Below are 56632 nucleotides of genomic sequence, written 5' to 3' on the forward strand. Positions count from 1 at the left end.
TTTGTCGTGGATTGAAGATAACCTGGAATCGCCCCTGTCGCTGGAAAAAGTGTCCGAGCGTTCTGGTTACTCCAAATGGCACCTGCAAAGAATGTTTAAAAAAGAGACCGGTCACTCCTTAGGTCAGTACATCCGCAGCCGCAAGCTGACGGAAATCGCGCAAAAACTCAAGCAGAGCAATGAGCCGATTTTGTACCTGGCAGAGCGCTACGGTTTCGAATCGCAACAAACGCTGACGAGAACCTTTAAAAACTACTTCGACGTTCCGCCGCACAAATATCGCATGACCAATATGCCGGGTGAATCCCGCTATCTGATGCCACTAAACAACTGCTGTTAATCGCCTGCAACAAGACGTATTGAGGAAATCATGAAACTATTCGCTACCGCGGCCATGGTCCTGGTCGGCCTGGCCTCCAGCCAGAGCTATGCGGAGCAAACCACTACGCCGGTTCGCCACAATCACCGCGACGCGATGATTATGCCTTCCGAACATAACGACTCTCCATTTGATTTCAATCATATGGCCGCCGGTAGCGACAAATCGGATGAGCTGGGCGTACCGTATTACAATTAACTGCACTACCCGAGCATTTTGCCCCGTTTACGGGGCTTTTTTTTGCGCCTCTGACAACGACGGGTCGCGACCCCTGGTCTGTCCCGTTTGCTGCACTCCCTGATCTCAATTTGTGCCCAAATATCATATAATTCCTTATCCCTGTTCATCGTAGTTACGCGCGTGAAACGCTAAGACCGCTGATGTACATTTCAACCCGGTTCAAAATTGTTCTTCACCTGTGTGGGTTTCTGGTTTTGCTCTACAGCCTGACCATGATCCCGCCGATGCTGATTGCGCTGTTTGCCAAAGAGCGCAGCGTTTTTGCCTTTTTTTCGACCTTTGCTATCGCCTTCTCTGGCGGCTTGCTCTGCTGGCGAGCGACGCATCAGTCCAGGGTTAATCTCGAAACCCGCGATGGTTTTCTTATTATCGTGCTGTTCTGGCTGCTGTTTTCCGCCATCAGCGCCTTGCCGCTGTGGCTAAATGATGAACTACACCTGTCGATAGCCGACGCCCTGTTTGAGGGGGTTTCGGGGATTACCACCACCGGGGCATCGGTCTTTCATGACGTCTCTTCGCTGCCCGTTTCGATCCTCTATTACCGCGCCCAGCTCAATTTTGTCGGTGGCTTAGGGGTTATCGTTCTTGCTGTAGCGGTGTTGCCGCTGCTGGGCATTGGGGGAATGAAGCTTTATCAGTCCGAAATGCCAGGACCGTTTAAAGAGGAGCGTCTGACGCCGAGGCTGGCAGATACCGCCAGGAGCCTGTGGCTCACCTATATGCTGCTGGGGGGCGCCTGTACCCTTGCTTTCTTGCTGGCCGGGATGCCTTTTTTTGATGCCCTTTGCCACGGGCTATCGACGGTGTCGCTGGGAGGGTTCTCCACGCATACCGAAAGCATCGGCTACTACCAGAGCGATGCAATAGAGCTGGTGGCCGGGGCATTCTCTCTGCTCTCGGCCCTTAACTTCACCCTCTATTTTGTGGCTATCGCGCGTCGCAGCCTGAAACCGTTTCGCCGCAGTACCGAGATGCATTTCTTTTTCCTGGTCGTGGCGCTGGTGGTCGCGGTGGTCACTTTCGCAGTGTGGCGCGCGGGGATGTACAGCCTGCCCAAATCGTTCGTCCACGCTTTTTTTCTCACCAGTTCCATGATCACCGATAACGGTCTGGCGACGGCGGATTATGCCTCCTGGCCGCCGGATATTATCGTGCTGCTGCTGTCAGCGAGCTTTTTCGGCGGCTGTGTCGGTTCGACCTGCGGGGGAATTAAGGCGCTGCGTTTTCTGATCCTCTTTAAGCAGAGCCGCCACGAGGTACATCAATTAGCTCATCCCCGGGCAATCATGAGTATCCGGGTCGGAAGCGCCATCATCAACGATCGCGTGTTGCGTTCCGTGTGGAGCTTCTTCTTCCTGTATATCCTCACGACCTGCGTATTTGTCTGGCTGTTGAATCTGCAGGGCTACGATCTGCTGACGTCGTTTGCATCGGTTGCCGCCTGCATTAATAACATGGGCCTCGGTTTTGGTGCCACCGCCGATGGCTTCGCGGGGCTGAATGATGTCTCGAAATATCTGATGTGTATGGCGATGCTGTTGGGGCGACTGGAAATCTATCCGCTGCTGATTCTGCTTTCGCGTACATTCTGGCGTAGTTAGCGGGGCAGCGGCGACAGGCAATTCGCCAGGCAGATGAGCGCGCTCCGGCGCGGAGAAGAAGACATAACGCCTGCAATGCAGGCGTTAGTTTTTAGTTCACCGTGGCCGGATGCTCCAGACTCTCCGTGCCCTCACGTTGCGGCTCTTTCTCGTGCCGGCGCGCCGCCAGCAGTCGACAGATCTCCGCATGCTTCTCCTCGGTAAAGGTAAAGCGCGACATAAACACCAGCCGGATCAGCGAACCAATGGCCGGCAGCAGGCAGATACCAAAGAACAACCCCGACAGCACGCCGTCACTCTGGGTTTGCGCCTGCGGCACGTAGCCGATCATTGTCAGAAACACGCCGATTAATCCACCGCCTACCGCCACCGACATCTTGCCGGTAAAGGTCTGTCCGGAGAAGGTGATCGCCGCGCAGCGCTTGTGGGTGTGGTACTCCGCATACTCGATGGTGTCGGCAATCATCGACGAGGTGAGGATGTTGGTCATCATCACGAACAGCGTACTCAGGCCAAGCAGAATAAACAGCATGGTCACGTGCTGATATCCAACAAACCACATCACCACGCGAACCGCGACATCCAGCCCGCAGAGGATCATAAACAGCTTCCGCTTCTGCATCCTGCGCGTCAGCATCGGGGCGACGAGACACACCACCGCCGCCATAATCCCCATCACGCCGATCGCCATCTGCAGACTGCCGTCACCCATATTGTTGATAAAGAAATAGATATAGAGACCACCTGCCACGTTGTGGAACACGCAGAAAAAGAACGACAGCAGAACGATAAACAGTGGCTTGTTCTGGCGCAGGTTATGGAAGGTGTCACGTATGGTCACCTTTTCCGGGCTCGGCGGGACGCGCTCTTTGATCTGCATAAAGCCGTTGAGCATCAGCGGTAACCCCACCAGCATCATCACCAGCGCCGCCATAAAGTAGCCTTTGTCGTTGCTGTACTGGGCGAAAAACGCCGCCAGCTTCGGGAAGAAGATATTGGCGCAGGCGATCCCGGCGTTGACCCCCAGCATGGCTGCCGTCACCGCGCGGGTGCGCTGCCCGGAGTCGTTGGTCATCACCGACGACATCGACCAGAACGGGATATCAGAGATGGCGTATAGCGTTCCCCACAGAATGTACGTCACCCCGGCGTAGAGAATTTTGGTGGTCATGTCCGCTTCGATTTTATAAAACGCCAGCAGGGTGACGCCCGTGATCAGCAGCGGGGCAATCAGCAAAAAGTGACGAAACTTGCCGAAGCGGCTGTTAATGGTGTCCATTATGCTGGCAAACAGCGGATCGTGAACCGCGTCCCACGCGCGGGCAATCAGGAAGATGGTACTCGCCGCCAGCGCTGAGATCCCCAGCACGTCGGTGTAAAAATAGTTAATAAACGAACCCACTAAACCAAAGCTAAAACACTGACCTAAACCATAACCAAAATAAGACCACAACTCACGAGACGGTATTTTCATTGCCATTGCCATAGTGCGTACCTGGTTGCCCGGCGGCAGCCCGCCGGGTGGATATTATTAGCCCTGAGCTTGCGGGGCGATGTTACGGAGTTTCTTCATTAAGGCCATTTCACCGCGCGAAAACGGGATCCCGTTCTCCTCAAACACATCGTGGAACCAGAGGCGGCAGTAGTCCGCGGACTCCTTCATCACCACCGGCCACGGCAGCCAGGTCTGCGTTTTGCCGCGCACCAGTCCCCACTGATACGGGGCTATCTTCGCCGTGTACATCAGCGGGAGTTGCTCTTCGATGGTGCTGCCCACGTGGCGGGCCAGCCATTCGGTGCAGAAGATTGGCCGCCCAAGCGCCTGCAGCTGCTGGATAATCGCGGTCATGCGCCCGGTATTGGTGTAGGCGTGGAAGCTCACCACGTCTGATAACGCCAGCGCGGTCTGATCCAGCGGATGTTGATAAAACGTCTCGCCCTCCTCTTCCGCCGGTAGACGCCACGCGCAGACGGTAAGCGGCTGCGTTGGATCCTCTTCACGCACCCAGCGGAACGCCAGCTTCATCAGCTCATGCGCGCAGGTTTCCAGCTTCGCGTCGTACTGCACCTCTTGCGTGCCGGTGGCGAATATGCCGCGGTTGCCCGGCTCGTTATACAGATCCCACAGCAGCACGCGCTTGTCGTCGCGGAACTGGCGGACAACGTCACGGATATAGCGCTCAACCTGCGGCCAGCTGTCGGGATCGCACACCTTGTCGCGCCCCGGGCTCGCGGCCGCCTGGCTGTTGTGCTTGCCCGGCACCGGCGGCTTTTGCGGCCCCAGATAGGGCTCATCACCGGAGAAACCGCAGTCGTCCATCAGCGTCAGCATGGTGCTGAATCCGTGGCTGTCGGCAATGGTCAGAAACTTGTCGATACGCGCTATCAGGCCGTCGCGATCGTGTTCCCAGACAATAAACGGCAGGTTGATGCGCAGGGTGTTGTAGCCCGCCGCCGCCGCCCAGCCCAGTTCGCGATCGATGGTGTCGGCATCGAAAGTCTCTTGCTGCCAGATATCGGTCCAGTTCACTGCCGTCGACGGCAGGTAGTTAAACCCGCACAGCCACCCTTTCTGCTGATACCACGCCTGCGCCTGGGCTTTACTCCACTGCTCTTTCATTACGCGTCCTCTTACTGATAATGTTTAGCTAATAAATATTAGTTGCGGGATAAATGCGCAAATCACCACGCTAAGAAAAGCGACAGCCTTCACAAAGTTCACGCTTCGATGAATGAGAAACGTGATCGACAGCGCGTAAGCGAGCAGTTAGGGTATGATGCGGTGACGCCAGAGGGAGAGGACCAATGAAGCGAAAGACAAAAGTCACGATGAACGATATTGCGCGAACGGCGGGCGTGTCGCAGGCGACGGTATCGCTGGTGCTCAACCAGTCCCGTAACATTAAGCTCAGCGACGACACCCGCCAGCGGGTTATCAGCGTGGCGACCGAGCTCGGCTACGACCGCCTGCCCGCCATTCATGCTCCGCGTAATCAGGAAGAAATCGCCCTGCTGGTGAGCTCTCTGCAAAGCTTTGATCCGTTTATCGATGCCATCAGCCAGGCGCGGGAAGCCGCGTGGCGCAACGAAGCGCTGCTGACCGTGTACGACTACGGCGATGACGTAGAGCTGGCGCTGAACATTATCCGCCAGCTGGAGAAGCGCAACTGCATCGGGATTATACTCGCGTCCCCGGTCACCACGCTGGTCGACATGACGGCTTTTCAGGACTGCACCCGCATTCCGCTGGTGCTGCTCAACCAGCGCGACCCCGGCTCACCGCTGCTACCGTCGTTTATTCCGGACGACTACGCCAACGCTTTCCAGGTGACAAAACACCTTATCGCCTGCGGCGCAAAGCGTATCGCCCACATCACCGGGGAGAGCTGGATGGAAGCCTCCCGTCAGCGACTGGCCGGCTACCAGGCCGCGCTGCAGCAGGCCGGTTTTGCATGCGACGACAGCCTGGTGCGCCAGACCAACTGGCAGTTCAGCGAGTCCTTTACCGCCACCGCCTCCCTGCTGGCACTGGATGAACGCCCGGACGCCATCTTCTGCGCCAGCGACTGGCTGGCGATCGGTTGCTATCAGGCGCTGGCGGTCAATGGCATTGGTATCCCGCAGGATATGCTGTTGGCGGGCTATGATGACCAGAAGATCTCCGAGCAGCTCACCCCGCCGCTGACCAGTATCCAACTGCCTTACAGCGAGCTGGGACGCCTGGCAGTGGAGTACCTGTGTAATCAGGAAGATGCCGCCACGCACGTGACGCTGGCGGGCAGGCTGAAGGTGCGAACATCAAGCCTCGTCTGAGGTGAAGACCATTCTGGCATCGGGCTCGTCGCCGGCGGGGAGCATAAACTTACGGCTATTGACTCTCCGCGCGGGCACCACTGCATCGATGAGCAGCGAATGGCTGTCCTGCGTTTGTAAGCATGTGGTTATGCCACTCATCAGCGGGTTTTACAGGTATTCATTGCTAATCATCAAACGGCCCGACAAAATCTGTTAAGCGCGTGACGCTAAGTCAGATAATTGCACTTCCCCGCTTATTTTTTTAAATATCAGACCCTCAGAAAATAGCGGATGCATTTTAATTCTTGATGAAATTATATTCACTGCAAGGTTCTGTGACGCAGCGACCATGCCTTTTTATGTCGCGTTCGATAAAAGTGGCAACCGAAAGTAGTATGGCTATATTTCCTGTCAACAGCTGAAAACCAGGGAAATATTTAGTCAGTAACGTTGATTAAAAAACCATCCCTCTTCTTAGTGTGTTGATTAAGAAGAGGAATATTAATTTGTTTAAAGAAATCAGTACCCTGCAGCTTTGTTAGCGGCTTTTATACGCTTGTTTCTGGCGTCTTTTTCTTGTTTGTCATGAGCTTGCATTATCCCGCTTGCCGCATCTACCCAATCATTTGCACTACATCCTGATAATCCCACGCTCAGCATAAGCGCAAAAACATACTTCATATTAGCTCCATCACCTGATTATTGTAGAAATAACGTCCATGTAATACACAAAGTATTCGACGCTTGAGTCGTTACTTTAACAAAAAAATGGTCTCATGAACAAGGCGAGGATTTCAAACCCGCTGCGTTATAATAGCCAGAGATGAATTCTGGCTTTATTAATTTAACACGGAGGGGAGAAAATAAAACTGAAGATATGCCATTTAAATGGCGTAGCTGTCAATTGTTTAGGGCGAATGACCGGAACGCTTAGAGTTCGAGTGCGGCAAGGATTGCGGTTTCCATTTTCTCCGGCGTGGCGATCGGTGCAAAACGCTTGAGCGGTTTGCCGTCGCGCCCAATCAGGAATTTAGTGAAGTTCCACTTGATCCGTCCACCCAAGACGCCGGGCAGTTCGTCTTTCAGGAAACGAAACACCGGGTGCGCTGCGGCCCCGTTCACCTCCACTTTCTCGAACATCGGAAAGCTTACACCGTAGTTGATGTGACAGGTCTGCGCGATGTCGTCGGCGCCGCCTGGCTCCTGCTTACCGAACTGGTTGCAGGGGAAACCAAGCACCACCAGCCCCCGGGCGGCGTACTTCTTGTAGAGCGTTTCCAGGCCTGCGTATTGTGGCGTGAAGCCACAGTGGCTGGCGGTATTCACCACCAGAACCAGCTTGCCCGCGTAGTCGGCCATCGAGATGCGCTCGCCATGCAGACTGTTGGCACTAAATTCATAAAAGGTGGTCATGGCGGAATCCTCAGAGCAGAACCAGTAAGAGATAGTGCCAGTCATTCAGACTATTCGCCACTGTGGCCACCGGAAACGTAGCTTTCTGGTAAATCTATGATCACCAGTGTGCCAAAACTGCCGGTTTCCACCGTATGAGGAATGCCTGCTTTGGCGACATAAAGCTGGCCAGACGTTACGGAGATTTTTTTACCCTGCACGCTCAGTTCCAGACGTCCGTCAATAACCAGTAACCCCTCGTCATACTCATGTACTTCTTCAGTTACCGGGCGCTCATCCATGCGTAAGACTTTGAGGTTCGCGGCCCCCACGCGTCCTAAGATATGAGAGCGCCAGGCCTCCGGTAACGCATGTGCTTCGGTTCTGAGATCATAAAGCGGCATAAGGTCATTCCCTGTGATGTATTCAATACTTATATGCCATATCAGTGCCCCGTCGACATAGAACAAATATGGCAAAAGAAGTTGAAAAAGAGGGTTAACCCCTGCCCGATACGGCGAGTCATTCTGAAGAGCCAGATTCAGTCCATTGACCAAAACAATTTCAGTGCCACCCCGGCGGCGCTCACTTTGCTGTGCTCATCCCCGAGCGGGACGATGCGGGAGGGATAAGCTGCAAGCCCGGATAGCGCTCCAGCCACCTTTTTTCCGCGACGCGTTGCCAGAAAATATCCTGCTTATCGCCCTCAAATAATGGCGTTGCCCGAAGACGGAGCGCAAACAGATCGTCGAGCCCATACGGCGCAACGATCTCAATAAGAGTGGAACTGCTTATTCTGACCGCAACGGCCGTCGCCGTCTCAGGCCAGTAGAGGAGAGCATCCGCTGTCGAGCGATAGGGTTCATGATTGTTACGTTGATGCATTCTGGCCTGATTCTTCACTGACCAGTTAAAGAGCGGTGCTTGCCGGCTGAGTTTCTCTTCCATAGCGCTATCAAGTACTGAATCGCAGTTTTTCGGCTCGAACCAGACCACATCCACATCACCCGAGAGTGGCCTTGGCCCGTATCCGTGCAGATGATCCCAGACCGCATCTCTAACAAAGCCGGCACCAATCCAGCCATCGTTGAGTCCCAGCGCCTGAACGGCGTGCAGCGCTTTCATTCTTAGCGGGTCGTTTAACAACAGGCCCTGCAATACGTCCTGATATTTCATCATGTCCCTGAAAACGGTAATTGAGGTTGGTCTCTGCCTGATAATAGTATCAACATCCAGGGGGCGCCGCTGCTGGCGCCCCCTGTTATTGACCTCGCGGCTAATCCTCGTACGCTGCGTGATGGAAATCAATTTCCCACTGCAGCACATCGCCATAAAGCGCAGAAAGCGCCTGCTTTTCGTTTTCACTCAGCGCCATGGCGCAGCGATCGAGTTCGTTCTTCAGCCAGAGAGCCTGCTGATAAAAGTCGTCCTCCGCGTGCATTTCCACCCAGCGCCTGACGTCAGCATCGCTCTGGCGATGCTCACTCGCCCCCCGGCACCAGGAGTAGTACATCCATTCCGCACCGAACATCATGGTAATGATCTGTTCATAGTTGCCCAACCGGGCTGTCTGCAGCATGCCGTCGCGAAAACGCTGCACGCCTGGCAAATCGTGCGGATAATCCGTGGGAGAGATCCGCCGTTCTGCCAATACCTGTTCAAACCACGAAATCTGGGTGTCTACCAGGGCGTTCAGTACGTTGATTAGCCAGCGCTGTTGCTGAATATTCGGCGCCTTGCTGACCCCGAGGGCGAAAATGGCGATAGCCGTAGCGACAAAGTTGCCCTCAAACACCAGATAGCGATTGAATACGGTTGTCGGCAAACGATCGTGTTCAATATCAACCACAAAACGGTGCCTCTGCATCGTCTGCCAGACCTGCTGATGTTCGCGCAGCAGCCGCTCGCTAAACGCCTCCATTAGGCCTCCTCCAGCGCAGCCTGGGCGATAGACATAAAATGCTTAACCCGGGCCAGCTCAACGTCGTTCCACCAGACGCCATCAACCTTCATGGTGCTGGCCACAATCACCCCCTGAGTTCGTCCGAGGATCTGGCTGACATTGGCTGGCGTCACCCCCGAGCCCACTAACAACGGTAGCTCTGTCGCCGCGCGAATCTCATCAATTTCCGCCATCGTGGCGCTATCGCCGGTACGCTGCCCCGTGGCAATCACCGCGTCGGCCTCGAAAAAGTCCACATCGCGAGTCAGCTCCTGAATCGAACGATCGGCAACGATAGCATGGCTACCGTGCTTAACGTGGCTATCGGCAAAGACGCGAATATGCTCAGCACGCAGCATACTGCGATAGCGCAGCGCCTTAGCCGCCGCCCCTTCAATAAACCCTTCGTTGGCGATATAAGCATTGGCCCACTGATTGACGCGCACGAAATCGGCCCCCCCCGCCAGGGCGATAGCCATCGCCGGAATCGCAGCGTTGGCCAATACATTAATTCCCAACGGTACGCCAAAACGCTCGCGAACTTTCTCGGTAATGACCGCCATCAGCGCCGAGGTTTCATGACCGATATCCTCGGGTTTGGAAAAAGGGATATCGCCATGATTTTCAACAATCAGTCCATGAACGCCTCCAGAAATATAATTTTCTGCGTCACGAAGCGCACGCTCAACAATATCACTCACTGATTTCCCTCGATATTTAGGCGCGCCGGGAAAAGGATCGCAATGAATAACACCTATAACAACCTTACTGCGTGAAAAAATAGCTTGTATTGCATTCGTTTTTTCTGCTGAGATAGCAACCATCTTATCCATCCTGTTAAGGGAACACTATGCGTGTTTACGTTACCGGCAATATTACCGTAGATGAAACCTGGTCTGTTTCGGATATACCAAAAAAAGGCACTTCAATTCATGGCGTTAAAATTTCGCAGGATATCGGCGGCAAAGGCGCGAATCAGGCGATTATATTATCCCGCTGCGGAATAGATACGCGATTAATTGCCGCCACGGGAAATGACAGCAACGGAATCTGGATCCGCCAGCGGATAAAAAATGAATCTCTGACGCTACTACCCGACTGCCATTTTAACCTGCATAGCGATACCTCGATTATTTTAAATAGCGCTGATGGTGATAATGCGATCATTACCACTACCGCCGCCGCCGATACATTCCGCCTTGATGATATTATTGCGCACATCGCTGATGCCGCTGCGGGCGATATTCTGTTACAGCAGGGCAATTTCTCCCTGGACAAAACTCGGGCGCTATTCCAGTACGCCAAAACCCGCGGTATGACAACGGTATTCAACCCCTCACCCGTCAATCCTGACTTTTGTCATCTGTGGCCGCTTATCGACATCGCGGTGGTCAATGAATCAGAGGCTGAACTGCTTCAGCCTTACGGGGTGAAAACCTTAGTGATTACCCAAGGGGCTGCAGGCGCCTGGCTGGTCCGCGATGGCCAGCGCCAGTTTTGCCCCGCGGCCCCCGCCGAGGCGCGAGATACCACCGGCGCGGGCGATACGTTCCTCGCCGTGATGCTGGCGTCCGCGCTACTGCGCGACGTTGAGCCGGATGACCTGGCGTTGGCCCATGCCAGCCGTGCTGCCGCCATTACCGTGAGCCGCCGGGGGACGCTCAGCGCCTTTCCCGATGCCCGGCAACTCGCCGCCCTGTTAGACACGGACGGCGCGCACTGACCTACTTAAACAGCGAGCGGTAGGTATCAACGTTCGCTTTGGTCACCACCGTAGCCGGAACCAAAATGGTTTTCGGCACGGTTTTACCCGAGGTAATGCTGTTCAGCGCCTTGAGGGCTTCGGCCCCCATTTTTTCCGGGTCCTGTTGCAGTACGGCGGTGACGTATCCGCCGTCAATACCGGAAATCGCCTTCGCTGTCAGATCCCAGCCAAAGACTTTAATATCCTTCTGGCGCCCCTGGTTTTCCACGGCGGCAATGGCGCCGAGCAGCGCGGGTTCACCGGTGGCATAGATAGCCGTCAGATCCGGGTTACCGGTGATCAGGTTTTCCGCCGCGGTCATGGCTTTATCCTGCACGTTCTGCCCGTCGACAACGTTAGCGATGGTAATCTTCGGATTGCTTTTCAGCGTCTCTTCGAACCCTTTCTGCCGCTGGTTCTGAATCGCCGAGTTCAGGGCGCCGACAATACCCAGCCGCGCCTGGCCTCCCATCTCTTTTTGCACGTAGTCAACAAAATACTGGCCAATGATTCTGCCGCCTTCGATATTATCAACGCCGACCTGAGCCGCCTGAGGCCCGGCCGGTAATACGGCATCAATCGCAATCACAGGAATGTTAGCGGCGGCGGCTTCTTTTACCGCGGGCATAATTCCGTTAACGTCGATAGCGGCAACCAGAATGCCCTTCACACCTTGTTGAATATAGTTTTCAATCGCGTCGTTTTGCGCGACGGGATTGTCGTTCGAGTTAAAAATAACTAAATCCTTACCGCTGGCTTTTGCTGCATCCTGCGCGCCTTTATTCATCAGATTAAAAAACAGAGCCTGCTGATTGATCTGTACCAGCGCATAAGTCGGAGCGGCGGCACTGGCGGCAGAAATAAAACTCATTGATGCCAGCATCGTTGTTGCTACAGCAATAAAACGCAGTTTTCCGGTGTTAAATAACATCATCAGTATCCTCGTCGGGAATAGTTGATAGCCAGCAGAGTTCCGCGCCGCATGCGAACGCAGAAGGATTATTTTTTTGGCGGGCAAATATCGTCTATAGGGCCAGAACGATCATCGACCGTTCGGCTGGACCTGCTTAATTTCATTCCGGCAACCGGTCCGTGTCGGTGCGCGACTGGAATGAGTTAAACGGGTTTGGGAATGACTTCCCGGATGATGCGGTAAACTGCCTATACAATTCTCCGCCATTTAAAATTTGTCAAGCATTTATTTCAGGGTATTGTTAGCCGAGAAATTGCTGTATCCAGCGCGCTTAACTATGTTACAGATAGCCGATTCTGGCAGAAATGGCGCAGGAAATGAGTATAAAACGCGTATTATTATCCGACGTGGCAAAGCTGGCGGGCCTGTCGAAGGCTACCCTGTCACGCTATATGAACAACAGTATTGTGCTGCCACAGGAAACCATCGACCGCATTGAAACGGCAATACGCGAACTGGACTATCGCGGTAATAGCCTCGCACGCCGTTTGAGTAAAGGCGGAAGCGAAACCCTCGGCCTGGTGCTACCCGATATCACCAACCCCTTCTTTGCCGAACTGGCCGATGCCGCCGAAGAAGCCGCCTCTGCCCACGGCTACAGCCTGGTGCTGTGTATCACCCGTAATAACCCGGAAAAAGAGTGTCAGTTTATACGCTGGCTGGATACCTGCCAGGTCGATGGTCTGCTGTTCACCACTAACCGCCCCGATAACGGCCTGCTACGCAAAGAGGTTCAGCGCCACGAACGCATTGTGCTGCTGGATGAGGATATTCCCGGCAGTAAGGTCCCCAAAGTCTTTGCCGATAACGTCCAGGGCGGGCGAATTGCCACCGAAAAGCTGATCGCCGCCGGGCATCGCCATATCGCTTTCGTTGGCGGCCCGGACAAGCTGATGAGCGTTCGCGAACGCTATCAGGGCTTTTGCACCGCGATGGAGCAGGCCGGTCTGAGCTGGCCCGCCGAATGGGTTATGTACGGCGACTACCAGCGCGAGTTCGGCCAACAGGCGCTGCAGTATCTGTTTAGTCAGCCGGTTCGCCCTACTGCCGTCTTCGCCGCCAGCGATTATCTGGTGCTTGGCCTGCTCGACGGACTGCGCGCCAGCGGACTACAGGCGCCGGAGGCGCTGTCGTTAGTCGGCTTCGATGACGCCAGCTATGCCGATTTCACCCAGCCGCGGATTTCAACTATCCGCCAGCCCGCCCGGGAGCTGGGCCGCACCGCGGTGAATATCATGATGCGCTTGCTCAACGACGACACAGATATCCCGGCGGAAACCCGTCTGCCGGTTGAATGGATTGGCCGCGACTCGATCAAGATTTGTTAAGCGCGTCCCAAAATGGCGCAAAAGCGCCCAGTTTTGGCGCAAAAAACGTTCAACTCACTATCTCTTCACTATAATCAGTAAACCGGTTTACCGGAATGTAATCAAGAAACTCTTTTTATTACATAAGGTTAAGTCACAGGGCTGCTGTGTTGTTCCTGCCCTGGCACGGATGCTGCAATGTTCTTACTGGCGAACAAATATCTTACATAGCGTTTGACCAGACTGTGTTGGTGAGTACTCCACTCCGCAGGTAAACCGGTTTACTAGAATGTAAACCGTGTCGGATGGGGTCTCTCACACAGGATGGCGAACATTTTCCCGGCAATAGCGATGGGAGTTATCAGATGCAGCAGCCACAAACTACCCCGCCAAGGGTGGAGATGATCAATATCACCAAGACCTACGGGTCGATACGTTCATTGCGCGGAGTCAACCTGGAGCTGGCTCCGGGCGAGGTGCTGGGATTAGTGGGCGATAACGGCGCGGGGAAATCGACCCTGACCAAAGTGTTATCTGGCGCGGTGATCCCTTCCAGCGGCACGATTCGTATCGACGGTGAACAGCACCAGTTTACTAATCCGGCCGATTCTCGCCGTTGCCATATCGAGATGGTGTATCAGGATCTGTCGCTTTGCGACACGGTCGACGTTGCGGGCAATCTGTTTATGGGTCGCGAGCCGATGAAATCGGTTCTCGGCATCCCCTTTCTCGACGAAGCCAGAATGCACGCCGATGCCCGGGAGATGCTAAAAGGACTGGGAATTTCCATTCCCGATACTCGTCTGCTGGTGCGAAATCTTTCCGGCGGTCAGCGCCAGGCCATTGCCATCGCCCGCGCGGCGGCTTTTGACCCGAAGGTGCTGATCATGGACGAGCCCACCGCCGCGCTGGCCGTCGCGGAAGTCGAAGCGGTTCTGGAGCTTATTCGTCGCGTTTCCGCTCGCGGCGTGAGCGTCATTCTGATTACCCACCGCCTGCAGGACCTGTTCCTGGTCTGTGACCGGATCATGGTGATGTATGAAGGGACCAACGTCGCCGACCGGCGGGTGGCCGACACCAGCCTGAGCGATATCGTTAACCTGATTGTGGGCGAAAAATTCACCGCCCGCTCTGCGGCTGCACATTGAGGTAACAGGATGAGTATCATGAACTTAAGCAGCTCCCGCATGATCCAGCATTCGCTGCCGCGCCGCCTGCTGCATAACCACTCGGGCGTGGTGAGCATCGCGCTGTTTTTTATCTTCTGTTGCGTGGTGTTTTCACTGATCACCAGCAATTTCCTCACCGGCACCAACTGGCTGAATATCATCCGTCAGAGCGCCCCGCTGCTGATCGTCGCAACCGCAATGACCCTGGTGATTACCACCGGCGGCATTGACCTGTCGGTGGGCTCCACCCTCGCGCTGGTCGGCGCGCTTTCCGCTATCGCCCTCAACAACTGGGGGCTGCCGTGGCCGGTGGTACTGCTCGGCGGCCTGCTGCTCGGCGGATTAGTCGGCGCCATTAACGGCTTCTTTATTGCCTATGAAGGCATTCCGGCGTTTATCGTCACCCTCGCCACCCTGGCCGTTGTGCGCGGCATCGCGCTACTGGTCACCCAGGGCTATTCGATTCCGCTTCCCGCTGACAGCCTGTTTACCTTTATAGGGCGCGCCTGGGTCGTGGGGATCCCCATGCCCGCGCTGATTGGCATTATGGTTCTGGTTATCGGGCATATCGTTCTTAACCATATGCGCTTTGGCCGCTACGTCACGGCGATCGGCGCGAATGCCGAAGGCGCGAGACGCAGCGGGATTAACACCAAAGCGGTGACCATGAAGGTCTATATCATCAGCGGAATGGCCGCCGCGCTGGCAGGAATGATTATTACCGCACGCCTCGGCAGCGGCTCCTCCAACCAGGGCGAGGGCTTTGAACTGCAGGTCATCGCCGCCGTGGTGCTCGGCAGTACCAGCCTGTTTGGCGGCTTCGGTACCATTATCGGCACGCTCCTCGGCGCGCTGTCGATTGCGGTGATTCAGAACGGGCTGATCCTGTCGCATATTTCGCCGTTCTACACCCAGATAGCCACCGGTACGATCATCCTGCTGGCAATCTGGCTGAACACCCGCATTCTCAATCCCACGCGCTCGGCGGCAAAAGGATAGATAGCTGATGAAAGGATCAATTTTTCGCCATCCCTCCCCGCTGCCGGTCGGCGTCAGCAGCGGTTACGTCATGACGGTGCTTGGCCCGCTGCCGATTAGCGAGATGGGCGTCACGCTGATGCATGAGCATATTCTGCTGGACGCTTCCGGCAAATGGGTGCCGCCCTGCTGCTGTAGCGATCGCCATCTCGCCGAAATGCCGGTGAAGATGGAAAACCTTGGCGAACTGGCGCTGAACCCGCTCATGAGCCGCGATAACTGCCAGCTGTTTGACGTCGACGTCGCGATTGAAGAGCTGACCAAATATCGCGCGCTTGGCGGGGAAACGGTGGTCGACCCGACCAATATCGGCATTGGCCGCGATCCCAACGCGCTGGCGCGCATCGCGCGTCTGACCGGTCTGAACATTATTATGGGTACCGGCCTCTATCTGGAGCCTTCACACCCCGAATGGGTAAAAACCAGCAGCGTCGAACAGCTGGCCGAACGGCTGATTTACGATCTTGGTGGCGCGGAGGAGAAACCGGAAGTGCTCGCCGGGCTTATCGGCGAAATCGGTATCTCCAGTCGCTTTACGGCGGATGAAGAGAAGTCCCTGCGCGCTGCGGGTCGGGCCAGCGCCGCGACCGGCGTGCCGATTGAGGTCCATCTGCCGGGCTGGGAGAGACTGGGTCACCGGGTGCTGGATATTCTCGAACAGGAAGGCGCCGATCTCCGCCATACGGTGCTGTGTCATATGAATCCAAGCTTTGCCGATAAGCGCTATCAGCGCGAACTGGCGCAGCGCGGAGCGTTTCTCGAATACGACATGATCGGCATGAGCTATTACTACGCCGACGAATCGGCGCAGTCGCCTTCCGACGAGGAGAACGCCCGCGCGATTCGCGAGCTGATTGACGATGGCTATCTCCAGCAGATTTTGCTGTCGCAGGATGTGTTCCTGAAAACCATGCTCACCCGCTACGGCGGCCACGGTTACGGCTACATACTCAAGCATTTTGTTCCTCGTCTGCGGCGCCACGGCGTCAGCGGCGAACAGCTTGAAACCTTGATGATTGGCAATCCCCAACGGGTCTTTGGCGGATAAAAGGAAAATCGTAATGCAGAAAAAAATCTTACTGGTCGGGGAATCCTGGACCAGCACTTCAACACACGTTAAAGGCTTCGATCAGTTTGCCACCGCCACCTGGCATACCGGCGCAACGGATTTTCTGGCCGCGCTTGCGGACAGTCATTACGCGATCACCTATATGCCCGCCCACGCGGCGGCGACCGACTTCCCGCTGACTCAGGAAGCGCTGCGGCAGTGGGATGCGATTATTCTCTCGGATATCGGCGCCAATACGCTGCTGCTGCATCCGGATACCTGGCTGAAAAGCCGGCGCACCGCCAACCGGCTGACGCTGATCCATGACTACGTTGCCGGCGGCGGCGCGCTGATGATGATTGGTGGTTATTTCAGCTTCCAGGGAATTAACGGCGGCGCGCGCTATCGCCATACCGCTGTGGAGAAAGTTCTGCCGGTCCGTTGCCTGGCATGGGACGATCGTATTGAAACCCCGGAAGGTTGCTATGCCGAAGTGATCGAATCTCACGCCCTGTTTAACGATATTCCTGGCGAATGGCCGTGGCTGCTGGGTTATAACGAAGTGGAAATGCATCCGCAAGGCAAGCTGCTGGCCACGGTCGCCGGTACCGGTCATCCGCTGCTGGCCGTTCGCGAATATCAACAGGGTCGCTCACTGGTGTGGACCAGCGATATGTCCGCGCACTGGCTGCCGGAAGAGTTTGCCAAATGGCCCGGCTATCGCCAGCTGTGGATCAACTGTCTTGACTGGCTGACGGAACGCGGCTGATGACCACGACTCTTCAACTGGCCCGGCAGCTGCTGGGCTTTAACACCATTAACCCGCCGGGTCGCGAAGCTGACTGCATGCGGTTCTTTGCCGACTGGCTTCAACACCGCGGCTTTGCGGTTTCGCTGTCGTCGTTCGGCGAGGGACGCAGCAATCTGATCGCCTGGCTGCCCGGGACGACAGCCGGTAAACCGTTGGCCTTTACTGGCCATCTGGATACCGTGCCGCTCGGTAATGCGCAGTGGCGGTACGATCCTTTCGGTTCGCAGACGGAGGACGGGCGTCTTTATGGACGCGGCTCCAGCGATATGAAAGCAGCGGTGGCGGCGTTTGCCGTCGCCTGTATTCATCAGCGGGAAACGATTCTCGCCGGCAGCGGTGCGGTATTGCTGATTACCGGGGGGGAAGAAACCGGGTGCGACGGCGCCCGGGCGCTGATCGCCTCCGCGACGTTGCCGGACATCGGGGCGCTGATCGTCGGCGAGCCCACCGCCAATTACCCGGTTATCGGCCACAAAGGCGCCCTCTGGCTACGTTGTGAAACGCGGGGGAAAACCGCCCACGGCGCGATGCCGGAACTGGGGATTAATGCTATCTATCTGGCGGCGGATGCGCTGGGCAAGATTCAACATTTTTCACCCGGCGCGCCGCATCCGCTGATGAAGCAGCCGACTCTTAATGTCGGACGTATCGAAGGCGGGTTAAATATTAATTCCGTGCCGGACCGCACGCGTTTTGATGTCGATATCCGTAGTGCGCCCAATTTACAGCATGCCACCATCCGCCAGCGATTGACCACGCTGCTTGGCGAGAGCGTCACGGTGTCCACATTGGTGGACTTACCCGCGGTACTGAGCGAAGAGGATCACGCATGGATAAAGCAGGTTTATCAGCGCTGCCAGCCGCTGCACGATCGGCCGCTTGCGCCGCGCGTGGTTCCCTACTTTACCGACGCCTCCCTGCTGCTGCCCGCGCTGGGCAACCCGCCCTGTATTATTCTCGGCCCCGGCGAGCCGTCTCTGGCTCATCAAACCGATGAGTACTGCCTGCTCAGCCGGCTGGAGGAAGCGGAACAGCTGTACGGAGAAATTATCGGCGACTGGATGCGGTAGCCTGCTGGCGTTCGCATAAGAGGTGACAACGTCACACAAAAATCATGCCTGCGGTCAAACCACCGCAGGTATACTCGCTGATTAACGTTTGAATACCATCGCTGAATAGCAGAAGATGGCCACCTGGCACGCGGAATTTATCATCCCAGGCAAGGAGGTATGCCATGACCCTGAGACCCAGCCCCGCACTCTTTTGTCTCCTCTCTTTACTCCTTACCGCCTGCTCGGGCACCACTTCTGCGCCGGATAGCGCTGAAGAGGCTCAATTATCTGCAGAAGTGGATAAGATGTTTCGCGATTATCAAATGGGTGCAAATAATTCCCCGCAGGCCAATGTCTCACGCTATCTGATGCAGGTCAGAACGGCTATCTTCGCTAAAATAGATCGGCCGCAGTCGTATCAGGGGCAACAATGCTCCGTGCGCCTCACGCTCCAGCGTGACGGGAAGGTACAGAATCCAACGGTAGCGCATGGCGATCCGGCATTTTGCGCGAAAATTATATCCGCGCTAAAGGAAGCGCAGATTCCGCCAGCGCCTGATGAAGAAACCTATCAGACATTCAACAATGCCGTTGTGGATTTCCGCCCCTGACAGGGCTGTCTGCCATCGTTTCGCAGGGGCCATTCGACCCCTGCCTCACATTCAGAACTCCACGCGGCCGCCGAAATTATAGCGCCGCCCTTCCAGCATCGCGGTCTGCCTGTAGGCGGTGGTGTAAACCGGATTGACATCAAACAGATTGTAGATACCGCTCATCAACGTAACCTGTTTATTCAGATGGTAACGGGCGCCTAAATCCACCAGCGCATAGGCATCCGTTGAGCTGGATTTGCCGATATCCGGCGAGTTGCTGCGCCAGCTCGCCTTCGTCCACAGCTCCAGATCGGAAGTGGTATTCCACGTCAGCGAAACGTTGGCCATACTGCTCGGGAAATCATTTAGCGCATAGCCCTTATACTCACCGCTTTTCTGTTCACTGTGGGTATAGGTATAGTTGGCGTTCGCCTTCAGCGCCGCGGTCAGCTGCCAGTCGCCGTTCAGCTCCAGACCGTAGATTTCCGCATCTCCGACGTTAATATATTGCGATACGCTATCAGCGGTATAGCCATTGTACTGACACTGCTGGGTGGCAGATGAGGTACAGATGGTATGGTCGCTGATTTTATCTTTAAATTTGGTATGGAAAAGAGTCGCATCCAGCGCCAGCGCGTCATGCTGCCAGTACACGCCCAGTTCGGTGTTGATGCTCTGTTCCGGCTTCAGATCGTCGTTGCCGATGCCAATCTCAGAATAGGGATAAGCACCATAGACGCTGGTAAAACCGGCGTTGTTCTGACGTAAATCCGGTTTTTTATAACCCGCAGAGACGCCCCCCTTCAGCGCCCAGGTTTCGTCGAGGGTCCAGTTACCATACAGCTTAGGCGTGACGTGATAGCCAAAGTAGCTATCATGATCCAGGCGCGCAGAGGTAGTCAGCGTAAAGTCCGGCACTATCATCCATGCGTCTTCCGCAAAAACCGCCCAGCCATGACGGGTAATTTTACTCACCGGGGTGACGCCGGGCGCCTGCTTATCCGCAATACCGAAGGTGTCATTCAGCTCATTGCGCGTGAAGTTAACGCCTAACGTCAGCTTGTGATCGGCCAGAGTAAAGGTGTTCGCGCTATTGGCCTCAAAATTATTCTGCTTAATAAATTGCGAATCCATCCCGGGCACGCGGTACTCCGTGCGGGCCTTCTCGTAGCTGATAAAGTTCTTCACCTCCACCAGATCATCAGCGTACCAGGCATGCTGTGAAAGCGAGGCCGCATCGCGGTCAAAACCCCAGTACCACGCTTTATCGTTATGGGTTTTCTCCTGATTGCCTTTGGCGACGTTCAAATCCCAAAGCTGCGTATCGATTGGCGACAGAGAAATGGTGGCGTCCAGATTCCCGGCCTGATGCTTCACGAAACGCTCTTTGGTTGGGCTGTCATCATCGCGGCGATCAAGATAATCGGCGCCCACGCTGACCCCGAGTTTGCCTGGGATGACAGGCCCCATTAAGAAGGCGTTGGTCTGATTAGTGTTGCCGTATTCACTTTTTTCCTGCAGGAAGTAATTATCCTCCAGCACCCCGTCCATTTTTCGAGGTTCCAGGCCTTTTTGGTGATGACGTTGACCACGCCGCCAATGGAGTCAGAGCCATACAGCGAGGACATGGGCCCGCGAATGACCTCCACCCGCTCAATGGCAGCCAGCGGCGGCATAAAAGCCGCTTCGCTACCAATGTGATGCCCGTAGGGACGGGATTCGCGGGTAGACTGCTTAATACCGTTCACCATAAACGAGGTATAGGTCGAATCCATACCGCGCATCTGCACATCACCGGTCGCCAGACTGCCGTGACCGTTGCCCACCAGCACGCCCGGCATCTCGCGCAACGCTTCCGCTACATTCTGATTGGAACGGGTATTCAGCGCCTTCTCATCCAGCACCGAGATCGTCGCCGGCGCCTCGCGCCTCTCCTGGCTGAAACCCGTGGCGGTGACTACCATCTGATCTTCGTTTACGGCGGCGCTATCTGCGGCGTATGCCGCCGCAGGCAGATTGACGAAGGCGAGCGCAATCGCCACCTCCATGTGTGTCTTAATCGTCACAAAAAAGTCCTTAGAATTTAGTTAGATCAATCTTGAGAACGTAGTCGGGCTGGTCGCTTTTTTCGTCCTGTTTAACGCTGACATAAAGCGTTCCGGCATCCGCAGAAAGCACCAGACTGTTGGGCATGGCCGCCGTTTTGATCGTGTGTTTGAGATGATGGGTTTTCGCGTCGATGACGCTAATCGAGCGATCGTTGCGATGGGTAACGTAGATTTCATCGCGCGCGGCGTTATAGAGCACGGCGACCGAATTCGGCGAGGCAATACGATCCACCAGCTTGCCGGAGTCCAGTTGCACCACCAGCACATCGCGGGTATTGGTATCAGCGATATACCCAACTCCTGCGGCGCTGTTCAGGGCGATATTGAGGAAATAATGGTCAGGTTCAGCCGGGTCAACCTTCACGCGGGCAAGGAGCTTCGACGTTTTGCCATCGAGGGTAACCAACTCCCCGTTGCCGGTCACCACATAAACTTTGTCACCCGCGTCATCAACGGCAAAGCCCACCGGTTCGACATGATTCAGCGTTTCAATAAGCTGCTGCTTGCGCGTATCGACAACCCACAGCAGCCCTTTGTCTTTGCGCCCGATTCCGGATACATACAGACGTTGATTTGGCTTATCCAGCACCACTTCACGGACGTGAGCCTGTTTCTCAGGATCCGAACCATCGCTTAGCTGAATAGTTTTGATCACCTTATTGGTCAGCGTATCCACCAGCGTTAGCGAACCATCCAGGGCATTGCCCAAATACAGGATATGGTTTTCTTCATCCAGAGAAAGCGCAAAGGTGCGCCGTTCGGTGGCGATTTTCTGATTAATCTGCAGAGAATCGGCCGCCAGTCGAAACACTATTCCCGTCGTTTTATCTTTATCAAACGAGGGCGCGGAGGCGGCATAGAGCACCTTCTGACGGTTATCATAAGCCAGTTCATAAACGCCGTGACCAAGAGGCTGTGAGCGGAATGCCTGCTCGGTAAAATCCTTAGCCGAGGCAGAGACAACATGCAGGGAAGATGAAATGGCCAGCGCGCAAAGCGTTGCTTTCTTCAGGGATACGATAGACATGTAATTTTTCTTTACAGTAGCTTACGGAATGCAAACACTAATGAAAATAAATATCATTTGCAATTGCATTAATCTCCATATTCCCTACCATTTTTTGTGTTGTCATGGAAGCCGCAGCGCTGTACGCGGGTGAAACTGCGCTGACGAAAAGGCGTTATCCCCAGGCGTTGATCATCAGGGCCGCGATATACAGCCCTCCCCCATACGCCAGATGCGTGAGCAGACTGAGCAGACGCGCCAGCCAGGGACGAGGGGTGCGTGATGCCGCGATACCAAAACCAAATGCGGGCTGTAGAATCATGAACGGTGCGAATAAAGTCGACAAACCGGCCAGAATACCGATGTTCAGTGAGGGCTCGCTGAGCCAGACGGTTGCGCTGAGCATAAGCGGTACAAAAGCAAAAATGACCCCGATCAGGTAGTGAAACACCCAGCCGGTGAACATCTCCCCTTGTATTCGCGGCGTTGAGGCAATCGTATGATGCCAGTACTTTCCTCTGGGCAACCATAAAATCCATCGCCCAACCAGCGCATAGTTTAGCGGCGGTACTTTGAGCAGGTATTTTTGTAAAAGTGACCATAAATCCATCACCAGCGTTGCGCCAATGCCGGTGATGGCCGTTTTAAAGAAAATCATCATATCCAATGTCTGCTCCTCGTGGTTGGAATGCTAAGCTGGCAGCCAGTGTGCAACTTAAAGTGAGGTTTAAGTCAACCATGAAAGAACGGGATATCAGAGAAATCGCTGACCTTTCCGGGGTTAAACCCTCCGCATTGCGGTATTACGAAAAGAAAGGATTAATTCGGCCTGTCGGTCGAAATGGCCTTCGAAGGCAGTACCATGAGAATGTGCTGTATAAACTGCAACTCATTGCGCTGGGACAGGCCGCAGGGTTTTCTCTGGATGACATTGCAGTGATGTTCAGTACCGAGGGTCATCCAGATATTAACCGCGAACTGCTCCACAAACGCTCACGGGAAATCGACGTTACCATTCGCAGACTGCAGTTATTAAGCCGCGGACTGAAGCATGCTGCGCGTTGTACTCAGCCCGAGCATACCCAGTGTGAGGAATTCAAGAGAATTGTTTCGCGAGGACTTCGCCTCGTCAGGTAACGTTTCTCAGCGAAGATCGCCTGGTTTATGCCACCGCCTCTCAGCATGCGCGCCGGGTTAGCCACGTCTGCTCCGGCACGGGGCTGCCGGTCACCCTGACAAGTTAAAACGTTAATTCATTCAGATATCTCCAGCGCGCCGTCGGCTTCAATGCCCGGGCAATCAACCGGGTTTGCCGTTGATTCTATTCCACTTTGCTGTGAAAAAATCAAACACACCTTTAGAGAAAAGCCACTTACTCTAATGAATATTTATATGTAGCCTGTAGGGAGTTCGGCAAGGTTATTATGCAATAAAAGAACCACCCCATATTTAATAAGTATTAAACCCTCACGGAGAAAAAATGATTTTAATTTTTACGATGTTCATCTTTTCCCTCACCCTGTCATTGTCACCAGGCCCGGTCAATATGATCATTATATCGTCGGGGGCAGCCCATGGATTTAGAAAAACCTTCCCGTTTGTCTCAGGCGCGACAATCGGATTTACTTTATTGCTTATATTCGTTTGTTTCGGACTCTCCGCCACAATTGCACAGCATCCTTTGTTTTTCAAATATCTCAACGTTGCCGGCGCCGTATTTATCATGTACCTGGGTTATAAAATAGCCTCATCTCGCCCTGATTTGTCATTACAACAAGCAGATACCCCAGCTTTCATTCAGGGGTTTTTAATGCAGTGGTTCAACCCGAAAGCCTGGACGGCCTGCGCATCCGGAGCGGCGTTATTTTCCAACCCGTCCACCAATACGACGGTATCGGTCTTTATCATGATTTATTTTGTCGTCTGCTATCTCTCACTGGCTTCATGGGCGGTTATCGGCGACAGAGTGTCAATGCTGCTCAGGAGCAGGCAACGCATCCGTACTTTTAACCTGTTGATGGGCAGTTTGCTGATCGTTACGGCGGGCTACTTGCTCTGTATGCCACTCCTCAGGCATTCATAATTGATGAGACTCAACGGAGTTATAAATATTATTAATCAGTTTGTAGGCAATACTGCTGGTCGATATATTCGCAGGCCATATGGCATACACCTTTAGAGGTTCCAATGACCAGTCGGGGAGGACTTCCTGTATTTTTTCGCGCTTAACATCATCCTCACTCAGGTAGCGAGGGGGAGCCGCCAGTCCAATTTGTTGCTTTGCAAGAGCATAGGCCGCTTCAACATTATCAACGACAACCGTTGGCGTATACTTTACTAACGCCAGCTCGCCACTTTTGTGCCTGAACTCCCGGTTGTTCTGCCTCATGGTCAGGCCAATCCAGGGCAGATGTTCCAGGTCATCGGGGTGATTGATGGGCTTGTAATGGCTTAACAAGCCCTTTGATGCGACCAGTTGCCGGGGCAGCACAAAAAGATGCCGGGCTTTGAGTGAGCTGTCCGGGAGCTCCCCAATCCGAAATGCAACATCAATACTCTCGCCGATAATATCTTTCCGCGTATCGCTATAAGAAATGTTCAGGTAAACATCCGGATACTCTTTTATAAACACCGCAAGATGGCGCGTAAATGCGCTATTGATAAAAACGGCAGGGACAGAAATATGCAGCTTGTTAGCTGTTGATATAGACCGCTGCTTAAATTCAATAACCCCCTTCTCATACAGTTCGAGCATCGATTTGGCCGTCTCCAGCAAATTGATGCCATCGTGAGTCAGAGAGAGCTTACGGGTATTTCTATAGAGCAGCGCACTACCAAGATTTTTTTCCAGTTTCGATAGATGCGTGCTCGCCGTTGCGGTTGTCAGCCCTAACGCTTCTGCGCCACCGGAGATGGATCCCGCCTCGACAATTTTGGCAAAAACGATCAGGTAACGGATGTCATCAATCATCTACATTCCTTTGGTCACTCATTAACATTGAGCCTGACCACAGCATGGCCCAAGACCATCCATGGCAAGCAAGCAGTGCGCCGCGATGCAAAACACATCCCTGTCCAGATATAAGAGCTTTTCTTATCTCGGAACCGCGCCCGTCCGCCAGACCCGCAGGCCGAAAACATTGATATACAGCCCGGCCATAATCAGTACGGCGCCCAGCAGCTGCAAGCCGTTCAGCGTTTCGCCGAGCAACAGCGCGGCGCTGGCCATCCCCACTACCGGCACCAGCAACGACAGCGGCGCCACTCGCCAGGTTTCATAGCGCCCGAGCAACGAGCCCCAGATGCCGTAGCCCACAATCGTGGCAATAAACGCCAGATAAAGCAGCGAGAGCACGGTCAGCATATCAATATGAATCAGGCTCGCAGCCATCGTCTGCGGGCCATCGATCGCCCAGGACGCCAGCATAAACGGCAGCACCGGAATCAACGCGCTCCACACCACCAGAGACATAATCTGCGGTTTCTCGGCGCGGGACATGATCTTCTTATTAAAGATATTCCCGCACGCCCAGCTCAACGCCGCTGCCAGAGTCAGCATAAACCCGACGACCGGGACATGCTGGCCACCGAGGCTGGCTTCCACCAGCACCAGGATGCCAAAAATCGCCAGCGCAATCCCGGCCAGCTGTTTTCCCTGCAGGCGTTCACCGAAGGCAAAGGCGCCAAGAATAATGGTGAAGAACGCCTGAGCCTGCAGCACCAAAGAGGCCAACCCGGCGGGCATCCCAAGACCGATGGCGCAGAATAAAAAGGCGAACTGACCAAAGCTGATGGTCAGGCCATAGCCGAGCAGCAGACGCAGCGGGATTTTAGGACGGGCAACAAACAACAGCGCCGGAAAGGCCACCAGTAAGAAACGCAGTCCCGCCAGCATCAGCGGCGGCATATTGTGGAGTCCGACCTTAATCACCACAAAATTCAGCCCCCACACCACTACCACCAGCAGCGCCAGCAGCCCGTCTTTACGTGTCATACCCTGCCTCTGTTGTTATATGAATTTTTGTGAACAAAATCAAAGTACCCAAAAAAGCGGCCGGCGGATAGATCATTATTTTTAGCAGGGTGTCAAAGCACGTGATGACACCGGGTTGCGCTATACAAGGTCCTGAGAGCATGGTATTTGTGAGCAATACAACATAAAAATAACATTTCATCAGGCAAAGAACATGATACCGACCATCAGGCGCTCCACCATCGCGCTGCTGGCGTCTTCGCTGCTGCTGACTATCGGCCGTGGCGCAACGCTGCCCTTTATGACCATCTTCCTCACCCGCCAGTACCAGCTTGAGGTGGATAAAATTGGCTATGCGCTCTCCATCGCCCTCACCGTCGGCGTCGTCTTTAGTATGGGGTTTGGCATTCTGGCCGATAAGTTTGATAAAAAGCGCTATATGCTGATCGCCGTGCTGGCCTTTATCTGCGGCTTTATCGCGATTCCGCTGGTCAATAGCGTAAGCCTGGTGGTGTTTTTCTTTGCCCTGATCAACTGCGCCTATTCCGTTTTCTCCACCGTGCTGAAGGCCTGGTTTGCCGATGTCCTGTCGCCGGAAAAGAAAGCGCGGATCTTCTCGCTCAACTATACCTTCCTGAACATCGGCTGGACCGTCGGCCCGCCCATCGGCACGCTGCTGGTGATGCACAGCATCAACCTGCCATTTTGGCTGGCGGCGGCCTGCGCCGCATTGCCGCTGGTTGGTATTCAGCTCTTCGTTCAGCGCACCTCGGCGGCTATTGCTCAGGATAATGCCACCCAATGGTCGCCTTCCGTGTTGCTGCGCGACCGCGCGCTGATGTGGTTTACGCTTTCCGGCCTGCTGGCCTCGTTCGTCGGCGGCTCATTCGCCTCCTGTATTTCACAGTATGTGCTGGTGGTCGCCGATAGCGATTTTGCCGAAAAGGTGGTGGCGGTGGTGCTTCCGGTCAACGCCGCCGTGGTGGTTGCGCTGCAGTACGCCGTCGGCCGCCGCTTAAGCGCCAGCAATATTCGCCCGCTCATGACCTTTGGTACGCTCTGTTTCGTCCTCGGTCTGGGGGGATTTATTCTTTCCGACAGCAGCCTGCTGCTATGGGGGATATCTGCCGCCGTGTTTACGCTTGGCGAGGTCATTTACGCGCCCGGCGAGTATATGCTGATTGATAACATTGCCCCCGCCGGCATGAAGGCGAGCTACTTTTCCGCCCAGTCGCTGGGCTGGCTGGGAGCGGCCTTCAACCCGATGATTACCGGATCTATCCTGACCCATATGCCGCACTGGTCGCTGTTTGTGGTGCTGATGCTGGCTATTATCGTTGCCTGGCTGATGATCTTCCGCGGAATGAAAGTCCGTCCGTGGCAGAATGGCTGTTCGGCCGTCAACGCGTAACCCCAGGCGTCATGCGGCTGTCGGGTTAATGTCGGGCAACTGTCGGCTGCGGATCGTGGTGCCCGACAGTGCCCCGCGCCACACTCCATCTCAGGTTTTCACCCGGAGATAGACATGATGAACAGCAGTAATCAGGTTAAACAACTACGTCTGCAGCGCGCATGGTCCCAGGAGCAGCTGGCAGAACTTGCCGGCCTCAGCGTGCGGACTATCCAGCGTATTGAGAACGGCGATCGCCCAGGGCTGGAAACGCTGAGCGCCCTTGCCGCCGTCTTTGAAGTTAACGTTGCCGATATCACCGGTGACTCCCCGGCGGGCCATGAAGAGTCTCTCGATTTACGTATCGAAGAGGCAAAAGCGCGCGTGCATCAGGAAAGCCGCTTTTTCCGCTCGTTATCGACCGCCGTGGTGGTGTGCGTGTTGCTGGTTTTACTTAACCGGTTTACCGACCCAGGCAACTACTGGTCTGCCTGGGTCGCCGGGATCTGGGGGGCATTGCTGCTGGTGAGAGGTTTGCGATTGTTTGTTTTCGGCGGATGGATCCGCAGCTGGCGTCAGACGCGGTTACAGCGGCTGCTGCGTAAATAGTTTTTTAGCCTGCCGCTATCCCCCGCTTGTGCTGACGCTGAGCGGGGCTACGGTTCCAGCCCTCTGCTAGCACCTGGCCGGATAAGGCGCCGCGCGCCGCCTCCGGGGAGACTTCGTTGCCAGAGCATGACACCGATCAGAATCATCCGCCGCAGGCATACCCCGGCTAATCACCCCGCAGAGCTTTCACCCCTCGATGGGATGAAGCGCCGGCGACCTGGGATAGCCTGGCTCCGGGCGTCGTTTGCCGGTTTTCTTTTGCGGCGGAGGCTTTCGCCGTTGGTCGGGATTGCCCATCCGGAATCACCGCAATGGGCGCGGCATTGCCAGCTGTCAGCGTCGGTTTCACCGCCATGATCCGGTCTACGTAGCTGGTCTGTGTCTGCCCTTCGGGAAGAAAGCCACGGCGGAAATTGCCGCTGTAGTAGCAGGAAAACGCCGCCAGCTGCGCCTGTTGCGCTGAAAACTTGACCGAAGCGCGACGCAGGCATTGATTAAAAATACCTGCAGCGGCACGGGCGTTATGACAAGGATCGAAGACGGTTTCATAATCCAGTCCGTATTTGTCGAGGTTATGGCGGTTCACCTGGCCCAGCCCCAGCGAAAAATTCCAGCCCGCCTGTGCCAGATACTGCGCGGTAGCGATAGCCTCTTCCTTATGCCGGGGCTGACGCGCCAGTCGCCCGCCCACCACGCCAATGGCGTAAGGATTAAACGACGACTCCACTTTCATTAAACGCTCCAGTACCTGGGGCGCGATGTCTGGCGCACACTGATTAGCCAAAACAGCCAAATCCAACACTCTGACCTCCTGTCACGCGGGGGGTTATTCCGGCTCATTTTTATTGATAAATTTCACCGAGGATTTTTTCGCAATCCCCGTCAGGACGTTAATAATGTCCTGGTAGTTGGTGGCGAGAAAAACGTTGTCTCCTGCGCAGTAATTGCGCCAGAGATCGAGAGCTGTGGTCGTTTCTGAGCTATTGACCGTGAAAATAAAGAATATATCCGCCAGTTGTGTAGGCGTACCCTCAGGGTAACGCAGCAGCCCCTCTCTAATTCGGTTGCACAAATTATATTGATCAAATAATTTTTTGGTCAAAACACCACCATCAATATCAATGCCATCTGAAATGACAATTATTGCTTTCCTTGGGTTATTCCCTTTAGCGATGACAGGAAGCGCGCGCAGTAGTCCTGAAGTGACATAGGTTGTACCATCGGTGACATTCATCTCTCTGAATTTATCAATTATTTGACGGTCATTAGTTAACTCAATAAGATAAGAAGCTGGTTTAGCTGTCTTGCTCTTCAATGTATTGCTCGCAACAGTTGTACTAATACTACCAAATGTTGAATAGCAGTCAAAATAAAAAGGCCGATTAGCAATAGTATTAACCATATACTTGAAAGTGGTCACGGCCTGATCTGAAAACATAAAGTCATCGGCAACTAAACCGTCAAAATCCATCGTTACAGTATTGAATATTGTACGCTGGGTATAAGCATAATACATGAGTTCATGTGCTGCTGCGCGGCTTTCCTGAAATTCAGTATAGTGATTAAAAAGATTGGCCCGCGTGTCAGCATCACAACTATATTGAGCTCTTCCAACCGTACTACCGTATTGTGGATTTTTCACACACCAGCCTTTATTAACCATTTCATCTATACTAAATCCTGTTGCCGGACTAACGACATCATTGTACCAGCCGTATAATAATGAATCATAGTTATACGACTGGAGAACTTCCGTAGGTGTTGTTGCTGTAGTGTTAAACCTAATTTTGTTATACCAAAAATCCAGATCTACCCCTGCATACTTTGGCAGGAACTTGCCAACATATGAACAACCAAAATTTCCCCCCCCAGCAATATTCTCTCCAGGAAGGATGACTGATACACCAGCAGTAAAGGGAATAATTCCTACGGTATTAGTCACTGAGTCATCATTTAAAACCTCGCCAATAAACTCCGTGACAACTTTACGTAACAACTCGATTCTGGTCAGTCCTGGCTCTGAGGACGAACTTAACATCGATCCTGAAAAATCCAGCACCAGCGCATAGTCAGTCGGGTACTTTATCTCTTCAAATGTTTTTCTGACCACTCCCGCGCCGCTGTCGGCACGAATATCCACCGCGGAGTCAAAACCGACCTCTTGCTGCGCGCCGATTATTGGCCGCATGCTGGCTTTCCCGCTGGCGGTATAGTCCACGGAGTCAAGTTTGCCGGTTTCCGTCGTGCTGTAGTTCACTTCTACCGCAACGGTCAGATCGTTTTTGGCGATCGTCGCATCCGGCACATAGTAGGACAGGTAGTTATGCAGTAGCGTAATATTCTCCGCCTTATCCGCGGCGGTGCTATTGCGGTTATCGACCATGGCCACCGCCAGTACGCCCTGATTAAGGCCATCCGCCAGCCTGGCGCGACTGCTTTGTAAATTAGCGCCATCATACGCCACCGAATAGAACATCATTAACAGCGGAAACATAATGGCAAACATCACGGTTATCGCGCCGTACTCCTGACGCAAAAGACGTACGATAAACCGTAAAAACCGGCTTCGCATAATTTTCACCTCGCCCATAAGGAACGGTATTAACGCGGGATCACCGCATTGCTGATGGCAATATCGCCGATCTCTATTCCGACGCTATTCAGCGCGCGTTTAAACATGCTCTCGCCGCCCGGCAGGCATATCGTCACCTGATAAACCGGCAGCCAGCGCCCTTTCGTATCCCACGGCGACAGATCCGCAATCTGCGTACTGGTTATCGCAAGTCGGCTGCGACAGCTCCCGGTCCCCTGGGACAAAGACTGGGTATTCAACACGTTTTTTTGCGCCTTACTGCCGCTGGGTTGAAAAAAGACGGCCTCCACCACCAGCTGATAACGGCTGCCTGCCAGGCGGCTCTCCTCCAGTAAAACGCCGGCCAGTTCGTAGAGGTCACTGACTTCCTGCTGGCTTAGCTCCTCTTTTTCACCGTAAAAGGCGGACCTTTCGCGCACAACGCTGGCCAGCGAATGGGTTACCCGTTCGAGGTAGCTTTTATTCAGAAAGACGGCGCTGAAATCCACCAGCAGCGCACACAGCAAAAAAAAGACGACGAAGTACAGACCGGCCTCAATCGCGACGGATCCACGATCGTCGCGCAAATAGCGTTGTATAGCGCCCATCGTTTTACTCACCATTTTCTGTCTCACGCTGAAATTCCTGTACCAGTAAAATCTTGCGGCTCAGTTCACGGATGACACTTTGGGAAGGAAAGAAAAAAAACAGCGGCTGATAATCAGTGGTCACGCTATAAAATGCCAGCGGCTTATTGCGCGCATCCGTGGTGGTGCAGGCGTGGTTAAGCACCGCAGAAATACTGTCACACCAGGCCACCGACAGCTCGACATGGACATCGCGTGAAATCAGCGGCCAGTCCGCCATACGTTTATTTATCTCATCATTAAAATAGTGCTGATAGTTTTCCGGCACCCGGGTAATAGCGGCAATGTGCCCCGACTCGGCGATAATCAGATCCAGCGCCGAGGAAATAAAAACCACCCGGCACATCTCAGCAATAAAAAGTATCGAAATAATAAAAGGAATAAACACCATGGAAAATTCCATAGCCGCTACGCCGTGTTCATCACATAAATAACGACGCAGGCCGCTTGTTATCTTTGTTAACATACATTCACCAATGGTTATACCCACGCCTGTAGCCAGTACCCGCAGCTGATGGCCAGCGCATATGGCACCGTCGCGCGTTGCTCGCGGGCGAAGAAATAAAAATAGAGCAGGCTGGCAAGAGAGACGGGAATACCCGCGATGGCCGTCAGCAGCAAAAAATTGCCGGTCTCCGGTACTGACAGCGCCACCGCCAGCGCGCACACCAGCTTAATATCCCCGGCGCCCATCAACTTCACCATCACGGCGATAAAACCCAGCGCCAGCAGGATGCCGGGGAGAATGAACGCCGGATATGGCATATGCGTAAATCCTGCGAGACAGGAGAGCAGCAGTATCAGCAGCGTGGCCCGGTTAGGAATCCGCCGCCAGCGGATATCCATATAGCAAATATAGATAAGCACTCCGCTAATACCGGCAGTCAATAGCCAAATGATATCCACGATAATCCTCGCTCTCCGCTCGTCATAAAAATATGATTTTAACCGCGTCACTTTTTATTCAGTGGACGGGTTCTCGAGCACCGTCATGTCATTATCTTCCGGGCCCGACAGAGTGCATGTCTGGAGCCAGGAAAAATAAGTGGTTACGCTCTCCATGATTTTGCTGTCGCGATCGTAAAGCACTGGAGCCAGCGCAATGGCATCGCTAAGAATATCGGCAGCCGTTAATTCAACCGCCTGCTGCAGCAGAAGCGGGAAAATATCTTGCGGAACCGGCCTCTCTTTTTGCAACTGGCAACTCAGCGAGTGTAGCCATTGGTGATACCAGTTCAGGCGCTGCTGAATTAATTCTGCCCTGTTATCCAGTACCGGTGTAACGGAAATAAAACCACAGCTCATATCTGCCGAGCATAATCTGACGGCGAAGGACATTGTTAACGGATCATTCATAATCATATTCCTGTGGCGGCGGCAGATCGGGCTGCGCATGGCAAATCTCAGCAATGGCCGCCGCCAACTGGCGCAGAAGCCAGAATAGTTGCCCGAGGGGCTCCTGCGCGGAGGCCACCACAGTCAGACATAATGGAAAACGCTGCGTAGCGACCTGCCAGAGCAGGATATTGTCCCTCTCGCCCTCGACGGTGATGGCCTTCTGCCCTCCGGCATCGATTTCATTCAGCATCGCGGCGCCCACCCCGAGCAAGGAGCTGGTCATCGCCGCGATTTTATGTAACCTCCCGGGGTCCTCTTCTTTGAGCACCGCCGCGACTTCGTAACCATCTGCGGTCGCCACCAGTAGCTCCCCCATGACGGGATGGTTCCGGGCAAACTCGAGCAGCAGTTGCTGAATCTGCTGGCTGAGTTCAGTAGACAGGGTACCGGCATCTTCAATCGCAAAAGGAAGTATGCTTGTCATCAGGAATAAACCTCTTCATTTCTGGCACGCTCAAGCTGGCAAAACAGCACCTTGAGCAGAAATAAAACCCTTTCCGGGCTGCGTGCATCCAGCGTAGCGACCGGAAAGCACAGACCTTCCTCCCGTAGCAAGCGCTGGTATTGTTCAATATCAGGTAAGGGGGACAAATCACACTTAACGATGCCCAGTAGCACGATCGCATTCCCCGGCAACGGGCCGGATTTCAGCGCCTGCAACCAGCTGCGAGTCTCCGCCAGCGGGTCAGGCCGGTGATTATCGGCCAGCAGCAGAATCCCCGCGCTGCCGCGTTCCAGGATATCGCGCATAAATGTGAAGCGTTCCTGCCCCGGAGTGCCGTAAAGCCGCATCCGGTTTTGCCCCCCAGGAATAGTCAGTTCGCCGTAGTCAAAACCCACGGTGGTGGTTTCTTTCTCTGCCACAACGCGGTCCGAGGCCCGTACGTCCGTTGACACGACGTTGATTTCACTGACACTACGGATAGCCGTGGTCTTACCTGAACCGCTGCGCCCTACCAGGATCACCTTATAGTCTTTCATCATCCCGAACCTTATGTCCTCCGCCGGCTTAACGCCGGCGGGGTTACTTATAAAATGACGATGGCCTCTTCGACGTCCGTCACTTTGCGTCTGGCCAGCGCCAGATTTCCATTGCGGCGATCGAGAATGGTATAAACGAATACCCCATCCACGGCCCTCACCGGTCGGAGTATGTGGTACTGTTTACCCAGCGTAATCAGGATGTCTTCCACCTCATCTCCGGTAGCCATTAATTTCAGCATCTTGATATTGGCGCGCAGAACGTCAGTAATGGCCGCGGCGGCAATTTCGACATCCAGACCGGCGGAGCCCACGCCGTGCAACAGCATGCCATTACGCGCATCGACCAGCGCCGCGCCCAGCGCACCATCAAGGTTAACCAGTCCATCGAGTAACTTTTCCATTTCAGCCATTATTTTCTCCTGTCATTTCATTCTGTTGTAATTAATCAGTGACCTTTAAGTCATGAAGAACTTCTTTAACATTTGCCAGCAAGATATTGTCGATAGAGAGCCCTTCGACCTTCAGTTTTAATATCTGGCACCATGGCTTCATGCCCGGCGTATAGCAACTGACCACCGCATGAACCTCTGAGGTCAAACAGAGTTCCTCATTGATAGTCGCATGCAGCGTATATTTATCACCGACGCGGAAACGTTCGGTTCCCGGTTGCGCAAACTCGTGGATAATAACCGGAGAGTATTCCCGCAGCGCGACAATCTCAGCGTGTGATTTTTCCCAGTTCAGTACGCCTGGAATAATACTGTCAGCGGTTTCCCAGGGGCGGGGTAACGACATATCCGGCCTGTTGCGATAGCCGCGTAATACTCCATCCGCGCCGATCATCAGATGCGTGACGCCCGCCGGTACCTGCACCAGCAGATCTTTGTATTCATAAATTTTCATAATAATTATTTCCGTATAAAAGCAGATCCGGCGGTTCAGCCGTAATAAATATCAAACACCAGTCGTTCCCCTGGACTCTTACCCGCGGCGATGCGGAATACCTTCGATTTGGCCAGTGAGTGGGTAAATTCAAACTCAATTAAAACCGCATCAGTTTGATTCTGATAAAACGTCAATTTGTTGATGTTAGGATATTCCCTGGGAATATCGTTCGCCGCCCGCAGCAACGCATGCCCTAGCCTGACATTCTGTAATTCAAAAATACGCTTATTTTTATCCGCGCTGGGAAGTTCACGGAAATTAATGGCATGCTGCGACTCCAGCGTCATGCGGAAATAGCCGGGATGGCGCCCGGAGCGAACCGCAGAAACGTCTTTCAGACCGCTGGTTAACGACAGCGAGGCCTTTTCCGGCAGCCCTGCCGGCTTCACCGTCGGCTGATTATCCAGCAGCCGGGCGATCTCATCCTGAGCGGAGACCGGACTACGTCCAGCGGCAGTGGTGCTGACCACCGGCGGCGCAACGCTGGCCTGCGCAGCAGATTTCACCGCTGGCGCAGCGCTTTTCGCGACCGTCACCGGAGCCGGGGCTGAAGACGCAGCGGAGCGCACCAGCGGACGCGGATTCACTTTCGCCAGGGCTTCCATCAGCCCTTCGCTACGGTCGGCCATCTTTTCCTGCTGCAGGATACTTTCGGCACCGTTAAAGTCCTGGAGCTTCACCAGCACGTAGACGAGGTTATGCAGCACTTTCTGGCTCGCATGCCCCCTGCCATAGAGAGAAAAAAGATAGTCTCTGGCAGTGGCGTAATCGTTTTGCATGATGGCCAGCATCGCCAGATTGTTAATCACGATATCGTCATCAACAAAGCGCTGCCTCGCTTGATTAAACGCCCGGGCGGCGCCGCTAAAATCGCCATCTTGCGCCAGCAGGATCCCCTGCATATTCCAGGCCTCCCCGCTTTTGGGGTTCTGCCTGAGCACAGCGGAAACCATCGCCTGCGCATCGCTATAATTCCCGAGCTCCATCAGATTTTTACTGGCCAGTAATAACGCCCGCTCATCAGGATTGTTGGCGATCAGCGGCTGCAAATACTGGCGGGAAGAGTCGAAATCCTCCGCCAGATAATAGTATTCCGCCAGCTGGTACCGGGTATCCTTATCCTCTTTACGGCTGAGCTTTTCACGGTAAAGCTTGATCAAGCCATTATAGTTATTGACCTTACTGAGAATATATTCACGCTGGCTATCATTGAGTTCACCACCGCTGCCGGTTTGACTCTGGCATCCACACAACACAAAGAGCGCCAGTAACGTCGTAAGAGAGATTATTTTGACCACATTGACACCATCCCTATAAAACCTGGCCCCGCAACGATAACCAGCAGCGGAAACATAATGAAGGCGATCATCGGCAACGTCATTTTTGCTGACAGGCTGGCCACCTTCTCTTCCGTATTCAGCAGCTGCAGTTCGCGCATCTCTTTCGACAGATCGATCAACACCTGATATATCGACGAGCCATATTTAATACTCTGCTGTAAAGTCGAACACAGCATTCTGACTTCCGTCCCCGGCACCTCCTCATAGAGCTGTTCCAGCGCGGCGTTAATCCCGTTGACCTCCGTTTTGAGCATCGCCCTGTCAAACAGGGTGGCGATATTGGGATTAATGGCATAGGTATTGTCGGCGATATAGCGTAAGGCTTTTTCAATGGTCATTCCGGACTGTACGCAGACTGCCAGCATATCGATAACAAACGGCAGGTCGTCAGAGATCCTTTTCATATGCTTTTTGATGGTCATTTCCTTTACCAGATTCGGTAACAGAATAACCACCACCACGCAGGCTAATACGCAAAGGAATAACATTTCACGGGAAAAGGTATAAATTCCAGCCGCATCAACGAATACCAGCAGTACCGTCGCGATGACGACGGTTAACGTTTTAGCGACAATATTTTTATCCAGCATCGCGGTCCAGGAGACCAGGCGACTGGTTTTCCTCATTATTCGCTCAACCGGCGTCGTATTATCCTGCGGGATAAAAGCGTACTGTTGGCTGCTCTGTTCCAGCAGGTGATAAATACGCTCCCGGCGCCGTTTTAGCAGCCAGACCCGCGTTAACCCTCCGGCGCCCAAAACCAGCAGCGTCAGCGCAATAATATAAAACATATGCCACCTATATTTTATTCATCATCATCCAGACAATCAGCAGTCCCAGCAGAATGCTGCAAATGGCGTAATAGAGCATCATCTGGCCCGTCGGGTGGTGCAGTAAAATATCGAAATTAGCCGGCGACTGATATTTCAGAAAGAAAAAGAAAAAAATGGGAATCGCCGTCAGGATCTTAATTGACATGCGGACTTCCGACGTCATGGCGTATTTTTTCTTCTCCAGCACCCTGGCGTTCGAGATCAGCGTGCCGAGACGCGACATCACCTCTTTGACCTGACCCCCGCCTTTCATATTCAGCTGTACGGTAATGATGAAAAAGTAGTACTCACTAAACGGCAGGCGTCGCCACGAGGCCATAAACACGCTTTCCACATCCTCGCCAATTTCCAGGCGTTGGGAAATCTGTCTGAACTCATCCCCGAGCACGCCGTCAATTTTTTGCCCGCACTGCTCAATCCCCTGAATAACGGAGTTACCGGCGCGGATTGAGCTGTTAATAATATTCAATGCTTCCGAAAACTGAGCATCAAATTGCAGGCGCATTTTTTTCTTGCTGTTGAGATAGAGACCGTACAGCGTCAGCACAAAGAATGCGGGATGGATAATGACCGGACTCAGGTTCAGGTAATTCTGGTTAACGTACAGGCTGGCGGCCTGGACCAGCAGCAGAATCAGCCCGTGGCGCAAGGCGGTACTGCGCTGTTTGCCCAGCAGATGAAGACGCATATCGCCCATCATGCGTGATAACCAGCCGCCCAGCGGATTACGCATCAGCCGCCTCGTCAGCTCCACCCGGTTGCGGGCGGCGTCCGCCTGCTGCAAACGTTGCATACGCTTCTGCTGGCGATACCACAACCCCAGTTGAATACAGCCTGCCAGCAGCAGAAAGCTAAAAATGATCATCATGGCATCCGGTTCCCGAACAGTTGTTTTAAAGGCTCAAGCAGGCCGTGGACCAGCGCCTGGCGGTACACCGCCGAACGCTGCAGCAGCCCAAAACAGGTAAACGTCCCCTGAATCTTGCCGTACTCGTTGCGATCCGCGTCGGCGCCGAAACTGAAAATGTCCTGCAGGATAATATTGTCCCCTTCCATGCCCATCACCTCGGCGATATTGATAACCTTGCGCGAACCATCCGGCAGGCGCGATACCTGGACGATGATGTTGACCGCCGAGGCGATATTGCGGCGTATAGCCGCCAGCGGCAGCGAGGCGCTGGACATCATGATCATGCTCTCAAGACGCGCCAGCGCATCGCGCGGCGAGTTGGCATGCAGGGTGGACATTGAACCATCGTGACCGGTGTTCATGGCTTGCAGCATCTCAAACGCCTCCTCGCCGCGGCATTCGCCGACGATGATCCTGTCCGGGCGCATACGCAGCGCATTCACCACCAGATGGCGCATATTCACCACCCCCTGGTTTTCCGAACCGGCCATTCGCGTCTCCAGGCGAACCACGTGCGGCTGCTGTAGACGCAGCTCCGCGGCATCCTCCAGCGTAAGCACTCGTTCATCTTCATTGATGTACTGCGACATCGCGTTAAGCAGCGTGGTCTTTCCCGACCCTGTTCCCCCGGAGACGATAATGTTGACCCGGCAGCGGCTGGCGATGACCAGAAAATTGGCCATCATTTCGTTCATGCTGCCGTACTCCACCAGGTCGGCCAGCGATTTCTTGCCCTTACCAAACTTACGGATAGAGATCGACGCGCCATCCAGCGCCACCGGTGAAATCACCACGTTCAGACGGCTGCCGTCCGGCATCCTCGCGTCCACCAGCGGCTGGGAATCATCGACCCGGCGCCCTACTCGCGAAACCAGCCGCCGGGCGATATCGGTGAGCTGAACGTCGTTGAGGAAGCGTTTATCGACCTGTTCAAGTTTGCCAAAACGCTCGACAAAAATGCGATCCGGCCCGTTAACCAAAATATCGCTGATGGTGTCGTCTTCCATTAATTCCCGTAGCGGGCCGTAGCCGGTGATCTCATCGGTGACCAGCTCGCACAGATCGTGACTGGCGCGGGAGGATAAATATCTGCCGCTGCTGTTCACCTGCCGCGTGATCACCTCACTGATTTCACGAAACAGCGCATCCCGGTCGTGGCGCAACGCATCAACCCGTTCTAAATCAACGCTCTTCAGCACCTGCTCGCGAAAATAGAGCAGGGATTCAAAGCTCTCCGTATCCATCGCTTTCGTTATCCTTAAAAGTTATGTCCTCGCCGTGCGGCGAACTCCGCTGTCCGTTACGACTTACGGTCGGGACGTAATGTGAATAACGATGGAAATAGTCTTCTCTTTGCCGTTTCCTGTTCTGATTTACCCAGCAGGCTCTGCGCGGCAAAACGCCACAGCGGGGTGGCCGACAACGGTTGGTTTTTCTTCACGTTCCACGGATTAATCACCGCCAGCGGGCATCCCAGATACTGCTCAATGTCATCATTGCGCAGCTCATCGCCGTGCATAGGGTGATTCTCATTGAGACAGATGAAAACCCGCAGCTCTTTGCCACCACGCGACAGGTCGACACGCTGCTTCTCATCCAGTAAATACTTCGCCACCCGCAGCGCGCTCAGATCGCGGTTAATAACCAGAATCAAGGTGCTGGATTGCGTAAAGACCGTCTCAAGATGCTCGTAGGGCTGGGCATAGACGCCGTGATCGAATATCACCAGATTGAACGCATTAAAGTGACTATCGTCATAGGTCCAGGCCGCATCCAGCGGTTCAATTCGCGCGGATTGATGGGGCCCCATCGCCGTGATCGCCCCGTCTCTGGGCAACGTGCGGGAGGTGATTAAATCAAGATCCCGGCTGCCGCTGGCGCCCTGCACCAACAGCGAGGGGATCGAGGTCTGCATACCGATGGCCTGAAACAGCTGCCAGGCCACGGTCGTGGTACCCGCGCCGCCTTTGCAGCCCAACAGGCTGATTTTCATCATGCTGCGCATCGCCAGGGCGCTGTCAGGCTGCTGAAGCTGCCCGGCCAACTGCGCCAGCTGGGACTGAATATGCAGATAGCAGACGCCGGCGCTCATCAGCGCCTGGGCAAAAGCAATCGAGTCATTGCGGCCGAGAAAGACCTGACGCGCGCTGGCCGGAATCAGCAACGTGGCCGTTTCACATATCAACGTGACGTCATTGCAGCTGCCGATATCAATGATCACCGTCGCGGCGCCGCGTAAAATGCTGTCGTCCTGCAGCGCAAAAAAATCAAGCGGGTGGCTGATAACGTTATTAAAGTTATTGATTAATAACAAACTGCAAATATCGGAGAGCATCTCTTTATCGGGGGAGATGACCATAATTGATTGCCCGGCCCCCTTTTTCGCTTTATGCGCGGCTTCTGGCTCGCTTTTCTTTTTGGCATCCGAAAACAACTTCATCTTTCACTCCAGAATATTTTAATGACGCGAGACGGTTAGCGGGCAAAGCCGCCCTGTTCCAGAAAGCGTCCGGCATCACTATTTAAACGGTCTTCGCGCATTTTCTGGTCGACGCCGACGTTGAAGAACAGTTTTTCCACCGAGCTGCGGCGAAAGGACGGCAACGACATTTTGCGGGCCGCCGCTTCTGCCTGCGGCTTCACCAGATTCACCGTGGCGAAGACCACCAGTTCGCTTTTGCTTCTTTCGGTCATCGAGCTGCGGGCCAGCGCCCCAAGAACCGGGATATCGCCGATAAACGGCACTTTGGTGAGCGACTCTTTATCCGCCTCGCTTAATAAGCCACCGATGACGAAGCTGTCGCCATCCGCCAGCTCGATGGTAGAGCTGGAACGTCGGGTGCGCATGGTAGGGATCTGATAGTCGTTATAGGCATATGAGCCGGTGACGCTGCTTAACTCATTGGAGACAAACAGGCGTATCTTCTGCCGTTTTTCGACCTTAGCGGTGACATTCAGGCGAATACCGAACTCTTTATACTGCACGGTGACCGAGTCCTGATCTTTGACCATAATCGGAATTTCGCCGCCCACCAGGAAGCTGGCGGACTCTCCGGAAAGCACGGTGAGGTTCGGCTGCGCCAGCACCCGGGCAATGGCGTCATTTTTGACCGCGTTAATCAGGGTGCTGATATTGGCGGCGTCAAAACCGCGGCGGAAACCTAGTAGGTTGAACATGCCAGGGCTATTCACGCTGCTGCCGCTGCTGATAATGCTGTCCAGCGTCAGGCTGCTCCACTCGATGCCCAGATTGTCGGTAAACTCTTTGCTGACCTCGACCACGGTCAGCTTGACGTTGACCTGGTTCGAGGACGGGAGCTGTAAGCGGTTAATGACGTTGTCATAGACTTTAGCGACCGCAAAACGGGGGCCTTTATTGCTGTCGCTGTCGCCGCTGCTTTTCCCACCGCCGCCATCCCCGACCAGGCTGCCGACTAGCTGATAGACCCCATCGCGGGTCTCTTCATCGGCCACCGTACCGCTCAGGATCCACGTGGCTTTATCGGCATTCAGGAAACGTTTCACCTCCACCGCGCTGCCGGGGAATTCGCGCGCCACGCGCTGACGGATATCGCTCAGAAACGGGTCAACATCCACGCTGAGATTCATCAATATTTTCGCCTGCGCGCCATAGACCACCAGTTCGGTGCTGCCCAGCTTGCGGGCATACAACACGATATTTTTATCGTTGACGATTTTGTAATCGGCTACGGCCGGGTCTGACACAAACACCGTATTAACGGCGCTGGCGAAGCGCAGCGTTTTCGATTGCCCGGGTTTGAGATTGACCACCTCCGCCCAGGCCCCCAGGGAAAACGTGCAAAACACCAGCAGCACAAACAGCCTTTTAATGCAGTACAATCGTTGAGTCATGTTTTAAAATATCCCTGTATCCGGGGGTCCATGGTGTTATAAGCCACCTGACGTCAGGCGGCGATTTAGCCTCGCAGCTCGTTAATTTCTGAGGCGAGCTTTGCAGGAACGGGAGGTAGATTAAAAATCACGTCGTCGCTGACCGGCCACGCCGCCTCCAGCGATGGGAGCGCAATGGTCGATTTCCCCTCCGGGGAGGTTGCCGCCGGGAACAGGAGAACATTCGCCAGCTCACCGCCCAGCCCTTTCAGCATCTTGACCTCGCGATCCTGCAGCTCCACCACCAGCTGACTCCCCTTTTCCACCACGCTGACGCCGTTATTGACCACCGTTTTTGCCGGGCGAATCGCCAGCACCCGCTTATTACCCATCAGCGGTTTCAGACGGTTATAAAGCTGATTTTTTTCCCTGGACTGGTCGGCGCCCACTTCCAGGGTATCTTCATGTTTGGGGTATATCCGGCGATAGGAGAGATAAATATCCACCCCCTGCCCGGCCTTGACGTTATTTAATAAATAGTTGTCTGCTTTGTTTAACTCGAAGGTGTAGAGAATATTTCCCGGCTGTAAAAACAGGCTCAGATATTCATTGCTGCCTGGTTCCGCCAGTAATCCCGGCAAAATCCATGAATTCGCTGGCACCGCGCTTTTTAACGCCCAGTTATCGAGACTTTTACCGGCGAGATTAAACTGAGCGTCGCTACTGCCGACCTCAACCGTCACGGTTTTCATCTGAAAGTCCCCGGCCCGTAATACCGTACTGGCGTCTAAATCACGAATAGCCACCGCCACGCTGATGGTCTGCTGCGGTTTTTTTTCTGGCTGACTGGCCTGCAGAATGGCCGCCGGACGGGATTGGTTAAAATAGAAAAACAGCCCCAGAATACCGACAACGATCATCACCACATAAACTAGCAGACCGCCTCTTTTCATATTCATTGTTTTCCACTTTGCGTTGACAGTATCCATGTATCTGAAATTCATAAATACGGACATTGCGTCCTGCTATGCCCGTATAAAAAACATTAATGAACGTGTAGAGGCTTATGGCGCAGGGGTACCGCCAATTCCCATAGATCCATTAACCGAAGTTTCGATTTTACTAAAAATACCTGTTAACAAATCTGATACAGTTCCATCCTCACCGAAGATAACGGCGACAACGGCGGCCACGCCAGCGATGACAATCGCGTACTCAACGGCGGTGACGCCTTTTTCATTACGTTTGAAATCATGAATGCATCCAGCAACACAGGTATAAGCAGCCAGATACTTGTCATAAACACGATTTAGCATTACCAGTTTCCTTATTTAACCATCATTCAATATTTAAATTTATATGTCGCCCAAAATATATTCATAGAAAGAATTAATCTTTCGCTCATTGATATTCTCCGGGCGACAGAAGAATAGCCTGTTAATTCTGTCGCCAGCTAATATTTATAATCGATCGATTTCAGTCCGGTTAATAGCCAAAAGCTATCATTTAACATATAACGATCGTTTTAATCGATCGTTATAGGCAAAAAATGAGTATAAAAGACAGACGAACTACTTATAAATCAGGCGTTATGCGGCGGTATTTCTCGCAACAAAATTGCAGCGGCTAGCGTTTATTTTTAGCGGGTGATTTCATAATAAACACACAATTCAACAACCATTACATTCGATAGAAATCAACATTTGGTATTTAGCGCTGGCTTTGACGTTAAATTCGCAGCTTAAGTACATTTTCGGCAGGCGCAGGAGTGATTTATCGCTTACAATATATGGCGGATATTGATGCCTGCCACACATATAAATAACAAATAATTAAAACAAAGAAAACTCCTAAAATGATGAATAATAATGAACGAGCGAGCCGCAGAAATTAATCAAAGGGACGGCGCAATTACCGCCCTATCATCAACGGAGTCATCTTATAGAGAGCAGACAGATAAGCAAACTGAACGACTAACAATGAAATATACTGAGTTTTATACTTAATGCAGAATAAATGGCGAACAGACAGCCGTTCATTATAGGATGGGTATGTCGAAAGCACACGGGCCTTGCCTCAATGCGACAAAGCCCTCAATCATGCCAGCCCTTTAAATCGTCACCATGCCGCGCACCCCTTCCGCTTCCATATCCGCGCCCTTTCCATGCTTAATAATCGCCCCGCGCGACATCACCAGATAGCTGTCGGCAAGGGCGGCGGCAAAGTCATAAAACTGCTCGACCAGCAGAATGGCCATATCGCCACGGTTCGCCAGTTGACGGATCACTTCGCCAATCTCTTTGATGACCGACGGCTGAATACCTTCCGTCGGTTCATCGAGGATCAGCAATTGTGGCCGGCTGGCCAGCGCGCGGCCAATGGCCAGCTGCTGCTGTTGACCGCCGGAGAGATCGCCGCCGCGCCGCTGTTTCATGGTTTTCAGCACCGGAAACAGCTGATAAATTTCTTCCGGTACCTGCCCGGCGTCCCTGGCCGGAAACCGCGACAGCCCCATCAGCAGATTCTCTTCCACCGTCAGGCGAGGAAAGATTTCACGCCCCTGCGGCACATAGGCGATACCGGCCTGTACCCGCTGGTGCGGTTTACGCTGGGTCATCGTTTTCTCCTGCCAGATGACTTCGCCGCTGCGTGCCGGAATCAGCCCCATCAGGCACTTCAGTAAGGTGGTTTTACCCACGCCATTGCGTCCCAGCAGACAGGTGACCTCGCCTTGCCGGGCCTCAAAATCAACCCCACGCAGAATATGGCTGCCGCCATAATATTGATGTAACTGATTAACCTGTAACATTCGCTCTCCTTAACGACCGAGATACACTTCAATCACCTGCTCATTCGCCTGCACCTCGCGCAGCGAGCCCTCTGCCAGCACCTGTCCCTGATGCAGCACCGTGACCCGGTCAGCGATAGTTTCGACGAACCCCATATCGTGCTCCACCACCATCAGGGAATGTTGCCCGGCGAGGGTGCGGAACAGCTCGGCGGTATACTCGGTTTCAGCATCGGTCATCCCGGCAGCGGGCTCATCCAGCAGCAACAGATGCGGCTCCTGAACCAGCAGCATGCCGATCTCGAGAAACTGTTTTTGCCCGTGAGAAAGCAGCCCCGCCGGGCGCGTACGTTCGCCATCAAGACGCAACAGGCGCAAAATGTCGCTGATGCGGTCCTCCTGCTCGCCGTTCAGCCGCGCCCGCAGGCTGGCCCAGACCGACTTATCGCCTTTCAGCGCCAGCTCAAGGTTTTCAGCGACGGTCAGCGCCTCAAACACCGTCGGTTTCTGAAACTTGCGACCGATCCCCTGGCGGGCGATAGCGATAGGGTCAAGTCCGAGCAGGTCGATGGACTGGTCATAGCGCGCCCTGCCGCTCTGCGGCCGGGTTTTGCCAGTAATGACATCCATCAGCGTCGTTTTCCCGGCGCCGTTCGGCCCGATAATGCAGCGCAGTTCGCCCACGCCAATCTGCAATGAGAGATCCGTCAGCGCCTGGAAACCATCAAAATTGACGTTGATGTTCTCCAGCTCCAGTACCGGGTCGGTCTGCGCGCGAAAGCGGTCCGTGGGCTGCTGGCGGGTAAACAGGCCTTCATCCGGTTGCATTAGCGGTCTCCTTTGCGTAGCAGGCCAATAACCCCGCGAGGTAAAAACAGGGTCACAATGATAAAAATCAGACCAAGGAACAGCTGCCAGTACTCCGGCATCGTGACGGTGAACAGGCTCTTCGCCCCGTTCACCAGCCCGGCGCCAAGAACCGGACCAATTAAGGTGCCGCGTCCACCCAGCGCCACCCAAATAGCCGCTTCAATGGAGTTGGTCGGCGACATTTCGCTGGGGTTAATAATGCCCACCTGAGGCACGTACAGTGCGCCTGCCAGGCCACACAGCACCGCCGACAGCGTCCACACCAGCAGCTTAAATCCGCGCGGATCGTATCCGCAGAACATCAGCCGGTTTTCCGCATCACGCACCGCCGTCAGGATCCGGCCGAATTTACTCTGCGCCAGCAGATAACCGATCCCTAACGTCAGCAGCAGCAGTAAAACCGTGACCATAAATAGCGCTGCCCGCGTGGTGGTCGCGGTAACGGAATAGCCAAGCAGCGTGGTGAATCCGGTAAAACCGTTGTTGCCGCCAAAACCGGTTTCGTTACGGAAAAAGAGCAGCATGCCGGCGTAGGTCAACGCCTGGGTCATAATCGAGAAGTAGACACCTTTGATTTTAGAGCGGAAAGCAAACCAGCCGAAGACTAGCGCCAGCAGCCCCGGAACCAGCACCACCAGCAGCATCGCCCAGGCAAAGTGCTGCGTTCCCCACCAGAACCACGGCAGCTCGCTCCACGACAGAAAAGACATGAATGCCGGCAGACCGTCGCCCGCCGCCTGGCGCATCAGATACATCCCCATCGCATAGCCGCCGAGGGCGAAAAAGATGCCGTGGCCCAGCGACAGCATACCGGCGTAGCCCCAGACCAGATCCAACGCAACGGCGACAATGGCGTAACAGAGGATTTTACCGCTCAGGGTCAGCAGCCAGGTGGAAACCGCCAGCGGATGCGACTGCGGTAGCAGCGCCAGAAACGGCATACTCAGCAGCCCCAGCACCAGGAGCACGCCGAGCCATAGCAGCGGCCGCGGCGCCTTACGCGCTAATGTTAAGGTAATTGGTTGGCTCATCAGTCAATAACCCTCCCTTTTAAGGCAAACAGCCCCTGCGGACGTTTCTGAATAAACAGGATGATCAGCACCAGGATCAGGATCTTGCCCAACACCGCCCCGAGCTGAGGTTCAAGGATTTTGTTGAAGATGCCGAGGCCAAAGGCGGCCACCACGCTCCCCGCCAGCTGGCCGACGCCGCCGAGCACCACCACCAGGAAGGAGTCGATGATATAACCTTGTCCCAGCTCCGGGCCGACGTTACCCAGCTGCGACAGCGCCACGCCCCCCAGCCCGGCGATACCCGAACCGAGACCAAACGCCAGCATATCCACGCGCCCGGTCGGCACGCCGCAGCAGGCCGCCATCGCCCGGTTCTGCGTCACCGCCCGTACGTTCATGCCTAAGCGGGTTTTATTGAGAATTAACCAGGTGAAGAACAGCACCAGCAGCACAAAGCCCAGCACCGCCAGGCGGTTCCACGGCAGGATCAGGTTCGGCAAAACCTGCAGACCGCCGGAGAGCCAGGCCGGGTTGGCCACTTCCAGGTTCTGGGCGCCGAACAGCATGCGCACCAGTTGGATCAGCATCAGGCTAATCCCCCAGGTAGCCAGCAGCGTCTCCAGCGGCCGGCCGTAGAGATGACGAATGATGGTGCGTTCCAGCGCCATGCCGATGCCACCGGTTATCAGGAAGGCGACCGGCAGCGCGACCAGCGGATAAAAAGCCAGCCACTGCGGCGCCAGCTGGGCCAGCGCCTGCTGCACCAGCCAGCAGCTGTAGGCGCCGATCATCAGCATCTCGCCGTGCGCCATATTGATGACGCCCAGCAACCCGTAGGTGATAGCCAGCCCCAACGCCGCCAGCAGCAGAACCGACCCCAGCGACAGCCCCATAAACGCCTGGCCGAGAATATCGCCGAGCAGCAGACGCTGTTTAATCTGACTCAGGCTGTTTGCTGCCGCAGCGCGCACGCGGGCGTCAGGCTCATGCTGAAGATCGGTATAGGGAATCAGCAGCGCCTGGGTATCCGGATCCACCGAGTGGCCGAGCTGCTCAACGGCAGCCAGCCGTCTGGCGCTGTCCGGGCTGGCAAGCTGCAGACGGGCCAGCGCAATGTCCAGCTGCGTTTTCACGCCCTCATCGGTTTCAACCGCCAACCGTTGTTGCAACAGCCCCGCCATTTCCGGCGTAGCCTCCCGCTGTAGCGTTCTGACGGCGGCCGCTCTTTCCGTGACACTGTCACTGACAAGCAGATGGGTGGCCAGCGCCCCGGCGACCAGATTACGCAGGCGGTTGGTGAGGCGAACCGGTTTTGTCGCCCCTTGTGGAGAGTGCGCGGCTCCCAGCGCCTGCTGCTGGCTGAAGGCGTGGCCACTGTCGTCCGCCACCAGAGTTTCCGCTTTCAGCGCCCGCAGCAGCGGCAGTCGCTGGGCGTCCGGCGCGGCAGCCCACTGTTCCAGCAGGCGCGCCTGCTGGGTGCGGTTGGCCGCCACAAAATCATCCGCGTCCGCTGCCTGCGCCCGCCACGGCACGATCATCACCAGTAGCGCGAGGTAATACCCCACTATGCGCCATGTGCTCATGAGTATCTCCTTGTGTCATTTCCCCGTTAACGCTAACGAGGGTCGCGCGGGATTCCGGGATATCCCCGGTGGCGCTGGCGCTTACCGGGGCGACTTATGTCGCCCGGGCAACGCATGCGCACCCGGGAGAGAGGCGCTTAATTCGCGGCAGTTTTTATTGGATGATCGGGTTTCTTATCGTTGCCCGCGATCCACGGGCTCCACGGCTGGGCGCGCACCGGCTTATCGGTCTGCCAGACGACGTTGAACTGCCCGTTGCTTTCGATTTCGCCAATCATCACCGGTTTGTGCAGATGGTGATTAGTCGCGTCCATGGTCAGAGTGAAGCCCGAAGGGGCGTTGAAGGTCTGGCCGGCCATCGCTGCCCGCACCTTATCGACATCGGTGGTCCCCGCCTTGGTTACCGCCTGGGCCCACATGTGCAGCCCAACCCAGGTGGCTTCCATCGGATCGTTAGTCACCACGGTGTCGGCGTTTGGCAACTTGTGGGCTTTGGCATAGGCACGGTAATCCGCCACGAACTGTTTGTTGGTCGGATTATCGACCGACTCAAAGTAGTTCCACGCCGCCAGGTTCCCCACCAGCGGTTTGGTATCAATACCGCGCAGCTCCTCTTCACCGACCGAGAAGGCCACCACCGGCACATCGGTGGCCTTCAGCCCCTGGTTGGCCAGCTCTTTATAAAACGGGACGTTGGAGTCGCCGTTGATGGTAGAAACCACCGCCGTTTTACCGCCGGCGGAGAATTTCTTAATGTTGGCCACGATGGTCTGGTAATCGCTGTAACCGAACGGGGTATAGACCTCTTCGATGTCCTTATCCTGGATCCCTTTTGCATGCAGGAAGGCGCGCAGAATTTTGTTGGTGGTCCGCGGATAGACGTAATCGGTGCCCAGCAGGAAGAAGCGTTTCGCCCCGCCGCCATCTTCACTCAGCAGGTATTCCACCGCCGGGATCGCCTGCTGATTCGGCGCCGCGCCGGTATAGAAGACGTTTGGCGACATCTCTTCGCCTTCGTACTGTACCGGATAGAACAGCAGGCCATTCAGCTCTTCAAAAACCGGCAGAACCGATTTTCGTGAGACCGATGTCCAGCAGCCAAAGACCGCCGCCACCTTGTCCTGGGTTAGCAGCTGACGGGCTTTTTCCGCGAACAGCGGCCAGTTTGACGCGGGATCGACAACCACCGGCTCGAGCTTTTTCCCCAGCACGCCGCCTTTAGCGTTAATGTCGTCAATCGCCATCAGCGCCACGTCTTTCAACGGGGTTTCGGAAATCGCCATGGTCCCGGAGAGCGAATGCATAATCCCGACTTTAATGGTGTCGGCGGCATAAACCTGGAAAGAGTAGCCCATGAGAACGGTAGAGGCGGAGAGTGCGAAAGCTTTTAATAATGTTCGACGCTGCATGATTCACTCCTGAAAATCGCAAAAACGAAAAATGAATGAACGACTATCCGGAAGTGATAAGGCAAAAACGGTGCCAGGTTATCTGACGGCGGGAAAGCGCGCGACGGCGCGGCAGGAGAGAAACAGACAGGCAGCGTTGCCTCAAAACGGTGCAACGCTGCGCTATGAAGAGCGATTACCAGACCTGAGCGGCGATCCCGGTGACCAGGCGGACTTTATCCCACTGCTGGGGTTCCGTCAGCGCGTTCCCCTCCTCGGTCGAGGCGAAGCCACACTGCGGGCTGAGGCAAAGCTGCTGCAGAGCAACATACTGCGCGGCCTCCTGCAGACGCGCTTTCACTCCCGCCGGGTTTTCCAGCTCGCCGTTTTTGGTGGTGATTAATCCCAGCACGACCTGCTGCTTGCCCGGACGGATAAAGCGCAGTGGGGCGAAATCGCCGGAGCGGTCATTATCATACTCGAGGAAGAACGCATCGACGTTGACCCCGCCAAACAGCACCTCGGCAACCGGCTCATAGCCGCCTTCCGAGATCCAGGTGGAACGGAAGTTCCCGCGACAAACGTGCAGGCCGATGGTCAAATCGTCCGGTTTGCCTTCCAGAGCCTTATTCAGCACCCGGGCGTACGTTTTGGCCAGCTCGTCAGGATCGTCGCCGCGATCGCGCACCTGCTGACGTTGTTCATCGGAACACAGATAGGCCCAGACGGTATCATCGAGCTGCAGATAGCGGCAGCCGGCATCATAGAAGGCGCGAATGGCATCTCGCCAGGTGGTCGCCAGATCGTCGAAATAGTCGGCGAGGTCCGGATAAACCGTGGCATCAATATCTTTACGCCCGCCGCGGAAATGGAGCACGCTCGGGCTTGGAATGGTCATCTTCGGCTGCGCTTCGCCGCTGACGCTTTTCAGATAACGAAAATCTTCCAGCATCGGATGATCGCCAAACGCCAGTTTACCGATGACGCGAACGCCGTGAGCTTTGGTCTGCACGCCGTTGAACTGGATCCCTTTGTCGGAATCGTAGCGTTCAACGCCTTCTAAACCATCGAAGAAATCGAAGTGCCACCACGCGCGGCGAAATTCGCCGTCTGTCACCACGTGCAGCCCGCAATCACACTGCTGCCTGACCAGCTGGCGGATAGCATCATTTTCAATCTGGCGCAGCTGTTGTGCATCGATGGCGCCTTCGGCAAGCTGCTGACGCGCGACCTTTATTGCCTCTGGACGTAAAAAACTGCCGACGATATCTGCGCGGAACGGGGCCTGTTGACGTTGCATGGTGTCTCCTTAGCGGTAAGCACAATTAGTTGCCTGCCGTGATAGTTCATTATTTGAATTTTAGACTTCTGGATGGCTATATGTCCAGATACTGTCATGCACTGCCGTCAGCGGCAAACGAGAAAAATTCATCGGACATGAAATAAATTCATTTAGCGGCCGGCTACCCGCAGAACCGGCCGCAGTGAGTTAGTCGGCGAAAGGCAGCCCCTCGTCCTGCCAGCCGGTGAGGCCGCCGAGCATCATTTTGACCGGACGCCCCAGTTCAGCCAGCTTGAGAGCGGCAATATCCGCACCGTTGCAGTGGGGGCCGGCGCAATAGACGACGAACAGCGTCTCAGCTGGCCACGCGCTCATGCGGCCGGCATCGATCAGGCGATGCGGCAAATGCAGCGCCCCAGGCAGATGCCGTCGGGCAAAGGTCTCCGCACTGCCGACGACGTGCAGCAGTACAAAATCGCACGCCCCGTCGCGCATCGCGCTGTAGACATCCGCGCAGTCGGTTTCAAAACTCAGTTTATGCCGGAACCAGGCGGCAGCGTCGGCGCAAGCGGCGGGGGTAAAAGCGGTTACAACACTCATGGCGTATTCTCCTTGTCTGTGGTACCACTAATTTAATGAATCCGCTCACTTATCCTCTGCCGGCAACCATGACAGAAAACGTTGAAATCCTGACAAATCCTCCCGTGACGTTGTCACACCATAAGGTCGTTGTGCTGGCCTACGATGGCCTGTGCACCTTTGAGTTTGGTATCGCGGTGGAGATCTTTGGTCTTCCCCGCCCGGAAATGGGCGATCGCTGGTACCAGTTCGCGGTCGCCGCCGTCGATGACGGTGAGCTACGGGCTACCGGTGGTATCCGGCTGATGACCGACGGCGGCATGAATTTGCTTCAGGATGCGCAGACTATCGTGGTTCCCGGCTGGCGCGGAATCGATGCCCCGGTCCCGGCGGCGCTGTGCGATGCCTTAGCCGCCGCCCATGCGCGCGGCTGTCGGATTATCTCAATCTGCTCCGGCGTATTTGTTCTCGCGGCGGCCGGGTTACTCAATGGCCGCAGAGCGACAACGCACTGGCGATACACGGAGAATCTGCGCCAGCGCTTCCCGCTGATTGATGTGGTCGCCGATGTGTTGTACGTGGGTTCTGACGGCATGATGACCTCCGCGGGCAGTGCCGCCGGCATCGACCTGTGCCTGCACCTTGTGCGTGAGGATTATGGGATTGACGCCGCCAATATCGTGGCCAGACGACTGGTTGTCTCTCCGCATCGCGACGGCGCGCAGGCGCAGCAGGTTGTCCGCCCTGTCGCCCAAACGCGGGAAAGCCAGCGCCTGGGGCTGGTGTTTGATTATCTGCATCAGCATCTTGCCGCCAGCCATACCGTGGCGTCGCTGGCGCAACAGGCGGGGATGAGTCCTCGCACCTTTTTACGCCGTTTTCAGGCGGCGACCGGTAAGACCCCTGCGCGCTGGCTGCTGGATGAGCGGTTGCAGCGCGCGCAGCAGCATCTGACCCATAGCCGCATCAGCATCGATAAAATCGCCGAACTCAGCGGTTTCGCCGATGCCGGCACCCTGCGCCACCATTTTCGCCAGCAGTTCGCTATCAGCCCATCCGCATACCGGAAGAAGTTTTCTGCCGCTGCGGTTGTAAAATCGTAGCAGGCGGTCACAATGGTTTGCCGATCGCTGTCATTACGCAAGGAGCCTGTCAGATGAAAAAAGAGTGTCGAGTCGTTCTGTACAAAGAGGGAATTCTGGGGAGCATGTTTTTTGGCGAAGCGAAAGCTGACCCGGAGAAAATGAGCCGTTTTCTCAATGAGTTCACCCTGCAGGGCTGGGAAGTCAAAACGATGTCCGTGGAGCGCCGCAGAACCGGACTGTTCTGGTCGCGCGAGGCCTATCTGTTCGTCCTTGAACGGCCACTCTAACCCCTCACCGCACTATTTATTTCACGCTGAAAAAGTTTTCCTGGTTAATTATTTGTTTAGGTTGACCAGGTTATTCTTTATGCAACAACCGTACACCACGTTCAATAAGGACTACTTAGCGCACACTAATCAATGATGGAGGTTAATCATGCTGGGAAATATGCATGTATTTATGGCAGTACTGGGAACAATTCTGTTCTTTGGTTTTCTTGCCGCGTATCTAAGCCACAAATGGGATGACTGATGAACGACGATAATCCCCACCCGTAACCGCCCCCTGCTGCTGATTGCACCAGGGGGCGTTCCGCTTTTAGCTTCCCGATCATAGCTTTCGCTTCATTATGAGAAATTCACGCCTTCCGCTATGCCTGGGGCCCCGATTGCAATGAAGGATCGTCACTTTACATTCATACAGCGGGTGTAGATTATTCAGCATTATTCGCGATATCGGATTCCTTGCCAGTGAAAACCTATATAGCTATTCCGTTGCTAGCCTTTTTTCACACATGCATCGCCGGACTATTTTTCAACAGACCCTCCTCGCGGATTATTCAAGATAAATGCATGTCGTTCGATGGCGTAATGGCATCGTGCATGACAAAGCACTACAGCCCCCATCACCGCTTCTCTTAGAGGGACATCGGTATTGCGCCCCCTCGCTGCGAATCAGCAGAAATATCACTCAGGTCAACACATCGCTTTGATGGCCTCGCGGCCAGGTTTTACGCATGGAATATTCCGGTTTAAGGTGTGTAGCGAAAGGGAATTATTGATTCTCCATAAAATATTCACATTTTTGGTTTGCAATTGAGGCTCGCCAGTTCAGGAGCTATTATGAAAAAAATTATCCTTGTCATTTTTGTGCTCTGCGCAGCCGTGTCTCTTTCCGGATGCATCCTTCCGCCGGGAGGCCCCGGAGGTGGACCCGGCGGTGGTCCTGGCGGTGGACACTTTCATGGGCCAGACCTCCGTTAAGGTGTTTATTACAGCGGTTAAAAAAGCCACCGGAAGGTGGCCTTTTTAACCGCAACAAAGGCTATCAACTGAATGTGAAAACCGGCGACATCAAGTCTGACTTCTCCCGGGAATGAGGGGCTAAAAGTGTCAGAAGGCCTATGGGTTTATCAGGAAATGACCCGGGGCGGTATCAGCGGTTGCTTCAACAGAATGTTTGCGCCGATCGCCAGCGCCAGATAAAACGTCAACCCGCTGATATTGTGTTTTATTATAAAAAAGTGAGAGTTATACGTTATTTAACTATTATGACGCCGCTGGCTCGCAGAATAGACCCCTCTTAACCGCTAAAAAGTGTGACATTGATCAAACTCAACAACATAGCAGGCTCAAAGGCGTATTTATATTACGTCCGTTACCAGGGCCCGGCCTTGTACATAATACGGTTTTTTTGATGCACAGAGAGAAAGAGGAGAAATACCCATGGTCACTTATGATCGTAACCGCAATCCTATTACCAACGGAAGCCAGGTGATGATTAATGGGACAGGTAAAACGGGTAAAATTGTTGCTATCCACTCCAATGGGCTCACACCCGCCCAATTACGTCGCAGCAAAACCATTGAAGTTGAAGGGAATGAAGGTAAGTTCGAACCCGTTGAACTGATTCGTCTTGGCCTACACTAAAGACGGCAATGCCGCTGCGGCACCGGCAACTCAATATCTGGCAAGCTCATGCAGAACAGATATTCAGCGAACAGTACCGGAACGGCATTTTTGTCCCCTGCCTGACTTGCCGATATCACCTTCTGTCTGGCACGAATTCAGCAACGCGGCCTCATCACGGCTCACATTTCCAGAGGGTATTTTGTACTCCACTCCCCTTCGGCAAATTCGGGTTCATATTTGCACTATGGAGATAGACTGCTTTTGATTTTCCATACTGCTGACAGGCTTTAACGGCCGTAGAATGCAAACTATCGAGACCGTTCCACGCATCAGCCTGAATGCTGACCTTGTCACCATCGTTATACTGGACTGCTGCGCACCCTGATAGCGTTCCTGTGAGTACAATACCCAACACCGCCTTCATACCTTTCATTAAGTTCCCCCACATTAATGCCGGGGATTATAGTTTAAGCAGTCACGCGCGTCAGGCATATTTCGGGCAAACATCGTTTACGAGAGATATCTCAATAGACTGCACAGATTGACCAAAAGAGCGTCTTCCAACAGCCCTGTCCCAGGCATGCCCCCTGCAGCATTCGATCTGTTTGCGACCGACGGCCTCAGGTATTAAGACCAGAGGCCGCCCGGACGTGAGGGAATATCAATTACTTGTTCTTGTCTACGGGCTGGCGCATACGGTAAACACGCAGAGCATCGACCACCAGTGAAAATGCGGGAGAAACTTGTTTTCGGCTGGGGTAATACAGATAGTAGCCAGGGAAAGGCTGACACCAGGTTTCCAGCACCCGGATCAACCGACCTTCTTCAATATGCGCACCAAACTCTTCCTCAGGTAAAAATGCGATGCCTAATCCGGCCAGGGCGGCGGTGACAATATGTTCTGATGTGTTGAACGTCACCTGCCCGCTCACCCGAACGTTCAAATCACCACCTTCCTGATCAAAATCCCAGACATACAGTCCCCCGGACTTGACCATTCTCTGGTTTATACAGCAGTGTTGCGTCAGTTCATGTGGAGTTTGCGGAATCGGGTAGCGTGAAAAATACGCCGGCGACGCCACGGCCGCCATGCGTAATTCCGGGCCAATCGGTATCGCAATCATATCCTTATCAATGGTGTCGCCCAGACGCACTCCCGCGTCAAAACGGTCGGCAACGATATCGCGAAAACCGTGATTAGCATCGAACTCAATATGAATATCCGGGTATTCACGCAGAAGCGGCGTCAGTTTGGGTAATAAAGTGGTACGTAATACATCCGGCCCGCAGGTGATTCGTACCGTACCGGCAGGTTTGTCACGCAGTTCCGTGAGCATATCCAGTTCGGCTTCAATTTCATCAAAACGGTTGCCGATGGCCTGCAGCAGCCGCTCTCCGGCCGCGGTTGGCGACACGCTGCGGGTAGTTCGGGTGAGGAGACGAATTTGCATGCGCTCCTCCAGTGCGGAAATCGCCTGACTGAGTGCGGGTTGCGTCACGCCGAGATGCGCCGCCGCTCGGGTAAAGCTCCCTTCGCGGGCAACGGTGACAAAATAAAGAAGGTCATTCAGGTTGCGCTTCATTCGCCTGACACTCCCAATTAATAACTCTGGCTTATAAGCCCATTAAGTATTCATTAGCTAGTCAGGCTACACCAGCCGTGTAAAACTTTCAGCCATTGATAATCATAAACAGCATGTTTATGCGTGCGTTTTTGTCGTTATTCCCGTGAATAGCGTCCGGCCCCGGCTTGTCTGAATTTAGCCGGGTCGATATTCAGAGGTAGTCGTTTATGTCCACACTCCGTCATGAAAATCCACATTACGAACAGCACGCATACTGGAGCGGTGTGCTGGCGATGACGCTCTGCGTCTTTGTGCTTATCGCCTCAGAATTTATGCCTGTCAGCCTGCTGACGCCTGTCGCGGCCGATCTCAGAGTCAGTGAAGGACTGGCTGGACAGGGGATCGCCATTTCCGGGGCGCTGGCGGTATTGACCAGCCTGTCTCTTTCGACACTTGCCGGAAATCTGCATCGTAAATATCTGCTGCTGGGCATGACGGCATTAATGGCTTTATCGGCAACAATGGTCGCCCTGTCTCCCTGCTACCTGATTTATATGGCCGGTCGCGCCCTGATTGGTATTGCGATCGGTGGGTTCTGGTCGATGTCTGCCGCCACGGCGCTTCGTCTGGTGCCACGGCATCGGGTCCCTCACGCATTAGCTATTTTCAATGGCGGTAACGCCCTGGCAACCGTTATCGCGGCACCGCTCGGCAGTTATCTCGGTGCCGTCATGGGCTGGCGCGGAGCGTTCCTCTGCCTTGTTCCGGTCGCGATCGTCGCCTTCATCTGGCAGTGCTTCAGCCTCCCCGCGATGGCACCCGACAACAACAGGCGGCCTGGGCGTTCTGCTTTTCATCTGCTCTCCCGTCCCGTTGTTGCAGTTGGCCTGCTCGCCTGCGGGCTGTTCTTTATGGGGC

61 protein-coding genes and 1 pseudogene (2 of these 62 only partly in view) are annotated in these 56632 nt (G+C 54.5%); 21 read left to right on the plus strand and 41 right to left on the minus strand.

Features of this window, described 5'->3' with window-relative positions; all coding sequences use genetic code 11:
- From marA to AC007G_RS22845, 3 genes are all read left to right on the plus strand, one after another.
- Nucleotides 1-340: the 3' portion of an MDR efflux pump AcrAB transcriptional activator MarA gene (gene marA / locus AC007G_RS22835; RefSeq protein WP_004862191.1), read on the plus strand. It extends 41 nt beyond the left edge of the window; 340 of the gene's 381 nt are visible here — the last part of the coding sequence; its start codon lies beyond the left edge, outside the window; the stop codon is at nt 338-340.
- A gap of 30 nt (nt 341-370) precedes the next feature.
- Nucleotides 371-577, plus strand: coding sequence for a multiple antibiotic resistance protein MarB (marB, locus tag AC007G_RS22840; protein ID WP_032687627.1), 207 nt, complete (start codon nt 371-373; stop codon nt 575-577).
- Between the two features lie 182 nt (nt 578-759).
- Nucleotides 760-2220, plus strand: a complete 1461-nt coding sequence (locus AC007G_RS22845; protein ID WP_032687625.1) for a TrkH family potassium uptake protein — start codon at nt 760-762, stop codon at nt 2218-2220.
- Nucleotides 2221-2311: 91 nt separating this feature from the next.
- Here AC007G_RS22845 and AC007G_RS22850 read toward each other — a convergent pair whose 3' ends face one another.
- Nucleotides 2312-3706 (minus strand): MFS transporter, encoded by a 1395-nt coding sequence (locus tag AC007G_RS22850; protein WP_032687624.1) that lies wholly within the window; start codon nt 3704-3706, stop codon nt 2312-2314.
- A gap of 45 nt (nt 3707-3751) precedes the next feature.
- The gene (locus AC007G_RS22855; protein WP_032687623.1) at nt 3752-4840 is read right to left on the minus strand and encodes a cellulase family glycosylhydrolase; all 1089 of its coding nucleotides are present in this window, start codon (nt 4838-4840) and stop codon (nt 3752-3754) included.
- Nucleotides 4841-5025: 185 nt separating this feature from the next.
- On the opposite strand from AC007G_RS22855, the gene AC007G_RS22860 reads away from it, so the two are divergent.
- Nucleotides 5026-6033 carry a LacI family DNA-binding transcriptional regulator gene (locus AC007G_RS22860; RefSeq protein ID WP_032687622.1) on the plus strand — a complete coding sequence of 336 codons (1008 nt, stop codon included), beginning with the start codon at nt 5026-5028 and terminating at the stop codon, nt 6031-6033.
- Nucleotides 6034-6534: 501 nt separating this feature from the next.
- Here AC007G_RS22860 and AC007G_RS22865 read toward each other — a convergent pair.
- From AC007G_RS22865 to AC007G_RS22890, 6 genes are all read right to left on the minus strand, one after another.
- Complete coding sequence (locus AC007G_RS22865; protein WP_164673314.1) at nt 6535-6696, minus strand: hypothetical protein; 162 nt, start codon at nt 6694-6696, stop codon at nt 6535-6537.
- Between the two features lie 249 nt (nt 6697-6945).
- Nucleotides 6946-7428 carry a glutathione peroxidase gene (locus tag AC007G_RS22870; protein ID WP_032696152.1) on the minus strand — a complete coding sequence of 161 codons (483 nt, stop codon included), beginning with the start codon at nt 7426-7428 and terminating at the stop codon, nt 6946-6948.
- Nucleotides 7429-7478: 50 nt separating this feature from the next.
- Entirely contained in the window at nt 7479-7811 is a 333-nt protein-coding gene (locus tag AC007G_RS22875; RefSeq protein ID WP_142631044.1) for a cupin domain-containing protein, read from the minus strand.
- A 181-nt stretch (nt 7812-7992) separates the two neighbouring features.
- Nucleotides 7993-8583, minus strand: coding sequence for a nucleotidyltransferase family protein (locus tag AC007G_RS22880; RefSeq protein ID WP_142631043.1), 591 nt, complete (start codon nt 8581-8583; stop codon nt 7993-7995).
- A 100-nt stretch (nt 8584-8683) separates the two neighbouring features.
- Nucleotides 8684-9328 (minus strand): TenA family protein, encoded by a 645-nt coding sequence (locus AC007G_RS22885; protein WP_032696150.1) that lies wholly within the window; start codon nt 9326-9328, stop codon nt 8684-8686.
- A complete protein-coding gene (locus tag AC007G_RS22890) occupies nt 9328-10173 on the minus strand; it encodes a BtpA family protein (RefSeq protein ID WP_032696149.1) in 846 nt (281 codons plus the stop codon). Before AC007G_RS22890 ends, AC007G_RS22885 begins: the two co-directional genes overlap by 1 nt.
- A 26-nt stretch (nt 10174-10199) precedes the next feature.
- On the opposite strand from AC007G_RS22890, the gene AC007G_RS22895 reads away from it, so the two are divergent.
- On the plus strand, nt 10200-11072 hold the full coding sequence (locus tag AC007G_RS22895) for a PfkB family carbohydrate kinase (RefSeq protein WP_032687616.1): 873 nt from the start codon (nt 10200-10202) through the stop codon (nt 11070-11072).
- A gap of 1 nt (nt 11073) precedes the next feature.
- On the opposite strand, the gene AC007G_RS22900 is transcribed toward AC007G_RS22895, so the two are convergent.
- Complete coding sequence (locus AC007G_RS22900) at nt 11074-12027, minus strand: ABC transporter substrate-binding protein (RefSeq protein WP_032687613.1); 954 nt, start codon at nt 12025-12027, stop codon at nt 11074-11076.
- A gap of 344 nt (nt 12028-12371) precedes the next feature.
- Between AC007G_RS22900 and AC007G_RS22905 the strand changes: the two genes are divergently transcribed.
- From AC007G_RS22905 to tolA, 7 genes are all read left to right on the plus strand, one after another.
- Nucleotides 12372-13394 carry a LacI family DNA-binding transcriptional regulator gene (locus tag AC007G_RS22905; RefSeq protein WP_099001981.1) on the plus strand — a complete coding sequence of 341 codons (1023 nt, stop codon included), beginning with the start codon at nt 12372-12374 and terminating at the stop codon, nt 13392-13394.
- A 380-nt stretch (nt 13395-13774) separates the two neighbouring features.
- The gene (locus AC007G_RS22910; protein ID WP_162180094.1) at nt 13775-14521 is read left to right on the plus strand and encodes an ATP-binding cassette domain-containing protein; all 747 of its coding nucleotides are present in this window, start codon (nt 13775-13777) and stop codon (nt 14519-14521) included.
- A gap of 18 nt (nt 14522-14539) precedes the next feature.
- Nucleotides 14540-15541, plus strand: a complete 1002-nt coding sequence (locus AC007G_RS22915; protein WP_163921496.1) for an ABC transporter permease — start codon at nt 14540-14542, stop codon at nt 15539-15541.
- Nucleotides 15542-15548: 7 nt separating this feature from the next.
- The gene (locus AC007G_RS22920; protein ID WP_032696146.1) at nt 15549-16628 is read left to right on the plus strand and encodes a phosphotriesterase family protein; all 1080 of its coding nucleotides are present in this window, start codon (nt 15549-15551) and stop codon (nt 16626-16628) included.
- A gap of 13 nt (nt 16629-16641) precedes the next feature.
- Nucleotides 16642-17397 (plus strand): glutamine amidotransferase, encoded by a 756-nt coding sequence (locus AC007G_RS22925; RefSeq protein WP_142631042.1) that lies wholly within the window; start codon nt 16642-16644, stop codon nt 17395-17397.
- Complete coding sequence (locus tag AC007G_RS22930) at nt 17397-18509, plus strand: M20 family metallopeptidase (RefSeq protein WP_047664926.1); 1113 nt, start codon at nt 17397-17399, stop codon at nt 18507-18509. The genes AC007G_RS22925 and AC007G_RS22930 overlap by 1 nt, the downstream gene beginning before the upstream one ends.
- A gap of 164 nt (nt 18510-18673) precedes the next feature.
- Nucleotides 18674-19102 carry a cell envelope integrity protein TolA gene (gene tolA, locus AC007G_RS22935; protein WP_032687606.1) on the plus strand — a complete coding sequence of 143 codons (429 nt, stop codon included), beginning with the start codon at nt 18674-18676 and terminating at the stop codon, nt 19100-19102.
- A gap of 51 nt (nt 19103-19153) precedes the next feature.
- Here the strand turns inward: tolA and AC007G_RS22940 are convergent.
- From AC007G_RS22940 to AC007G_RS22950, 3 genes and pseudogenes are all read right to left on the minus strand, one after another.
- Nucleotides 19154-21132 (minus strand): annotated as a pseudogene (locus AC007G_RS22940) (TonB-dependent receptor domain-containing protein).
- Nucleotides 21133-21160: 28 nt separating this feature from the next.
- Nucleotides 21161-22219 (minus strand): 7-bladed beta-propeller protein YncE, encoded by a 1059-nt coding sequence (yncE, locus tag AC007G_RS22945; protein ID WP_142631041.1) that lies wholly within the window; start codon nt 22217-22219, stop codon nt 21161-21163.
- Nucleotides 22220-22373: 154 nt separating this feature from the next.
- Entirely contained in the window at nt 22374-22859 is a 486-nt protein-coding gene (locus AC007G_RS22950) for a DUF2938 family protein (protein WP_032687701.1), read from the minus strand.
- Nucleotides 22860-22936: 77 nt separating this feature from the next.
- Here AC007G_RS22950 and AC007G_RS22955 point away from each other — a divergent pair, with 77 nt between their 5' ends.
- Nucleotides 22937-23335, plus strand: coding sequence for a helix-turn-helix domain-containing protein (locus AC007G_RS22955; protein ID WP_142631062.1), 399 nt, complete (start codon nt 22937-22939; stop codon nt 23333-23335).
- Between the two features lie 343 nt (nt 23336-23678).
- Nucleotides 23679-24281 (plus strand): LysE family translocator, encoded by a 603-nt coding sequence (locus AC007G_RS22960; RefSeq protein WP_142631040.1) that lies wholly within the window; start codon nt 23679-23681, stop codon nt 24279-24281.
- Here the strand turns inward: AC007G_RS22960 and AC007G_RS22965 are convergent.
- Together AC007G_RS22965 and eamA are read right to left on the minus strand one after the other, a co-directional pair.
- Nucleotides 24276-25169, minus strand: a complete 894-nt coding sequence (locus AC007G_RS22965) for a LysR family transcriptional regulator (protein ID WP_047664929.1) — start codon at nt 25167-25169, stop codon at nt 24276-24278. The genes AC007G_RS22960 and AC007G_RS22965 overlap by 6 nt on opposite strands.
- A 123-nt stretch (nt 25170-25292) precedes the next feature.
- Nucleotides 25293-26192, minus strand: coding sequence for an O-acetylserine/cysteine exporter (gene eamA, locus AC007G_RS22970; RefSeq protein ID WP_032696139.1), 900 nt, complete (start codon nt 26190-26192; stop codon nt 25293-25295).
- A 193-nt stretch (nt 26193-26385) separates the two neighbouring features.
- Here eamA and ydeE point away from each other — a divergent pair, with 193 nt between their 5' ends.
- On the plus strand, nt 26386-27582 hold the full coding sequence (ydeE, locus tag AC007G_RS22975; RefSeq protein ID WP_032687598.1) for an efflux MFS transporter YdeE: 1197 nt from the start codon (nt 26386-26388) through the stop codon (nt 27580-27582).
- 117 nt (nt 27583-27699) lie between these two features.
- Nucleotides 27700-28170, plus strand: a complete 471-nt coding sequence (locus AC007G_RS22980; RefSeq protein WP_032687699.1) for a helix-turn-helix domain-containing protein — start codon at nt 27700-27702, stop codon at nt 28168-28170.
- 166 nt (nt 28171-28336) lie between these two features.
- Here AC007G_RS22980 and AC007G_RS22985 read toward each other — a convergent pair whose 3' ends face one another.
- From AC007G_RS22985 to AC007G_RS23105, 25 genes are all read right to left on the minus strand, one after another.
- Nucleotides 28337-28972 carry a lytic transglycosylase domain-containing protein gene (locus tag AC007G_RS22985; RefSeq protein WP_032696138.1) on the minus strand — a complete coding sequence of 212 codons (636 nt, stop codon included), beginning with the start codon at nt 28970-28972 and terminating at the stop codon, nt 28337-28339.
- Between the two features lie 24 nt (nt 28973-28996).
- Complete coding sequence (locus tag AC007G_RS22990) at nt 28997-30742, minus strand: TadE/TadG family type IV pilus assembly protein (RefSeq protein ID WP_032696137.1); 1746 nt, start codon at nt 30740-30742, stop codon at nt 28997-28999.
- A gap of 29 nt (nt 30743-30771) precedes the next feature.
- Nucleotides 30772-31377 carry a tight adherence pilus pseudopilin TadF gene (gene tadF, locus AC007G_RS22995; RefSeq protein WP_142631039.1) on the minus strand — a complete coding sequence of 202 codons (606 nt, stop codon included), beginning with the start codon at nt 31375-31377 and terminating at the stop codon, nt 30772-30774.
- Nucleotides 31355-31780, minus strand: a complete 426-nt coding sequence (locus AC007G_RS23000) for a hypothetical protein (RefSeq protein WP_032696135.1) — start codon at nt 31778-31780, stop codon at nt 31355-31357. Before AC007G_RS23000 ends, tadF begins: the two co-directional genes overlap by 23 nt.
- Nucleotides 31781-31869: 89 nt before the next feature.
- Nucleotides 31870-32295, minus strand: coding sequence for an A24 family peptidase (locus tag AC007G_RS23005; RefSeq protein ID WP_142631038.1), 426 nt, complete (start codon nt 32293-32295; stop codon nt 31870-31872).
- Nucleotides 32296-32349: 54 nt separating this feature from the next.
- Entirely contained in the window at nt 32350-32745 is a 396-nt protein-coding gene (locus tag AC007G_RS23010) for a hypothetical protein (RefSeq protein ID WP_032696133.1), read from the minus strand.
- Complete coding sequence (locus AC007G_RS23015; protein WP_142631037.1) at nt 32738-33211, minus strand: roadblock/LC7 domain-containing protein; 474 nt, start codon at nt 33209-33211, stop codon at nt 32738-32740. Before AC007G_RS23015 ends, AC007G_RS23010 begins: the two co-directional genes overlap by 8 nt.
- Nucleotides 33211-33771 carry a GTP-binding protein gene (locus tag AC007G_RS23020; protein WP_223306627.1) on the minus strand — a complete coding sequence of 187 codons (561 nt, stop codon included), beginning with the start codon at nt 33769-33771 and terminating at the stop codon, nt 33211-33213. The genes AC007G_RS23015 and AC007G_RS23020 overlap by 1 nt, the downstream gene beginning before the upstream one ends.
- 44 nt (nt 33772-33815) lie before the next feature.
- The gene (locus tag AC007G_RS23025; protein ID WP_032687582.1) at nt 33816-34181 is read right to left on the minus strand and encodes a roadblock/LC7 domain-containing protein; all 366 of its coding nucleotides are present in this window, start codon (nt 34179-34181) and stop codon (nt 33816-33818) included.
- Nucleotides 34182-34212: 31 nt separating this feature from the next.
- Nucleotides 34213-34674, minus strand: coding sequence for a hypothetical protein (locus AC007G_RS23030; RefSeq protein ID WP_032696131.1), 462 nt, complete (start codon nt 34672-34674; stop codon nt 34213-34215).
- A gap of 35 nt (nt 34675-34709) precedes the next feature.
- On the minus strand, nt 34710-36014 hold the full coding sequence (locus AC007G_RS23035) for a tetratricopeptide repeat protein (RefSeq protein WP_142631036.1): 1305 nt from the start codon (nt 36012-36014) through the stop codon (nt 34710-34712).
- A complete protein-coding gene (locus AC007G_RS23040; protein ID WP_049264461.1) occupies nt 36002-36847 on the minus strand; it encodes a type II secretion system F family protein in 846 nt (281 codons plus the stop codon). The genes AC007G_RS23035 and AC007G_RS23040 overlap by 13 nt, the downstream gene beginning before the upstream one ends.
- Nucleotides 36848-36854: 7 nt before the next feature.
- Nucleotides 36855-37757 (minus strand): type II secretion system F family protein, encoded by a 903-nt coding sequence (locus tag AC007G_RS23045; RefSeq protein ID WP_142631035.1) that lies wholly within the window; start codon nt 37755-37757, stop codon nt 36855-36857.
- A complete protein-coding gene (locus tag AC007G_RS23050; protein ID WP_142631034.1) occupies nt 37754-39043 on the minus strand; it encodes a TadA family conjugal transfer-associated ATPase in 1290 nt (429 codons plus the stop codon). Before AC007G_RS23050 ends, AC007G_RS23045 begins: the two co-directional genes overlap by 4 nt.
- Before the next feature lie 56 nt (nt 39044-39099).
- Nucleotides 39100-40239 (minus strand): CpaE/TadZ family protein, encoded by a 1140-nt coding sequence (locus AC007G_RS23055; RefSeq protein ID WP_032696129.1) that lies wholly within the window; start codon nt 40237-40239, stop codon nt 39100-39102.
- A 35-nt stretch (nt 40240-40274) separates the two neighbouring features.
- Entirely contained in the window at nt 40275-41672 is a 1398-nt protein-coding gene (locus AC007G_RS23060) for a type II and III secretion system protein family protein (RefSeq protein ID WP_032696128.1), read from the minus strand.
- A gap of 65 nt (nt 41673-41737) precedes the next feature.
- On the minus strand, nt 41738-42610 hold the full coding sequence (locus AC007G_RS23065) for an RcpC/CpaB family pilus assembly protein (RefSeq protein WP_032696127.1): 873 nt from the start codon (nt 42608-42610) through the stop codon (nt 41738-41740).
- 105 nt (nt 42611-42715) lie between these two features.
- Nucleotides 42716-42967, minus strand: a complete 252-nt coding sequence (locus tag AC007G_RS23070) for a Flp family type IVb pilin (protein WP_142631032.1) — start codon at nt 42965-42967, stop codon at nt 42716-42718.
- Nucleotides 42968-43761: 794 nt separating this feature from the next.
- On the minus strand, nt 43762-44460 hold the full coding sequence (gene urtE / locus AC007G_RS23075; protein WP_142631031.1) for an urea ABC transporter ATP-binding subunit UrtE: 699 nt from the start codon (nt 44458-44460) through the stop codon (nt 43762-43764).
- A gap of 9 nt (nt 44461-44469) precedes the next feature.
- Nucleotides 44470-45267 carry an urea ABC transporter ATP-binding protein UrtD gene (gene urtD, locus AC007G_RS23080; RefSeq protein WP_032687567.1) on the minus strand — a complete coding sequence of 266 codons (798 nt, stop codon included), beginning with the start codon at nt 45265-45267 and terminating at the stop codon, nt 44470-44472.
- Nucleotides 45267-46340, minus strand: a complete 1074-nt coding sequence (gene urtC, locus AC007G_RS23085; RefSeq protein ID WP_032687566.1) for an urea ABC transporter permease subunit UrtC — start codon at nt 46338-46340, stop codon at nt 45267-45269. Before urtC ends, urtD begins: the two co-directional genes overlap by 1 nt.
- Nucleotides 46340-47905: an urea ABC transporter permease subunit UrtB gene (gene urtB / locus AC007G_RS23090; protein WP_032687563.1), complete on the minus strand. Its 1566-nt coding sequence runs from the start codon at nt 47903-47905 to the stop codon at nt 46340-46342. Before urtB ends, urtC begins: the two co-directional genes overlap by 1 nt.
- Before the next feature lie 137 nt (nt 47906-48042).
- Entirely contained in the window at nt 48043-49314 is a 1272-nt protein-coding gene (gene urtA / locus AC007G_RS23095) for an urea ABC transporter substrate-binding protein (protein ID WP_004862326.1), read from the minus strand.
- Between the two features lie 175 nt (nt 49315-49489).
- On the minus strand, nt 49490-50593 hold the full coding sequence (locus AC007G_RS23100) for a cobalamin-independent methionine synthase II family protein (RefSeq protein ID WP_142631030.1): 1104 nt from the start codon (nt 50591-50593) through the stop codon (nt 49490-49492).
- A 189-nt stretch (nt 50594-50782) separates the two neighbouring features.
- Nucleotides 50783-51175 (minus strand): rhodanese-like domain-containing protein, encoded by a 393-nt coding sequence (locus AC007G_RS23105; protein WP_032687560.1) that lies wholly within the window; start codon nt 51173-51175, stop codon nt 50783-50785.
- Nucleotides 51176-51243: 68 nt separating this feature from the next.
- Between AC007G_RS23105 and ftrA the strand changes: the two genes are divergently transcribed.
- The 4 genes from ftrA to ydfZ all read left to right on the plus strand — a co-directional run bounded on the left by ftrA (nt 51244) and on the right by ydfZ (nt 54167).
- A complete protein-coding gene (ftrA, locus tag AC007G_RS23110; RefSeq protein WP_142631061.1) occupies nt 51244-52257 on the plus strand; it encodes a transcriptional regulator FtrA in 1014 nt (337 codons plus the stop codon).
- A gap of 53 nt (nt 52258-52310) precedes the next feature.
- Nucleotides 52311-52526, plus strand: a complete 216-nt coding sequence (locus AC007G_RS23115) for a DUF4177 domain-containing protein (protein WP_004862336.1) — start codon at nt 52311-52313, stop codon at nt 52524-52526.
- Between the two features lie 148 nt (nt 52527-52674).
- Nucleotides 52675-52770 carry a protein MgtS gene (gene mgtS / locus AC007G_RS23120; RefSeq protein ID WP_004102377.1) on the plus strand — a complete coding sequence of 32 codons (96 nt, stop codon included), beginning with the start codon at nt 52675-52677 and terminating at the stop codon, nt 52768-52770.
- A 1193-nt stretch (nt 52771-53963) separates the two neighbouring features.
- Nucleotides 53964-54167 (plus strand): putative selenium delivery protein YdfZ, encoded by a 204-nt coding sequence (ydfZ, locus tag AC007G_RS23125; protein ID WP_032687557.1) that lies wholly within the window; start codon nt 53964-53966, stop codon nt 54165-54167.
- 154 nt (nt 54168-54321) lie between these two features.
- Here the strand turns inward: ydfZ and AC007G_RS23130 are convergent, their stop codons facing one another.
- The gene (locus AC007G_RS23130; protein WP_032687556.1) at nt 54322-54582 is read right to left on the minus strand and encodes a hypothetical protein; all 261 of its coding nucleotides are present in this window, start codon (nt 54580-54582) and stop codon (nt 54322-54324) included.
- Nucleotides 54583-54814: 232 nt separating this feature from the next.
- Nucleotides 54815-55732: a LysR family transcriptional regulator gene (locus AC007G_RS23135; protein WP_142630746.1), complete on the minus strand. Its 918-nt coding sequence runs from the start codon at nt 55730-55732 to the stop codon at nt 54815-54817.
- Nucleotides 55733-55941: 209 nt separating this feature from the next.
- Between AC007G_RS23135 and AC007G_RS23140 the strand changes: the two genes are divergently transcribed.
- Nucleotides 55942-56632 carry the 5' portion of an MFS transporter gene (locus tag AC007G_RS23140; RefSeq protein ID WP_032696120.1) on the plus strand. It continues 497 nt past the right edge of the window, so 691 of the gene's 1188 nt are visible here — the first part of the coding sequence; it begins with the start codon at nt 55942-55944; the stop codon falls past the right edge of the window.

The sequence above is a fragment of the Klebsiella sp. CSG-1 genome, assembly GCF_056521145.1.

Coding starts and splice junctions, on each gene's coding strand:
- marB (WP_032687627.1), top strand. CDS start 371: ATGAAACTATTCGCTACCGCGGCCATGGTCCTGGTCGGCCTGGCCTCC.
- AC007G_RS22845 (WP_032687625.1), top strand. CDS start 760: ATGTACATTTCAACCCGGTTCAAAATTGTTCTTCACCTGTGTGGGTTT.
- AC007G_RS22850 (WP_032687624.1), bottom strand. CDS start 3,706: ATGGCAATGGCAATGAAAATACCGTCTCGTGAGTTGTGGTCTTATTTT.
- AC007G_RS22855 (WP_032687623.1), bottom strand. CDS start 4,840: ATGAAAGAGCAGTGGAGTAAAGCCCAGGCGCAGGCGTGGTATCAGCAG.
- AC007G_RS22860 (WP_032687622.1), top strand. CDS start 5,026: ATGAAGCGAAAGACAAAAGTCACGATGAACGATATTGCGCGAACGGCG.
- AC007G_RS22865 (WP_164673314.1), bottom strand. CDS start 6,696: ATGAAGTATGTTTTTGCGCTTATGCTGAGCGTGGGATTATCAGGATGT.
- AC007G_RS22870 (WP_032696152.1), bottom strand. CDS start 7,428: ATGACCACCTTTTATGAATTTAGTGCCAACAGTCTGCATGGCGAGCGC.
- AC007G_RS22875 (WP_142631044.1), bottom strand. CDS start 7,811: ATGCCGCTTTATGATCTCAGAACCGAAGCACATGCGTTACCGGAGGCC.
- AC007G_RS22880 (WP_142631043.1), bottom strand. CDS start 8,583: ATGAAATATCAGGACGTATTGCAGGGCCTGTTGTTAAACGACCCGCTA.
- AC007G_RS22885 (WP_032696150.1), bottom strand. CDS start 9,328: ATGGAGGCGTTTAGCGAGCGGCTGCTGCGCGAACATCAGCAGGTCTGG.
- AC007G_RS22890 (WP_032696149.1), bottom strand. CDS start 10,173: ATGGTTGCTATCTCAGCAGAAAAAACGAATGCAATACAAGCTATTTTT.
- AC007G_RS22895 (WP_032687616.1), top strand. CDS start 10,200: ATGCGTGTTTACGTTACCGGCAATATTACCGTAGATGAAACCTGGTCT.
- AC007G_RS22900 (WP_032687613.1), bottom strand. CDS start 12,027: ATGATGTTATTTAACACCGGAAAACTGCGTTTTATTGCTGTAGCAACA.
- AC007G_RS22905 (WP_099001981.1), top strand. CDS start 12,372: ATGGCGCAGGAAATGAGTATAAAACGCGTATTATTATCCGACGTGGCA.
- AC007G_RS22910 (WP_162180094.1), top strand. CDS start 13,775: ATGATCAATATCACCAAGACCTACGGGTCGATACGTTCATTGCGCGGA.
- AC007G_RS22915 (WP_163921496.1), top strand. CDS start 14,540: ATGAACTTAAGCAGCTCCCGCATGATCCAGCATTCGCTGCCGCGCCGC.
- AC007G_RS22920 (WP_032696146.1), top strand. CDS start 15,549: ATGAAAGGATCAATTTTTCGCCATCCCTCCCCGCTGCCGGTCGGCGTC.
- AC007G_RS22925 (WP_142631042.1), top strand. CDS start 16,642: ATGCAGAAAAAAATCTTACTGGTCGGGGAATCCTGGACCAGCACTTCA.
- AC007G_RS22930 (WP_047664926.1), top strand. CDS start 17,397: ATGACCACGACTCTTCAACTGGCCCGGCAGCTGCTGGGCTTTAACACC.
- tolA (WP_032687606.1), top strand. CDS start 18,674: ATGACCCTGAGACCCAGCCCCGCACTCTTTTGTCTCCTCTCTTTACTC.
- yncE (WP_142631041.1), bottom strand. CDS start 22,219: ATGTCTATCGTATCCCTGAAGAAAGCAACGCTTTGCGCGCTGGCCATT.
- AC007G_RS22950 (WP_032687701.1), bottom strand. CDS start 22,859: ATGATGATTTTCTTTAAAACGGCCATCACCGGCATTGGCGCAACGCTG.
- AC007G_RS22955 (WP_142631062.1), top strand. CDS start 22,937: ATGAAAGAACGGGATATCAGAGAAATCGCTGACCTTTCCGGGGTTAAA.
- AC007G_RS22960 (WP_142631040.1), top strand. CDS start 23,679: ATGATTTTAATTTTTACGATGTTCATCTTTTCCCTCACCCTGTCATTG.
- AC007G_RS22965 (WP_047664929.1), bottom strand. CDS start 25,169: ATGATTGATGACATCCGTTACCTGATCGTTTTTGCCAAAATTGTCGAG.
- eamA (WP_032696139.1), bottom strand. CDS start 26,192: ATGACACGTAAAGACGGGCTGCTGGCGCTGCTGGTGGTAGTGGTGTGG.
- ydeE (WP_032687598.1), top strand. CDS start 26,386: ATGATACCGACCATCAGGCGCTCCACCATCGCGCTGCTGGCGTCTTCG.
- AC007G_RS22980 (WP_032687699.1), top strand. CDS start 27,700: ATGAACAGCAGTAATCAGGTTAAACAACTACGTCTGCAGCGCGCATGG.
- AC007G_RS22990 (WP_032696137.1), bottom strand. CDS start 30,742: ATGCGAAGCCGGTTTTTACGGTTTATCGTACGTCTTTTGCGTCAGGAG.
- AC007G_RS23000 (WP_032696135.1), bottom strand. CDS start 31,780: ATGGTGTTTATTCCTTTTATTATTTCGATACTTTTTATTGCTGAGATG.
- AC007G_RS23010 (WP_032696133.1), bottom strand. CDS start 32,745: ATGAATGATCCGTTAACAATGTCCTTCGCCGTCAGATTATGCTCGGCA.
- AC007G_RS23015 (WP_142631037.1), bottom strand. CDS start 33,211: ATGACAAGCATACTTCCTTTTGCGATTGAAGATGCCGGTACCCTGTCT.
- AC007G_RS23020 (WP_223306627.1), bottom strand. CDS start 33,771: ATGATGAAAGACTATAAGGTGATCCTGGTAGGGCGCAGCGGTTCAGGT.
- AC007G_RS23025 (WP_032687582.1), bottom strand. CDS start 34,181: ATGGCTGAAATGGAAAAGTTACTCGATGGACTGGTTAACCTTGATGGT.
- AC007G_RS23030 (WP_032696131.1), bottom strand. CDS start 34,674: ATGAAAATTTATGAATACAAAGATCTGCTGGTGCAGGTACCGGCGGGC.
- AC007G_RS23040 (WP_049264461.1), bottom strand. CDS start 36,847: ATGTTTTATATTATTGCGCTGACGCTGCTGGTTTTGGGCGCCGGAGGG.
- AC007G_RS23045 (WP_142631035.1), bottom strand. CDS start 37,757: ATGATGATCATTTTTAGCTTTCTGCTGCTGGCAGGCTGTATTCAACTG.
- AC007G_RS23050 (WP_142631034.1), bottom strand. CDS start 39,043: ATGGATACGGAGAGCTTTGAATCCCTGCTCTATTTTCGCGAGCAGGTG.
- AC007G_RS23055 (WP_032696129.1), bottom strand. CDS start 40,239: ATGAAGTTGTTTTCGGATGCCAAAAAGAAAAGCGAGCCAGAAGCCGCG.
- AC007G_RS23060 (WP_032696128.1), bottom strand. CDS start 41,672: ATGACTCAACGATTGTACTGCATTAAAAGGCTGTTTGTGCTGCTGGTG.
- AC007G_RS23065 (WP_032696127.1), bottom strand. CDS start 42,610: ATGAATATGAAAAGAGGCGGTCTGCTAGTTTATGTGGTGATGATCGTT.
- AC007G_RS23070 (WP_142631032.1), bottom strand. CDS start 42,967: ATGCTAAATCGTGTTTATGACAAGTATCTGGCTGCTTATACCTGTGTT.
- urtE (WP_142631031.1), bottom strand. CDS start 44,460: ATGTTACAGGTTAATCAGTTACATCAATATTATGGCGGCAGCCATATT.
- urtD (WP_032687567.1), bottom strand. CDS start 45,267: ATGCAACCGGATGAAGGCCTGTTTACCCGCCAGCAGCCCACGGACCGC.
- urtC (WP_032687566.1), bottom strand. CDS start 46,340: ATGAGCCAACCAATTACCTTAACATTAGCGCGTAAGGCGCCGCGGCCG.
- urtB (WP_032687563.1), bottom strand. CDS start 47,905: ATGAGCACATGGCGCATAGTGGGGTATTACCTCGCGCTACTGGTGATG.
- urtA (WP_004862326.1), bottom strand. CDS start 49,314: ATGCAGCGTCGAACATTATTAAAAGCTTTCGCACTCTCCGCCTCTACC.
- AC007G_RS23100 (WP_142631030.1), bottom strand. CDS start 50,593: ATGCAACGTCAACAGGCCCCGTTCCGCGCAGATATCGTCGGCAGTTTT.
- AC007G_RS23105 (WP_032687560.1), bottom strand. CDS start 51,175: ATGAGTGTTGTAACCGCTTTTACCCCCGCCGCTTGCGCCGACGCTGCC.
- ftrA (WP_142631061.1), top strand. CDS start 51,244: ATGACAGAAAACGTTGAAATCCTGACAAATCCTCCCGTGACGTTGTCA.
- AC007G_RS23115 (WP_004862336.1), top strand. CDS start 52,311: ATGAAAAAAGAGTGTCGAGTCGTTCTGTACAAAGAGGGAATTCTGGGG.
- mgtS (WP_004102377.1), top strand. CDS start 52,675: ATGCTGGGAAATATGCATGTATTTATGGCAGTACTGGGAACAATTCTG.
- ydfZ (WP_032687557.1), top strand. CDS start 53,964: ATGGTCACTTATGATCGTAACCGCAATCCTATTACCAACGGAAGCCAG.
- AC007G_RS23130 (WP_032687556.1), bottom strand. CDS start 54,582: ATGAAAGGTATGAAGGCGGTGTTGGGTATTGTACTCACAGGAACGCTA.
- AC007G_RS23135 (WP_142630746.1), bottom strand. CDS start 55,732: ATGAAGCGCAACCTGAATGACCTTCTTTATTTTGTCACCGTTGCCCGC.